At 66.8% G+C, this 57318-nt stretch carries 52 protein-coding genes, 1 tRNA gene and 2 pseudogenes (2 of these 55 cut by a window edge); 33 read left to right on the top strand and 22 right to left on the bottom strand.

Annotated elements, in window-relative coordinates; all coding sequences use genetic code 11:
* On the top strand, positions 1-551 hold the 3' portion of the coding sequence (locus A3CU_RS0103530) for an alpha/beta fold hydrolase (RefSeq protein WP_027941089.1). It extends 316 nt beyond the left edge of the window; the window shows 551 of its 867 coding nt (coding positions 317-867); its start codon lies beyond the left edge, outside the window; it ends in the stop codon at positions 549-551.
* A 4-nt stretch (positions 552-555) separates the two neighbouring features.
* On the top strand, positions 556-1155 hold the full coding sequence (locus A3CU_RS0103525; RefSeq protein WP_027941088.1) for a TetR/AcrR family transcriptional regulator: 600 nt from the start codon (positions 556-558) through the stop codon (positions 1153-1155).
* A gap of 7 nt (positions 1156-1162) precedes the next feature.
* On the opposite strand, the gene A3CU_RS0103520 is transcribed toward A3CU_RS0103525, so the two are convergent.
* The 3 genes from A3CU_RS0103520 to A3CU_RS0103510 all read right to left on the bottom strand — a co-directional run bounded on the left by A3CU_RS0103520 (position 1163) and on the right by A3CU_RS0103510 (position 3546).
* Positions 1163-2290, bottom strand: a complete 1128-nt coding sequence (locus A3CU_RS0103520) for a sialidase family protein (RefSeq protein WP_027941087.1) — start codon at positions 2288-2290, stop codon at positions 1163-1165.
* Positions 2291-2380: 90 nt separating this feature from the next.
* Positions 2381-2944: a TetR/AcrR family transcriptional regulator gene (locus A3CU_RS43335; RefSeq protein ID WP_052371422.1), complete on the bottom strand. Its 564-nt coding sequence runs from the start codon at positions 2942-2944 to the stop codon at positions 2381-2383.
* A 110-nt stretch (positions 2945-3054) separates the two neighbouring features.
* Positions 3055-3546 carry a YajQ family cyclic di-GMP-binding protein gene (locus A3CU_RS0103510; protein ID WP_027941086.1) on the bottom strand — a complete coding sequence of 164 codons (492 nt, stop codon included), beginning with the start codon at positions 3544-3546 and terminating at the stop codon, positions 3055-3057.
* A gap of 121 nt (positions 3547-3667) precedes the next feature.
* Between A3CU_RS0103510 and A3CU_RS0103505 the strand changes: the two genes are divergently transcribed.
* Positions 3668-3749, top strand: a tRNA-Tyr gene (locus tag A3CU_RS0103505).
* A 166-nt stretch (positions 3750-3915) separates the two neighbouring features.
* Here the strand turns inward: A3CU_RS0103505 and A3CU_RS55070 are convergent.
* The gene (locus A3CU_RS55070) at positions 3916-4050 is read right to left on the bottom strand and encodes a hypothetical protein (RefSeq protein WP_281174083.1); all 135 of its coding nucleotides are present in this window, start codon (positions 4048-4050) and stop codon (positions 3916-3918) included.
* Between A3CU_RS55070 and A3CU_RS52170 the strand changes: the two genes are divergently transcribed.
* From A3CU_RS52170 to A3CU_RS52165, 7 genes are all read left to right on the top strand, one after another.
* A complete protein-coding gene (locus A3CU_RS52170; RefSeq protein ID WP_156960212.1) occupies positions 4049-5149 on the top strand; it encodes a hypothetical protein in 1101 nt (366 codons plus the stop codon). The two genes, A3CU_RS55070 and A3CU_RS52170, sit on opposite strands and share 2 nt — an antisense overlap.
* Positions 5150-6791: 1642 nt before the next feature.
* Positions 6792-8954 carry an ATP-binding protein gene (locus tag A3CU_RS0103480; RefSeq protein ID WP_169739588.1) on the top strand — a complete coding sequence of 721 codons (2163 nt, stop codon included), beginning with the start codon at positions 6792-6794 and terminating at the stop codon, positions 8952-8954.
* 74 nt (positions 8955-9028) lie between these two features.
* Entirely contained in the window at positions 9029-9571 is a 543-nt protein-coding gene (locus A3CU_RS54295) for a DUF6879 family protein (protein ID WP_245616862.1), read from the top strand.
* 13 nt (positions 9572-9584) lie between these two features.
* On the top strand, positions 9585-10094 hold the full coding sequence (locus A3CU_RS54290) for a Scr1 family TA system antitoxin-like transcriptional regulator (protein ID WP_245616861.1): 510 nt from the start codon (positions 9585-9587) through the stop codon (positions 10092-10094).
* Positions 10040-10531 carry a Scr1 family TA system antitoxin-like transcriptional regulator gene (locus tag A3CU_RS55065; protein ID WP_342668891.1) on the top strand — a complete coding sequence of 164 codons (492 nt, stop codon included), beginning with the start codon at positions 10040-10042 and terminating at the stop codon, positions 10529-10531. The genes A3CU_RS54290 and A3CU_RS55065 overlap by 55 nt, the downstream gene beginning before the upstream one ends.
* Before the next feature lie 52 nt (positions 10532-10583).
* Positions 10584-11519, top strand: a complete 936-nt coding sequence (locus tag A3CU_RS0103465; protein ID WP_156960211.1) for a DUF3825 domain-containing protein — start codon at positions 10584-10586, stop codon at positions 11517-11519.
* Positions 11520-11619: 100 nt separating this feature from the next.
* Positions 11620-13326, top strand: a complete 1707-nt coding sequence (locus A3CU_RS52165) for a hypothetical protein (protein ID WP_156960210.1) — start codon at positions 11620-11622, stop codon at positions 13324-13326.
* 913 nt (positions 13327-14239) lie between these two features.
* Here the strand turns inward: A3CU_RS52165 and A3CU_RS54285 are convergent.
* Positions 14240-14644, bottom strand: a complete 405-nt coding sequence (locus A3CU_RS54285; protein WP_245616860.1) for a hypothetical protein — start codon at positions 14642-14644, stop codon at positions 14240-14242.
* Positions 14645-14796: 152 nt separating this feature from the next.
* On the opposite strand from A3CU_RS54285, the gene A3CU_RS52160 reads away from it, so the two are divergent.
* Positions 14797-15417, top strand: a complete 621-nt coding sequence (locus tag A3CU_RS52160) for a hypothetical protein (protein ID WP_156960209.1) — start codon at positions 14797-14799, stop codon at positions 15415-15417.
* 1020 nt (positions 15418-16437) lie between these two features.
* On the opposite strand, the gene A3CU_RS0103440 is transcribed toward A3CU_RS52160, so the two are convergent.
* The gene (locus A3CU_RS0103440) at positions 16438-16965 is read right to left on the bottom strand and encodes a hypothetical protein (protein ID WP_027941078.1); all 528 of its coding nucleotides are present in this window, start codon (positions 16963-16965) and stop codon (positions 16438-16440) included.
* Between the two features lie 224 nt (positions 16966-17189).
* Complete coding sequence (locus A3CU_RS0103430; protein ID WP_027941077.1) at positions 17190-18347, bottom strand: MFS transporter; 1158 nt, start codon at positions 18345-18347, stop codon at positions 17190-17192.
* An 80-nt stretch (positions 18348-18427) separates the two neighbouring features.
* Between A3CU_RS0103430 and A3CU_RS0103425 the strand changes: the two genes are divergently transcribed.
* The 5 genes from A3CU_RS0103425 (at position 18428) to A3CU_RS0103400 (ending at position 25072) form a co-directional block, all read left to right on the top strand.
* The gene (locus A3CU_RS0103425; protein WP_027941076.1) at positions 18428-19348 is read left to right on the top strand and encodes a LysR family transcriptional regulator; all 921 of its coding nucleotides are present in this window, start codon (positions 18428-18430) and stop codon (positions 19346-19348) included.
* Between the two features lie 599 nt (positions 19349-19947).
* Positions 19948-20697, top strand: coding sequence for an ABC transporter ATP-binding protein (locus A3CU_RS0103415; protein ID WP_043840575.1), 750 nt, complete (start codon positions 19948-19950; stop codon positions 20695-20697).
* Positions 20694-23207 (top strand): ABC transporter permease, encoded by a 2514-nt coding sequence (locus A3CU_RS0103410; RefSeq protein ID WP_027941073.1) that lies wholly within the window; start codon positions 20694-20696, stop codon positions 23205-23207. Before A3CU_RS0103415 ends, A3CU_RS0103410 begins: the two co-directional genes overlap by 4 nt.
* 9 nt (positions 23208-23216) lie before the next feature.
* Positions 23217-24440: a sensor histidine kinase gene (locus A3CU_RS0103405; RefSeq protein ID WP_027941072.1), complete on the top strand. Its 1224-nt coding sequence runs from the start codon at positions 23217-23219 to the stop codon at positions 24438-24440.
* A complete protein-coding gene (locus A3CU_RS0103400; protein ID WP_027941071.1) occupies positions 24428-25072 on the top strand; it encodes a response regulator transcription factor in 645 nt (214 codons plus the stop codon). Before A3CU_RS0103405 ends, A3CU_RS0103400 begins: the two co-directional genes overlap by 13 nt.
* A gap of 353 nt (positions 25073-25425) precedes the next feature.
* Here A3CU_RS0103400 and A3CU_RS0103395 read toward each other — a convergent pair whose 3' ends face one another.
* From A3CU_RS0103395 to A3CU_RS0103385, 3 genes are all read right to left on the bottom strand, one after another.
* Positions 25426-25614, bottom strand: coding sequence for a hypothetical protein (locus A3CU_RS0103395; protein WP_027941070.1), 189 nt, complete (start codon positions 25612-25614; stop codon positions 25426-25428).
* A 45-nt stretch (positions 25615-25659) separates the two neighbouring features.
* On the bottom strand, positions 25660-26487 hold the full coding sequence (locus A3CU_RS0103390; protein WP_027941069.1) for a class I SAM-dependent methyltransferase: 828 nt from the start codon (positions 26485-26487) through the stop codon (positions 25660-25662).
* 141 nt (positions 26488-26628) lie between these two features.
* Positions 26629-26985 (bottom strand): ArsR/SmtB family transcription factor, encoded by a 357-nt coding sequence (locus A3CU_RS0103385; protein ID WP_027941068.1) that lies wholly within the window; start codon positions 26983-26985, stop codon positions 26629-26631.
* A gap of 133 nt (positions 26986-27118) precedes the next feature.
* Between A3CU_RS0103385 and A3CU_RS0103380 the strand changes: the two genes are divergently transcribed.
* The gene (locus A3CU_RS0103380) at positions 27119-29014 is read left to right on the top strand and encodes a heavy metal translocating P-type ATPase (RefSeq protein WP_084143071.1); all 1896 of its coding nucleotides are present in this window, start codon (positions 27119-27121) and stop codon (positions 29012-29014) included.
* 71 nt (positions 29015-29085) lie between these two features.
* Here A3CU_RS0103380 and A3CU_RS0103375 read toward each other — a convergent pair whose 3' ends face one another.
* Positions 29086-29751, bottom strand: coding sequence for an L-2-amino-thiazoline-4-carboxylic acid hydrolase (locus A3CU_RS0103375; protein ID WP_027941066.1), 666 nt, complete (start codon positions 29749-29751; stop codon positions 29086-29088).
* Between the two features lie 199 nt (positions 29752-29950).
* Positions 29951-31285, bottom strand: coding sequence for an erythromycin esterase family protein (locus A3CU_RS0103370; protein ID WP_052371419.1), 1335 nt, complete (start codon positions 31283-31285; stop codon positions 29951-29953).
* A gap of 61 nt (positions 31286-31346) precedes the next feature.
* Here A3CU_RS0103370 and A3CU_RS0103365 point away from each other — a divergent pair, with 61 nt between their 5' ends.
* On the top strand, positions 31347-31883 hold the full coding sequence (locus tag A3CU_RS0103365; protein ID WP_027941064.1) for a helix-turn-helix domain-containing protein: 537 nt from the start codon (positions 31347-31349) through the stop codon (positions 31881-31883).
* Positions 31884-31956: 73 nt separating this feature from the next.
* Here A3CU_RS0103365 and A3CU_RS0103360 read toward each other — a convergent pair whose 3' ends face one another.
* Positions 31957-33165: a DUF418 domain-containing protein gene (locus tag A3CU_RS0103360; RefSeq protein ID WP_027941063.1), complete on the bottom strand. Its 1209-nt coding sequence runs from the start codon at positions 33163-33165 to the stop codon at positions 31957-31959.
* Between the two features lie 123 nt (positions 33166-33288).
* On the opposite strand from A3CU_RS0103360, the gene A3CU_RS0103355 reads away from it, so the two are divergent.
* Both A3CU_RS0103355 and A3CU_RS54280 read left to right on the top strand, forming a co-directional pair.
* Complete coding sequence (locus A3CU_RS0103355; protein ID WP_211246331.1) at positions 33289-34050, top strand: TetR/AcrR family transcriptional regulator; 762 nt, start codon at positions 33289-33291, stop codon at positions 34048-34050.
* Positions 34051-34091: 41 nt separating this feature from the next.
* Positions 34092-34586: pseudogene (locus A3CU_RS54280) on the top strand (DUF4291 domain-containing protein); the annotation flags it as partial.
* Between the two features lie 4 nt (positions 34587-34590).
* Here the strand turns inward: A3CU_RS54280 and A3CU_RS43325 are convergent.
* A complete protein-coding gene (locus A3CU_RS43325) occupies positions 34591-35766 on the bottom strand; it encodes an MFS transporter (RefSeq protein ID WP_425388218.1) in 1176 nt (391 codons plus the stop codon).
* A gap of 69 nt (positions 35767-35835) precedes the next feature.
* Between A3CU_RS43325 and A3CU_RS0103345 the strand changes: the two genes are divergently transcribed.
* Complete coding sequence (locus A3CU_RS0103345; RefSeq protein WP_027941061.1) at positions 35836-36780, top strand: ArsR/SmtB family transcription factor; 945 nt, start codon at positions 35836-35838, stop codon at positions 36778-36780.
* 73 nt (positions 36781-36853) lie between these two features.
* Entirely contained in the window at positions 36854-37567 is a 714-nt protein-coding gene (locus A3CU_RS0103340) for an NIPSNAP family protein (protein ID WP_027941060.1), read from the top strand.
* Positions 37568-37595: 28 nt separating this feature from the next.
* Here the strand turns inward: A3CU_RS0103340 and A3CU_RS49625 are convergent, their stop codons facing one another.
* The 4 genes from A3CU_RS49625 to A3CU_RS0103320 all read right to left on the bottom strand — a co-directional run bounded on the left by A3CU_RS49625 (position 37596) and on the right by A3CU_RS0103320 (position 41928).
* Positions 37596-38693 carry an aminopeptidase gene (locus tag A3CU_RS49625; protein WP_052371418.1) on the bottom strand — a complete coding sequence of 366 codons (1098 nt, stop codon included), beginning with the start codon at positions 38691-38693 and terminating at the stop codon, positions 37596-37598.
* The gene (locus A3CU_RS0103330) at positions 38690-40204 is read right to left on the bottom strand and encodes an FGGY-family carbohydrate kinase (protein WP_027941059.1); all 1515 of its coding nucleotides are present in this window, start codon (positions 40202-40204) and stop codon (positions 38690-38692) included. Before A3CU_RS0103330 ends, A3CU_RS49625 begins: the two co-directional genes overlap by 4 nt.
* A gap of 48 nt (positions 40205-40252) precedes the next feature.
* The gene (locus tag A3CU_RS0103325) at positions 40253-41074 is read right to left on the bottom strand and encodes a BtpA/SgcQ family protein (protein ID WP_027941058.1); all 822 of its coding nucleotides are present in this window, start codon (positions 41072-41074) and stop codon (positions 40253-40255) included.
* Between the two features lie 74 nt (positions 41075-41148).
* Positions 41149-41928, bottom strand: coding sequence for a DeoR/GlpR family DNA-binding transcription regulator (locus tag A3CU_RS0103320; RefSeq protein ID WP_027941057.1), 780 nt, complete (start codon positions 41926-41928; stop codon positions 41149-41151).
* 219 nt (positions 41929-42147) lie between these two features.
* Here A3CU_RS0103320 and A3CU_RS0103315 point away from each other — a divergent pair, with 219 nt between their 5' ends.
* The gene (locus A3CU_RS0103315; protein ID WP_027941056.1) at positions 42148-42915 is read left to right on the top strand and encodes an SDR family NAD(P)-dependent oxidoreductase; all 768 of its coding nucleotides are present in this window, start codon (positions 42148-42150) and stop codon (positions 42913-42915) included.
* Positions 42916-42949: 34 nt separating this feature from the next.
* Entirely contained in the window at positions 42950-44221 is a 1272-nt protein-coding gene (locus tag A3CU_RS0103310; protein WP_043840573.1) for an MFS transporter, read from the top strand.
* A 16-nt stretch (positions 44222-44237) separates the two neighbouring features.
* On the opposite strand, the gene A3CU_RS0103305 is transcribed toward A3CU_RS0103310, so the two are convergent.
* From A3CU_RS0103305 to A3CU_RS43315, 3 genes are all read right to left on the bottom strand, one after another.
* Positions 44238-44603, bottom strand: coding sequence for a hypothetical protein (locus tag A3CU_RS0103305; protein ID WP_027941054.1), 366 nt, complete (start codon positions 44601-44603; stop codon positions 44238-44240).
* Positions 44604-44624: 21 nt separating this feature from the next.
* The gene (locus tag A3CU_RS0103300) at positions 44625-45344 is read right to left on the bottom strand and encodes a TNT domain-containing protein (protein ID WP_027941053.1); all 720 of its coding nucleotides are present in this window, start codon (positions 45342-45344) and stop codon (positions 44625-44627) included.
* A 101-nt stretch (positions 45345-45445) separates the two neighbouring features.
* The gene (locus A3CU_RS43315; protein ID WP_084143069.1) at positions 45446-46735 is read right to left on the bottom strand and encodes an MFS transporter; all 1290 of its coding nucleotides are present in this window, start codon (positions 46733-46735) and stop codon (positions 45446-45448) included.
* 135 nt (positions 46736-46870) lie between these two features.
* Here A3CU_RS43315 and A3CU_RS0103290 point away from each other — a divergent pair, with 135 nt between their 5' ends.
* The 3 genes and pseudogenes from A3CU_RS0103290 to A3CU_RS43310 all read left to right on the top strand — a co-directional run bounded on the left by A3CU_RS0103290 (position 46871) and on the right by A3CU_RS43310 (position 49240).
* On the top strand, positions 46871-47803 hold the full coding sequence (locus A3CU_RS0103290) for a LysR family transcriptional regulator (RefSeq protein ID WP_027941052.1): 933 nt from the start codon (positions 46871-46873) through the stop codon (positions 47801-47803).
* A 127-nt stretch (positions 47804-47930) separates the two neighbouring features.
* Positions 47931-48410, top strand: a complete 480-nt coding sequence (locus A3CU_RS0103285; protein ID WP_027941051.1) for a hypothetical protein — start codon at positions 47931-47933, stop codon at positions 48408-48410.
* A 99-nt stretch (positions 48411-48509) separates the two neighbouring features.
* Positions 48510-49240: pseudogene (locus A3CU_RS43310) on the top strand (class I SAM-dependent methyltransferase).
* A gap of 9 nt (positions 49241-49249) precedes the next feature.
* On the opposite strand, the gene A3CU_RS0103275 reads toward A3CU_RS43310, so the two are convergent.
* Positions 49250-49744, bottom strand: coding sequence for a MarR family winged helix-turn-helix transcriptional regulator (locus A3CU_RS0103275; RefSeq protein WP_052371417.1), 495 nt, complete (start codon positions 49742-49744; stop codon positions 49250-49252).
* Between the two features lie 212 nt (positions 49745-49956).
* Here A3CU_RS0103275 and A3CU_RS0103265 point away from each other — a divergent pair, with 212 nt between their 5' ends.
* The 6 genes from A3CU_RS0103265 to A3CU_RS0103240 form a co-directional block, all read left to right on the top strand.
* Positions 49957-51207 (top strand): FAD-dependent oxidoreductase, encoded by a 1251-nt coding sequence (locus A3CU_RS0103265; RefSeq protein WP_027941049.1) that lies wholly within the window; start codon positions 49957-49959, stop codon positions 51205-51207.
* An 86-nt stretch (positions 51208-51293) separates the two neighbouring features.
* Complete coding sequence (locus tag A3CU_RS43305) at positions 51294-51911, top strand: PadR family transcriptional regulator (RefSeq protein ID WP_211246330.1); 618 nt, start codon at positions 51294-51296, stop codon at positions 51909-51911.
* A 258-nt stretch (positions 51912-52169) separates the two neighbouring features.
* Positions 52170-52580: a hypothetical protein gene (locus A3CU_RS0103255; RefSeq protein WP_027941048.1), complete on the top strand. Its 411-nt coding sequence runs from the start codon at positions 52170-52172 to the stop codon at positions 52578-52580.
* The gene (locus A3CU_RS0103250; protein WP_027941047.1) at positions 52577-53209 is read left to right on the top strand and encodes an NAD(P)-dependent oxidoreductase; all 633 of its coding nucleotides are present in this window, start codon (positions 52577-52579) and stop codon (positions 53207-53209) included. Before A3CU_RS0103255 ends, A3CU_RS0103250 begins: the two co-directional genes overlap by 4 nt.
* A 78-nt stretch (positions 53210-53287) precedes the next feature.
* Positions 53288-56170 (top strand): ATP-binding protein, encoded by a 2883-nt coding sequence (locus A3CU_RS0103245; RefSeq protein ID WP_052371416.1) that lies wholly within the window; start codon positions 53288-53290, stop codon positions 56168-56170.
* Positions 56171-56270: 100 nt separating this feature from the next.
* Positions 56271-57318: the 5' portion of an FAD-dependent monooxygenase gene (locus tag A3CU_RS0103240; RefSeq protein WP_027941045.1), read on the top strand. It continues 89 nt past the right edge of the window; only the first 1048 of its 1137 coding nucleotides appear in the window; it begins with the start codon at positions 56271-56273; its stop codon lies beyond the right edge, outside the window.

Raw genomic sequence — 57318 nt, 5'->3', positions numbered from 1 at the left:
CCGGGGGCGCCCTGACTCAGATCCTGATGACGCGGCATCCCGACCGCATCGAACGCGTCGTGCTCACCCCGTGCGACTGCTTCGAGTACTTCTTCCCGCCGCTGTTCAAACCGTTGACGGCCCTGGCGAAGGTGCCGGGTTCGATGCGGCTGCTCGCGGCCCTGACCCGGGTGAGGGCCCTGTACCGGGCGCCGATCTTCCTGGGCTGGATGAGCAAGCGCCGGATACCGAGGCGGATCACGGAGATCTACTTCGAGCCGTTACGCCGCTCGGCCGCCGTGCGCCGCGACGCGCGCAAGCTGCTGAGCACGGTCCATTCCAGGTACACCCTGACCGCCGCGGAGAAGCTACGCACGTTCGACCGCCCGGTGCTGGTCGTCTGGGCCGGCGAGGACAAGGTCTTCCCGGTGAGGCTCGGGCGCCGGCTCGCCGCTCTGCTGCCCGACGCGAGGCTGGTGGAGGTCGACGACTCCTACCTGTTCATTTCCGAGGACCAGCCCGAGGTGCTGGTACGCCACGTCGTCGAGTTCGCTGGCAGCGTGGTTAATTAGCGGTGTGCGACGCACCCAGCAAGATCGCTCCAACAGCACCAAAGCGGCCCTGGTCGCGGCGGCCCGCGAACTGTTCGCCGCCCGCGGCTACGCAGCCGTGCCGGCCGACGACATCGTGCGCGCGGCCGGCGTGACCCGGGGCGCGCTCTACCACCACTACGCCGACAAGCAGGGCCTGTTCCACGCGGTCGTCGAGGAGATCGAACGGGAGCTCACCGCCGAGATCGACGCCGTGCTGCGGGCCGCGCCGGACCCGGTGTCGGGCATGGGCGAGTCGCTCCGGGTGTTCCTCGACGCCTGCCTGCGCGACGAAGTCCGCCAGATCTCGCTGACCGACGCCCCGGCCGTGCTGGGCTGGGCCACGCTCCGGGAGATCGAGGCCGAACACGGTCTCGGGCTGCTGGTCGGCGTTCTGGAGAAAGGCATGGCGCAAGGTCAGGTCAAGCCCCAGCCGGTGCGGACCCTCGCCCAACTCGTACTCAGCGCCGTGATCGAGGCGGTTCGCCTGATCGCCGACGCCCCAGACCCGGACCTCGCGCGGTCCGAGGTCGAGCAGGTGCTGGCGACCTGGTTGGCGGCACTGCTCGTGACCAGCCCGGAGTGAGATCCGCCTAGACCGGCCCCTTGCCGAAATAGATCGTGCACGCCCCGTTCTCGTAGTCCGCGGCCATTTCCAGGACGTTCCGGCCGCGGTCCACCGGAAGCAGGGCCGAGCTGTAGTTCGGGCAGAAGTCGTCGAACGTGTCCGGCACCGCGACCGGCGCGGCGAGCTCGTACCAGTCGCCCGTGCCGGAATGGTCGTTGGCCAGCAACACCCGGCCGTTCGACGGGAGCGGCTTTCCGGTGCGGTCGGTGTAGATCTGGCCGACCATCATGAGTCGCCCGTCGTCGAACACGGTCACCGTTTGCGCGTGCTGGAAGTACGCGCCGCTCGCGGTGGTGACGCGGGTACCGGGATCGCCCGGGTCGCCGAAGTCCGTGCCATTCTGGGAAATCTTGTAGTACGGGTCGCAGTAGCGGTCGCCGTAGTTGCAGATCTCGTAGCCGAAGTAGTAACGCCCGTCGGGTAGGTTGCGCACGATCGGCATGCCGGGGCGAACGTTGCTGGGCGGGATGGCCAGAGTCACCTGCCGGGCGCTCCAGTGGATGCCGTCGGTCGTCCCGACCCGGCTGAGTACTTGCCCGAAGCCGGGTTCATCGGTCTCGTCCGCGTAGTGAATCCAAAGCGTGCCGGCGGCGTCCACGGTGAACTCCGGCTCCCAGACTCCGGTCGCGTTGGCGGAGCGCACGGCTTCCGACAGGAACGACCAGCGCCGGCCACCATCCGAACTCGCCCAGACCTTGATCGCGATACGACGGTCCGGGCCCGCGTTCTGCCCATAGCCCGCCGCCCACAGCAAGGTGCCGGCCGAAAGATGGCCGACTCGCCGGGGCAGTTCGAACAGCGTGCCGCAGCATTCGCCCTGGGCGCCCTCCGGATCCCGGATTTCCCCGATGTTGTCGAAGCCGGCGCCCTCGTCGGTGCTTTCGTAGACCGGGACGACCGGGCCGCGCGCGTCCCAGCTGCTCACCGCGGCGATGATGCGCCCGGCGAAGAGCGAACTGTGCTGGAGGCGGACCATTCGCGGATAGGACCCGACCGTCAGCCGCTGCCGTTCGGCGGCTTCGGCCGGTGTGAAAAGCCCAGCGATCAACAGCATGGACATCAGCAGCACGAAACAGTTCCCCGGTCTGCGCATCCGGCGCCTCCCTCACGGTGAGTGCCGGAATTGGATTACAAGGTCGCCGGCGGTCCGATGCTCACTAAGTCGCGCAAAGTGCCGAGTTCGTTACTTTGAGTGCCAAACCTGGTTCAGCGTGTCGACGGCCTCATGAATCAGTGCGTACCGGTCCCCGGGCACCGATTCCTCGTCGAGAGTGGCCAGCCCGTACACCGTCCCCCAGGTGACGGCGCAGCGGCGGAGGATCTCTTCTTCCCCGGTGCCCTCCGGCTGGCAGGCTGCGACGGTCTCGTGCAGCAGGTCCCAGTATTCGATCGCGGCCTGCTGGAGGAGCGGGTGGTCCGCCTTGGCGACCAGGGGCCCGTAGGCGAGGTCGTGCACGTGTGGCTGGGTGCGGATGAAGCGAAGGTAGGCGTCGACGAGCGCGTGGAGGCGCGCGAGCGGTTCAGCGGCGGACGCGACCGCCGCCTTGGCCTGCGCGGTCGCCCGCCGCAACCCGGCGCCCGCGACCGCCGCGAGGAACCGGCGTTTGGAGCCGAAGTGGACGTACGGCGCCTGATGGCTGACATCCAGTTTCTCGGCCAGTTGCCGCAGGCTCAACCGTTCGGCCGGTTGGTCCGCCAGCAACTCCAGCCCCGTGCGAACGAGTCGTTCCTGGAGTGTTTCCCGCATGCCTCAGCCGCCCCGCAGTCGGTTGCGGGGATGACTACACCTGATCACTTGATGCTGTCAACGCAGCATCTCACCCGGCCGCGACTACGGCCGGGCATCACGTCCCGGCGTTACCGGTAGTTCGTGAACTGAAGAGCGATGTCGAAGTCCTTGCCCTTGAGCAGGGAGATGACCTCCTGCAGGTGGTCCTTTTTCTTCCCGGTCACCCGCAACTGGTCACCCTGGATCTGCGCCTGGACGCCCTTTGGCCCCTCGTCACGAATGAACTTGGCGATCTGCTTGGCCTTGTCCGAGGCGATACCCTGGATGATCTTGCCGTTGACCTTGTAGATCTTCCCGGACACCGCGGGCTCGCCGGCCTCGAACGCCTTCAGTGAGATGCCCCGCTTGATCAGCTTCTCCTTGAACACCTCGACCGCGGCCACGGCCCGCTCCTCGGTCTCGGCCTCGATCGTGATCGCCTCGTCACCGGCCCACGACACCTTCGCGTTGACGCCACGGAAGTCGAAGCGCGTGGACAACTCCTTCGCGGCCTGGTTCAGCGCGTTGTCCACCTCCTGACGATCGACCTTGCTCACCACGTCGAACGACGGATCCGCCACGTTGTCCCACCTCAGTCGTCTTGCTGGTCAGGTAGAACACACCATAGACCGCTCGCGTAACCCGGTTGCCCGCACCGGTGGGGCGTTGGGTACTCTTTGCATCGGCTGGTTCACCAGCCACGGCGGGTTGCCCGAGCGGCCAAAGGGATCTGACTGTAAATCAGACGGCACTGCCTTCAGAGGTTCGAATCCTCTACCCGCCACACCACCCGAAACACCCCCGCGACCTGCGAAGGTAGGTCACGGGGGTGTTTCATGTGGTGTGCGGCTGTGTGCAGCCGAGTGCAGGCTTGTGCGGGTTGTTTGTGGGCCATCTGTGGGCTACCGATCACGGTGGTAGGTCTACGGGGGTGGCGGCGGTTGCAGTCGTCAAGCCCATGCGTGGTCGCTCAGGTCAGGCACCTGGTCGACGATGTACTTCTCCTGCGGGCGGTGCAGGTTGGCTAGCCACCAGTCGCGTTCGCTCTCAGTCTCGGCGTAGATCGGTTCCGGGTGCGTTGCCATGTTCGAAGCGTCCCCGCTGGTCAACGTGGCGCGAGCGCTGCGACACGTTGAGGTTACGAAACGGCCGCTGATGTACCGGAGCGTAACAGACTTCGATCCTCTCTCGACTCGACATGAGTGGGAAGTCGACCATGGTCAGAGAAAGGACGAACGCCAAATGCCTGCCAACCTCGAAGAGCATGCTGCTAAGTTGCTGGACTGGCTCTACGCCAGTTACAACAGCGCTACACCGTCGAGCGACATCGACTCCTATCTCGAGGAGAACGGCCTTGATATTAGGTTCGGTCTCGACGTCGTGCGGCACTTGGCTGACACCGGCCTCGTCGAGGACGTCAGCACATTTGGCGGGCCGGGCGCTCTACTCAATCATCGAGGTATTGCTGCGGCCCAGCGTCGCCAAGCTGAACTGGCAGCTCCTCGGCGGCGAGCTGAGGAACTGCGCAGGCGCATGCTTACATGGCTCGACCAGGAAGAGGAAGCGGACCGCATCCCGGTCGACTGGAGCGAGTTCGAGGCTGGTGCGAATCTCGAAGCAACTGGTGGCTCGTACAGTCATCGCGACGTACTCAAAGCAGCGCAGTACCTGCACCACCAAGGGCTCATCACCTCAGCACGGCTCGATCAAGCGTCCGACGGAGAAGTGCGTCCGCATTTGACCGCTGAAGGGCACGCTTGCTTGACCGATTTCGGAGGAGTAGTGGCTGACTACCTTGCGCGCGGCAGCCGTGGCACGACCAACGTGAACACGACCAGTACCACCATCAACGTGGCCGACAACCACGGCAACATGGCGATGGCGAATAAGAACGTCGTGCAAAACCTCAACATGGGCCTGGACGTGACCGAGGTACTCAACCTCGCCGGCTTGGTCGGGCAGATCTCGCAAACCTTGGGGCTTTCCGACGCAACTCGAGCTGAACTCGAGACCGAAGCGGCAAGCCTCCACAAGGAGGCTGAGTCGCAGTCGCCTAACCGGGGAGTGATGCGCCGGATGATCGACGGGATCGTTCGGCTCCTCGGAGAAGCACCGACCACAGCAGCGAAGACGATGCTCGTGGGCTTGGCCGAGGCTGCTGTTCAGTCGATCACGGGTAGCTGAGAGGTAGCGGTTGGCCAGGTCCCACAGGACGCCAGGATCCCGGCGGAATCGCTTCTACGGGGCTATCAGAGCCAGTCTTGGTCACGGTCGCGCATGAGAGACTGGACCGTGATGACCTGACGTTGGGAGGTATGCAGCGTTGACCGAGGCGGCAGTGTTGACCGAGCAGACCGCGCACGGTGCCTTGGTGGCCGTGTGCGTGCGTAGGCTGGACTCGATCCAGGCGGCGCCGACCTCGTCAGAATCGGGTCGAACGCCGTCTATCGGCTGGCGAAGCCGATCATTTTTCGGATTACACGCGACGGCGCAACGGTCGGGAACGCGCGGACTCAAGTTGCGGTCGCGGGCTATGGCGTTGCGAAGTGGTCTTGGTGGTATTCGAGGTCGCTCGGGTTAAACTTGTGGCTGGGCACGGTGCGTAATGGTCCGGTGATTGAACGGGGGCTCGTGCGTCCCTGGGGGAGGGCGTGCACGAGAGGACAAAATTTATGATCGCTTAAGGTCATCCTGTGTGGACTCTATAAAGTCCGCAACCATTTTCACTGTCACCGCGACGCGAGCTTCTTTGTCTGGCACCGCTTCGGAGATCAGTCGAATGGTCGAGCTTCCGCCAGTCGTGCGCCGACGTGGCCGCGGCCTGCGGCCGGAAACCGATTTGGGCGTCCGGCCGCAGAGCAGCGTTAACGGGGCTGCGACTGAAGGTGACGGGCGCGGCCAGTCACACGTAGCACGGCTACCGACGCGGCTCCGATGGTCGCCGCAATTCCGGCGGCAGACATACCGAGCCGGGCCAACGCTGTTGCGACCAACAAAATGATGATCAGCACCACCGGGTTTTGCCAGCTGTTAGGGCGCGTCGAGATGCCAGGACATGTCACTATGGAGATCCTTTCGTTCTGTCATAGGGCGAACATCTACTAGTGCCAGGGGCCAGCCCGGCGTTCCTCGATATTGCCCTAGTTGGATGGGATGCTCCCGGACGACACGCCGACCGACTCGCGTCCCACAGTTGCTCGAATCTGTTTACTACCGTTGACGACGTTGCTTGCTACAGTTAACGGCAACAGCCTGACCTGCAGTTCTGTTCATAGGGCGAACATCGCTAGTCGGGATCTTTGGCCCCCTCGCGGCCAGGCGAGGGGGCCAAATTCACTCGATTGGGGTAGCCGGTCTACTTGCCGGAGATGAAAGTTTACTTCCTCTACGGTTGTTAGCCACGGCTGCGCTCTGGACCCGGCACCGCTTCGGAGATCAGCCAAGGGGACCAGCCCCCAGCCCAGGTGGCCTTCTCATGGTGCGCCCGACGGCTGCCAGACCGGGCGGCTCGATAGGGTTGGGACTCAGCTCCGCACGGCCACGAGCGCGGTCTCGGCATCGGCCGCGTCGGACGTGATGCGGTCGAACAGGGACCTAAATCATGACGGCCTGGTACGTCGAGGTCGTCCGATGCCCTTGGTTCTCGTGGCTCAGTAGTTCTATGTGGCGGACACCGGGTCGCACCCCTTGACAGTGTGTGCATGTCCTATCGGCGTGCCGGCCATACGCTGCGGATCGCTGTCTCGATGTACATCTCGCCTCTGTCCAGCTCGAAGATGGTGACATTGCTTGAGTCCTTCGCTTCGACTGCGGCATGCTCCCGCCTGTGGTTGACACACCGGGAATCCACAATGAGGCCAGCGGCACCTCGCACGGCCCGGTGGTGCAGGCCGAGTCGATCCATCAGGTCGTCCTTGCCGGCAACGCATCGCCTGCGAGCGTGCGAGTGGTGCCCCGACAGCTGCCACTGGTGGTCCGTGACTTCACCGGTCGGGATGAACACCTCACGGCGCTGGACTCACTGCTGCCTTCTGGCGGCAACGTGCCGGGTGCGGCGGTGATCTCAGCGGTGGACGGCGCTGCCGGGATCGGCAAGACCTCCCTGGCTGTGCATTGGGCCCACCGTGTCCAACACCAATTCCCTGACGGCACCCTCTACGTCAACCTGCGCGGCTATGGCCCAGGATCCCCCGCCACGGCAAGAGAAGTACTCCCTGGGTTCCTCCGCGCCCTGGGCGCTCCCACCGAAGCAATCCCTGCCGACGTCGAGGCTCAGACAGCCCTGTACCGGACCTTGTTGGCTCATCGGCAAGTACTGGTCGTCCTGGACAACGCCAACGAGGCCGAGCAGGTCCGGCCGCTCCTGCCTGGAGCGTCCGGCTGCGTGGTGGTGGTGACGAGCCGAGACAGCCTAACTGGTCTGGTCGTTACCGACTCCGCTACCCGGCTGACGCTAGACCTGCTCACTGAGACCGAGGCCCTCGAACTGGTGACCGGGATCATCGGTCCGGACCGAGCTGCCGCCGAACACGACGCGATCTACGACCTCATCCGGTTTTGCGCGCGGCTACCCCTGGCACTGCGCATCGCTGCCGGACGCGCCGCCGCGAGCCTGTACACCAGCGTCGCCGATGTCGTCGCAGAACTCGCCGATGATGGCTACCGCCTGGATGCCCTCAGCCGCGACGGCGACGAACGAGCTACGGTGCGCGGCGTCTTCGACTGGTCCTACCACCGACTCACACCGGAACAAGCACGCCTGTTCCGCCGCTTGGGTCTGCACCCTGGCCCCGATGTGAGCGTGCACGCCGCCGCTGCCCTCGCCCAACAACCACCACACCATGCCCGCCGCCTGCTCGACGAACTGGCCTCGGCACACATGATCGAACCCGCAGCCAGCGGCCGATACCGGTTCCACGACCTACTGCGCACCTACGCCGCTGACCAAGCCCACCGCCATGACCCACCAACCGACCGGAAGGCAGCTCTGCACACACTCCTCAGCTGGTATGCCCACACCACCTGGCACTGCGACCAACTGGCCTACTCGGGACCTCGCCAACACCCGTTGCACGCACCCGTTCCGCCTGATCCTGTCCCCATCACCGAACGAGCACAGGCACTGAACTGGCTACGCAGCGAGCAGGTCAACATCCTCGTCGCCCTCCGCCACGCCGCCAGCCGCAACTTGGACTACTACATCGTCAACCTCGCCGACAGCGACCGCTTCTTCCTTTTCGACGGCAACTGGGAGGCTGCACTCGAATGCGCCCACGCAGGCCTGTTGGCCGCGCAGCGCCTCGGTGACCGCCGTGCCGAACTGCGCTTCCGCGGCCATTTGGGCGAAACCTTTGTAGATATGGAACGGTGGGATGAGGCATTAACCCTCTTCAACGACGCGTTGGCCGGCAGTCGCGACCTCGGCGAGCGCATGTTCATCGCGGCCGCATTGAACAACCTCGGCCTCCTGGCGCTTCAGCAAGACAGGTTCGAAGATGCACTCCCCCACCTCGAAGAGGCACTGCCATTGTGTCCAGACGCCGACAGCCGCCTCAAAACAATCATCGAAGGCAACCTCAGCGAGGTATACTCCGGCCTCGGCCACTACCAGGAAGCACTCGAATACGGCGAACGCTCCCTTACCCGTGCCCGCCAGGCAAGCGACCCTCTGGTTGAACCCTTCGCACTCCAACGCGTCGCGCAAGCCAAACAGGGTCTCGGCGAGCACCAACAAGCGATCACGCTGCTACGCCACGCGATCAGCCTCCGCCACACCATTGACGCCTACAAGTACGAAATCGCCGAATGCCTGAACTGTCTTGCCGTCTCGCTTCACCACACCGGCCACACGGTAGACGCGATCACCAGCTGGCGCGAAGCCGTTCACCTCTACGACCAGTACGGCCTACGACAACGTGCTGACCTCGTACGCCAACGCCTCCGCGCAGCCGAAAACCAACCCGCCAAAAACAACACTCGCGCTGACTAAGGGGCCCGCAAACACGGATCGTGTGACAGCCACCTTCAGGGTTCGAATCGTCTACCGTCACACTTCGTGAAAACGTGAAACACGTAGGAAGAGGGAGACCACTGAGCCGCTTCATCGAGCCTGGCCCGGAGTTCGGCCAGCTCTTTCGCACCTTTGAGCACACGGCCTTCCGCCTGGAGACGCGTGACCAGTACAAGTCCGCGAACGAGACGGAAGCGCTACGGCAGTTCGTCGCCGGCGAGAAGGTGGACATGGGCTGGTTCGAGAACTGGCTGGACATGATCCGGCAGGCGACCGGCGAGGGCAAGCGGTTCGCCCGCGTCCGGGTGGTTACGGTGCCGCTCACCGACTACAGCCGCTTCGGGCTGTTCTGTTCGGGCTACACCAACAAGGCGGGCGAAGACATCCGCTACCTCGATCGGGCGCAGGCCACAGACCTTCCCGACTACGACTACTGGCTGTTCGATTCGCGTCTGTTGGTGCGGATGCACTTCGACCAGGACGAGGCTTTCCTCGGTGGGGAAGTGGTCGAGGACCCAGCCGCGATCGTGCAGCACAACTACTGGCGAGACGCCGCGTGGCACAAGGCGCTCCGACGGGAAGACTTTGCCGCGTAACGAACCCATCCACATGCCGAGCGTCCAGGATGCGCGTGCCGCACTGGGCGGTCGGCTTCGTGAGCTGCGTCTGAACGCCAACTTGACCGGTCGCCAGTTGGCAGGACAACTCAACTGGCCGCATTCCAAGGTCTCCAAGCTTGAGAACGGACGGCAGACGCCGACCGATGACGATATCCGCGCTTGGACGCGGGCGACCGATGCGGTGAGCGAGGCGGACGCCCTGCTGGCGTCGCTGCATACATTGGAGATGCAGTACGCCGAGTGGCAACGCCAGATCCGTTCCGGCCTCAAGCCACACCAGGCCAGGGTGGCGCAACTCAACGCCCGGACCCGCTTTTTCCGGGTGTTTGAGCCTACCTTCGTGCCCGGCCTCCTTCAGACAGCCGAGTACGCCCGCTCCCGGTTCGAGCAGAGCCGCCGGGTCTTCGGCGTCCGCCACGACATCGACGAAGCCGTAACGCCCGCATCCAGCGACAGGAGATCCTCTACCAACCGGACAAGCGCTTCCACTTCGTCCTGACCGAAGCCGCCCTGCGTTACCGGCTCTGTCCTCCCGATGTCATGCTCGGCCGGCTTGATCGCTTGGTGTCGTTGTCCATGCTGCGGAACGTCAAACTCGGCATCATCGGCTTCGACGTCGAGTACGACGTAGCGCCCGCGCACGGCTTCTGGCTACTCGATGAGGACCGAGTGATGGTCGAGACGTTCTCCGCAGAGCTCAACCTCGCTCAACCCCAGGAAACCGAGCTGTACGCTCGCATCTTTGCCCAGCTCGCGCCGGTCGAGGGGCATCAGCTATGGGCGCGACGCACGCAGCCTCATCACCAGGGTTGCGGAGGACTGGTCCGCCTACCAACCCGACAAGACCGTGTAGGTAGTCGGCCAAGAAGACGGTCAACCGGGGACCCTGGCCAGAAAGTGTGCTCCTCACACACGCAAGGACGGCTAACATTGTGACCCATAGTCCTTGATCACTCTTGATTCTCAATGGCTTCCTGGGAGGGCGTCTGTGACCAACGAAAACCACCCTGCAGACCCCACGCGGGTGAAACAGCGCATCGGCGGCACGACATCCCTGCCCGGAGCACCAGTGAGCCGGCAGCCGAGCCCGTCCGACAACGCCCTCTATGAGTACGCACATATGCGTTACGTACGATCGAACGCTAACCTTCGTGAAGGCACCGGCGAGCCCGACCTCTTCGACCACCTGGCTAACCTGGCAGAGCCCGAGAATTGGAATGGGCGGGAAGCGACGACACCAGGCAGTAACCGCATCTTGCGCAACTACATCCGATGGACATTCGAACGCGCACACCAGCAGGGCAAGATCTCAACGAGTACCGACGGCGCCCATTCCGCATTCAATACGGGATTGGCAACCGCTCGCCAGGAGACGATATACGGACTTTTCCGGCGCAATGATCGGACGGGTAGTCAACCGTGGGTCTTCGTCGACTGGCGCTTGGAGAGCAAGCGTGACTTTATGGAACACTTCCCGCCCTCTCAACGCCCCGAGTTCGTAACCTACACCGAAAACCCGGCGGACTACATCTACGACTGGCGCCGGGAACTGGTGGTGAGCGTGGACCACATACTCGACGACCAGGGCAACCTTGCGCGCTTTCCAATACCGCTCCAGGAGAGTCCCCACCTTGCGCGCATGGCGCTGACGGGTGCTGTTGATGGCGCAAAGGACAGGGTTCGCCGCAATTACAAGGCGGCCGTGCCCATGTGGTACCCCGCGCAGGACACAGTCCAGCTCTTGTTGCCGCTGTCGCTTCTCGATGCGGCCGTGGTGGACCTGGCGCTGGTCGTCTCCCGGCAAGGGGAGTTCTATCGAGGTCACACCGTGCTCACAACCGCGATGGCATACAACAACGCTCGTCTCCTAGCGCGCCCCGACAGCGACTGGCTGCGACCGGCCACCGAAGACGAAGCGCCGTGAGCGCGGCTGGGGAGACCGGAGCAGACGGCGCAGGGTATGAAACCAGGCCCCCGGCTAGGCGGAGAAGTCGTGGCCAAGTTTAGCGAAGGAAACACCTGGAATGAGCGACGATTCAAAGGTCAGAGATCAGGATTCGTCGGACGTAACCTCCAGTGGATCGCATCCATCGGCGGATCCGACTCTTGACCACGACCGGATAAGCGCCAAGATCCGAACGATGTACGAGTTGGTGCCAGCTATCGGGGAGCGGTGGCGCTGGTATGACATCCCCTATCGATTCCTCCGATGGTGGTTGGGCTCCTGGCGACGCCGACTCGTACCGTGGCGGTTGCGTCAAAAACTGGTTCGTGGCCTCAACATCTTTGTGAGGTTTGACCATTATCAGCGCACAAAGGTGGAGCCCCTCGATGATCCCCTGCACAATCTAATCGTTCCTGAGGACGAGGAGATCAAGCAGGGTGGGATCTGGGTTGCCGAGTTCTTCCCTCCAAGTCAATACTCGGCCTTGTTGCGAGCGTTGCAGGTAAACGGCTGGGATAGAGAGCGAGTATTCGCCGAAATATATGGCTCTAATGCGGAACGAGTTGATCAAGCCCGACGGGGGCAAGGTTTGGGCTGGTCGCATCTCGGCTCCGTAACCGGTCCGAACTCAATGTTCGTGCCAGATGCCAAGCGCGAAGAGCTTCCGAGTGGGTTCTCATTGGTGGAACTCACTGCTGTCCAGATTGGTCGGAGCCTGACCGCTGTCGTCGCTTTCTTCAGGCTCAGCGATGCTGGCCAACGTAGCTTAGATTCTGTTTGGCATAAGCAACATGAACCAGGTCTCGCGTGGCGTGGAATTTGGCAGCCTCCCCGCGTCGAAAACCGGTACTTCTCTGGGGTGCGGGCGACTCAGAGCGAGCGGCAGCGACTTCATGATCTTGCGCGACGATGGTTGTCCCAACGTTGTGGCGGATTCTTCGCTTCTACCGACGAGGGGCAACCCGTGGTGGACTTCAGTCTATTCACGATTTACGACCCCGAGGTGCAACGAACGTCCCCCGTAATCGCGAATAGGATTCGAGCGCTTGGCATGGATGGAGATATCTATGTTCGCGTATCGCCTCAGATAAAAGGGTGTGTATTCGTTCCAATTCGCAACCATGGTATTAACGCTGATCCGCTTCGCAATTGCTGGGGTGTCGTTGGAAACTATCAGAGGGTTGTCGAGCTGAATGACCGACCTGGCTACGGGCCAACACCTCTGAGCGTCCCAATGTTTGCGGCTATGTTCAACGACGAGGTTCGGTCATTCCTCCTGCATGTCGCAACCCTTCGGTACATCGAGGAATTGCGCGGATCATACGCCAGGGCGAGAGATTTAGCTCGTGTACGCCATGGCCATTATCGAGCTTCAAGTTTAAAGGACCTGAGGGCGGAACTACTTTCAACAAGTCTTGATCTCCCTGTGATTGCCAGAGATTCCGGAAAATTGTGGGAGGAGCGATGGCGAAACTGGAACGGGATCCAAGTCCGAGCAAAACCCGCGCCAGATTTCGCTAGCGATGTTCAAGAATTCGACTTGATCGAATATTTTGGCGATATCAGGCGCGATGCGCTCGAAGAGTTGGTAACGGAGGACACGGCGTATCGCGAGGTTCTCTCAACCGTTGCCTCGCTGGGGGCGAGTGCCGAGGCCAGCCGCGTTGGAAGGATGGCCCTGTGGGTCGCCGGCGCCTCGCTGCTCGTCGCCGCTGCTACGTTTCTGTTCGCGGACATAAGCGACCACTCGCTCTGGGCGCAGTTCGTCAACTGGCTTCGCCGGTAGGTAGGTCGCGCGCCTAACGCGAACATCGTTCTGTAGTCGGCAACCTTCCCTAGGCCCACAACGTCCGTGCCTCGTTGCTAGTCGATAGCCCGCATTAGACGGCTAAGGTCACTGCCTGACTAACTCACGGTGGTGTGGAGATGGGCACAAAGTCCGAGCACCCCCGAGCAGGTCACCGGGTTGGGACGAGGGTTCGGGCTGGTGAGATCGTAGCCAAAGGTGCCAGTCTTCGGTGGGCCGCCTACTTGTTGACGTGAGGGTGGTGCGCGCACGATCAGTGGCGACTACCAACAGCCCAGGTGTGGAGCCGAACGACACAATCCAGAACTCGAAAATCATGCGGCAGGCATCAACCATACGTTGCTGCCCCAAATTCGCCCCGAATTTGGGCCATGACCATTAAAACGCCTGGTCAAGGGCGGGTAGTTGCTGCTCTGTAAATCAGACGGCACTGCCTTCAGAGGTTCGAATCCTCTACCCGCCACGCCTCGTGAAACACCCCCGCGACCTGCGAAGACAGGACCCGGGGGTGATCTTGTCTAGTGCGGCTGCGTCCGGGCTGGTCCGGCCGGTGACGGGTGGTCGCGGCAAAGTTCGCCGCGGACGTCACCGCGCCGAACGTCAACCGTCGGAAGTGTTCGCTCACAGCAGCGCAGCCTCCAGACCTCGGTGACTGGGGCCTTCGCTGGCAAGCCAGCACAGCGTGCGCATGCTTGGGCACGTACGTTTGATCTGCTCGCTGCGCGAGCGGGAACCTACGCCTTTGCCGCTCCAAGACGAGTGTTGGCCTCGCCTCGAAAAGGCTCGCGGCCAGCGGTCGAGCCCTCCAGCCGCTGGCGCCAGCGTTGTGGGTCCTGGTCGAGTCGTGATCCTCGCATGCGCAGCAACCCCGCGAACACAGAACGTGGGCGTTTCAGGAACGTTCGGTCTTGCGCCTCGCCTGGCTTATTACCAGTCCGATGCCGACGACCAGCGCGATCAGGCCGATCAGGAACCATTGACGCTGTCCGGACATGCCGCTGCCAGTGATGATGTTGCTGCCCTGCAGCGTCCAGAGGGCACCGATCAGCGTGAGCACAACCCCAACCACCAGCAGTACCCATCGTTTCATCGTCACTCCTCGCTGGCCGGATGCCTGCCACTCTGCCACCTGCCGGTCCCGGTTCAGGAAGACGTCATAACGTCGTAATAACCGTAAGACGCAGGTGAGCACCTGGAGCCGTTGCAGAATGCCGGCGTGCCCGTGTTCGGCGAGCGCACGGTCGGTCTTGGGTTCATCGCCCCCGGCGAGACCGGCCTGTTCATGCCTCGGCACCACCGCGACAACCTGGAGTCAGCACAAAACGTCTTGTAAATATGCAGCCCTTGCCGTTTGACAAGATGCAGCCCTTGCCGTTTGACAACCGAGCGCCTGACGAGCCGCCGCTGGTTACTCCAACTCGGCAGTCTCGATGGCTCATCGTTCTAGGGGTGTCGCTGTTCGCGGCCGGATGGCTCATCATCATTGCACTGCACTACTTCGCGATGACACTCAGCCGTGGCCTCATCCCACCAGTCGTATTCTCCTCGGTTTCCTGGCCCATCGGAACAGGCGTCACAGCCATCGGTATCGTGCTGTTGTGGTGTCGGACAAGGTGGCTCGGACGTCTTTCATGTGTAACAGTCGCGATCGCCATCGCCGTTTTCGTCGCCTCCACCCAATGGAGCCGCGTTTATGTCACCACTTGGTACTCCCTTCACCGGACAGACTTCGCCGCGGTGGCCCGCCTCGTCAATGATGGCACCTTGAGTTCCAGTCCCCGCGATGGATATGCCGGCCCTAAATTACCTCCCGATTTACGCTACTTATCAGTGATGGAGAGCGCGTCAAGAATCGGAGGCAAGGAGGGCCAGTCCGTCTGGTTCCTCCCCACGTTGACCGGGATACCTGACTGTGCAATCGGGTATGCCTACTTCACCGGCGATCCCACGAAATACGAATACCATCCCGACCGCAATCTCGACTCCAACGATTATCTTGACGGCTACGGTTGCGCTGTCTTCCCGACGATCGAACTCGGAGACGGCTGGTGGTGGGTCGACCGGCCGTGAGGTCGTTGGCGGAGTTGGCCGACAGCCTGGGCCGTTTGTTCGTCCGCGGGAAGGAACACGACCAGTTACTGGGCGCCTCTTTCAAGGTGACTGCGGTGACTGGTGCCCTGGGTGTGGTCCTGGCCTGTTCCAGTCGCCTTCTGCTGACGCGCAAGTCTCTCGCTTTACCAGGCTGCCGTCTCCGATTTGTGTCCACGCCGGCATCCGTGGCTGCAAACATGCAGGTACGCCCCGCGACTTGTGAGACGTGATTGAAATTGCGTCGAGCTTGCGGGTTCGATCAAGTTACAGTCGGCGTGACTAGGCACGGACAGGGGACGCCATGGGGATGCTGTTCAAAGTGGATGATCAAGAGGTCTGGGACCGAGGACTCGCGACCTCGCAGGTCTTTTACGGCAGATCGTCCTGCTGGAGAAATACGTTGTAGGGCAGCCGAGTGGGCTGTACCATACAGGCTGCGATGAGGTGCAGGTTGCACCTGCCGTCTTCCGGGAATTCTTGCGTGCGGCGTTCGTCTGTCTGGACAGCTTCAAGTACGCCCCCATATGCGGGCCATGATGCGCGGTGTGCTCCAGGTGGCACTGGAGCTGGACTACCACCCCAGCGGGGACCGGCTGCGGGTGCCACAACAGTTCAGAGACCTCCTTGGCGTCCCAGGGGACGCGGACTGACCGGCAGAGTGGTTTCAGTCGTCGATGTCCGGCCTATCCGCGCTGCATTATTGCCAATTCGGTGACATGGCTTTCATCTTTGGCTCGCCAGATCTGGGTCACTGTATCCAGTGCTACAACGACCTATGGAGCGTTAGGGTGAGTAACTTGATCCGCAGCACCGCGTGTTCGGCTGCCGAGCGACAGTTGTAGTACTCCGCTGGAGCCTCGGCAACAACGGCTTCGTAAAAACCGTCGTGGTAGGTGCCGGATTACCGTGTGCGTGCGGGGAGGACGTGCGGCACGTGATGCGATGGACTATCGGTCGCTGGAACTTGCACTGTCGCACGCGCCCGGCATCCCGTGCCGCTCAGGAACCGCTGGTCAGCCGGAGGACGGCCGAGCCTTGACTCACCGCGATCACGGCGACGGTGAGCTTGTTGACGATGAACTTCGCGCCGATGTGTCCGGTCGCCTGGGAGACAAAGGAACCCCCGCCGGAGCTGTCGAACGTGCCGTTGCCTTGCGGCACGCAGGTCGGGTCTCCGGTGCAGTCCTGGCTGATTTTTCCGGCCGTGGACGCGACGCTCATGGTCACCGTGTCCCGTTGGATGGACGTCACCGACACAGTGTCGGCGCCGACCGCCGCCGGAACCGGGATCGACACCGGCCCGGACACCTGAATTTCGCAGTCGCGGGTCGCGCAGGCGGCCAGGTTCGTGCCGTCGGCGGCCGTCGCGGCAACGGTTGTCGGCGTCGTCGTCGTGGTACGCGCAGACGAGGTCGGGTCGGCGGGCCGGGCGGTGGGTTGCGTCGGCGGAGTCCGTGATCCGCAGCCGGTCAACAGCAGTCCGGTGGCCAGTACCGCAGCGAGCGTGCCAATCGAAACTCGAATCATCGCGACAGTAGATCGTCTCGCGCGGGGAGCGGTCCCGGACACGCGCGTCGACGTTATTTCGAGGACGCCCGGTCATGCAGCTGACACTGGCCACGACCACCGACAACCGGGACCGGCTCGACCACACGATGGTCCGTCTCGATCGCACTACCCAACAGAGCGTTCCCCTTCGCCGCTAGCAGGAGTTACGCCGCACCTCTCAACTGAGTACTCGGAGAGCGCCCTCAGCGCAGTGCAAGCGGGGCGACCAGGAGTATCAGGACCGCGGCGGCGATGAAGGAACCGTCGACTCCCAGCGCGTGAGAAGTGAGTCCGACGGCCACGGCGCCGATCCCCGTGCCGGCGTCGTAGGCCATGTTCCACGCGGTGCTGGCCGCCCCGTGGCCGCGCGGTCCGGCATGGCGGAACATGATCAGCAGTGTGTCGTTCTGAAGGGCGCCGAAGCCCAGGCCGTAGACGACGGCTGCGGTTGCAGGCAGCATCGCGCCGTCGCCGAACGGCGCGGTAGCCAGCCCGAAACCGCCCATACCGATGACGCAGGCCAGCACGCTGGGAACCAGCAGGCGCCCGGTGCCCGCCCGGTCGCTGAAGACGCCCGCCGCCCATCGCCCGACGATGACAGCGCCGGAAAGCAGGAACAGTGCGACCGGTGCAACTGAGGGCTCGCCGAGTGCCAGGGGGAGAAACGACGTCACCCCGCCCAGCGCGCATGCAGCGGCGATCAGGACGGTGAAGGGCCGGCCGAAGGGCCGCAGCGATCCCCCGTCAGCCTTGAAGGCCCGGTTTCCGCTCGGCTCCTCCGGACGGGGCCGTGTTCTGATCGCCGCCGCGGCCAACACGCTGAGCGTGCCGGTCGCGAGGAAGACCGGGGTGAAGCCGATGTGCTCGGCAAGCCAGACTCCCAGTGGCAGGCAGAGAACCTGGGGGAGACCGACAGCGACGCCGTACCAGCCGAGAGCCCGGCCCCTGCTGTGCGCCGGGACCAGTTCGGCCACCAGCGCGCTGCCGGCCACCGCAACCATTCCGAAACCGACACCCCGCACGGCCGAGACGGCCAGCACCCAGCCCAGTCCGGCCGAGAGGGGGTACGCGAAGGTGGGCAGCCCCTGCAGCAGCGCTCCGACCACCAGAGTCCGGCGCAGGCTCATCCGACGTAGCAGCCACTTCATGCACAGCTGCACACCCACCGTCGTCGCCATCGTCACGCCGGTCACGGCACCCACTCCGGCGTTTCCGGAGCCGCCCCGAGCAGCCCACAGCGGAGCTACCGACAGCAGCGGCGCGTAGTTGGAAAAGGTGCCCAACGTCGCGGCCAGCAGCAGAAGAAAGTCCCGTCCGGCCAGGCCAGCGGAGCGCCGGCGACGCTGTGTGGAGAGGGGCATGCCAACAGTTTTGCGGCCTACATCAATCGCGTCCAACGAACGGTTGCGATGGCTTCCATTCGACAATACGATCGGTCTGTGTGGAGCTGAAGCATCTCTCGACCTTTGTCGTGGTGGCTCAGCGGTTGAACTTCACCGGCGCCGCGCAAGAGTTGGGCTACGTGCAGTCCAGTGTCACCGCGCACATCAAAGCCCTCGAGAGGGACCTCGGGGTGCCGCTCTTCGACCGGCTCGGCCGCCGGGTCGTGCTCACCGACGCGGGCCGTGAGCTTCGTAACCATGCCCAGAATCTCCTGAACTACGCCGAGCAGGCCGTGGAAGCGGTACAAGGAGCGGGCGGTGACCCAGGGCGAGTACGCGGCACCTTGCGCATCGCCGCGCCGGAGAGCCTGTGCGCGCACCGCCTGCCACCGGTGTTGCGTGCGTTGAAGAACAGCTTTCCGCTCCTACAGGTGTCGTTCGGCGCGGCGAGCAGCACCTCGCTGATGGCCTCGCTCAGCGAGGGCTACCTGGACGCCGGGTTTCTCCTCGAGGAGGAGGTGAGCGGGCCCATGGTGACCGCCGATCGGCTGGCGGAGGAGGAGCTGCGCCTGGTCGCCGGGCCGGAACATCACCTCGCCCGGAAGAAGGTCGTCCGCACCGTGGATCTGGCCGAGGAGACGCTGCTGCTCATCGAGAAAGGTTGCGCACAGCGCGAGGTGATGGACCGAGAGCTGAAACAGGCCGCTATCCGACCCGCAACCATGGAGTTCGTCAGCACAGAAGCCGTCAAACGGTGTGCCGAGGCCGGCCTGGGTGTGGCCCTGCTGCCGCGCACCACAGTCGCCGACGAAATCGGTCGCGGCAAACTCACCGCACTGCCGTGGACCTCCCGCCCCGTCCTCGGCGTCTATTTCGTTCTCCACAAAGACCGCCGGCCCACCGCCGCTCTTGCCGCACTCACGGCACTCGCTCGAGCCGAATGGTCCGACGCACCGGCGACAAGACCGAGAGCGCGGTGACCTGTTTAGCCACGAACGTCAAAGGCTTGGCTCGAAGACCACGAGCTGGACGCTGAGCTCGACAAACTTTCTGCGTCGCAGCGCTAGAATCCTCGGCCGACGTGCCGTGATCCCTTGCCTGATGGATTTCCGCGCTACGACCAGAGGTTGCTGATGACCTACGCATCACCGCCGCAGCCGTACGTGCACCCGGTCCCACCGAAACGGCGAACCGGCGTGATGGCGGGCATCGTGATCGCGATCGTACTTGTGCTCGTTGGTCTCGTCGTCGGTTCTCCGCCAACGCCACTCTGAGCCTGGAGCACCAGGACGGCGGGTGGTGCGTGTCCGAAATCGAGGGCGTCGCGGGCTAGGCCGTCGTCAGCGGTCGTCGCCGCCCTGAACTTGTCGTCCAATGTCTTGACCTGCGATGTCCGGAGCTGCACGACATGGTCGCGCAGCAGGAGCCACGCCTGGTCGACCACACCGCGGTGCACACTCGTGCGGTCGCGTTCAGTTGTGGCCAGTCCTGTTGCGTGGGTCACGTATGGACAGCCCTACCCCGGCGATCATTGCCTGCCCGGTGGGTTCGGGATCCGCATCAACTTAGCATTTCGGACATGGTTCTGGTGCGGAATTCACAGGATGCTCCACCGCGTGACGTGGTCGAGGTGGTTGGTGTCACGAAGGTCCATCCTGGCGGGGTGCGGGCGCTCGACGGCGTGACCGTCGGCTTCGGGCAGGGGTCGTTCACAGCGGTGATGGGGCCGTCGGGCTCGGGCAAGTCGACGTTGCTTCACTGCGCGGCGGGATTGGATCGGCCCACCTCGGGGCAGGTCGTGCTGGCCGGCCAGGACATCGGCGCGCTGCGGGAGCCGAAGCTGACCGCGGTGCGGCGGGCACACGTCGGTTTCGTGTTCCAGTCGTTCAACCTCGTCGACTCGCTGTCGGTGTGGGACAACGTGCTGCTGCCGCAGCAGTTGGCCGGTGCGCGGCCGGACCGGAGCTGGGCGAAGGAACTGCTCGCCCGCGTCGGGCTCGCCGGACGGGAGAAGGCGCGGCCGGGCGAGCTGTCCGGCGGGCAGCAGCAGCGGGTGGCGCTGGCCCGCGCGCTGGCCGGCCGGCCCGAGGTCATCTTCGGCGACGAGCCGACCGGGGCGCTGGACCTGTCCACCGGGCGCGAGGTGCTCGGGCTGCTGCGCCGGTTTGTCGACGAGCTGGGTGCGACGGTCGTGATGGTGACCCACGATCCGGCCGCGGCCGGGTGGGCCGACCGCGTGGTGTTCCTCGCCGACGGCCGGATCGCGGACGATATGGCCGCCCCCACGGCCGAGAAAGTGGCGACGCGGATGATGGAGCTGACCCGATGATGACGGCGAAGCTGGCGATGGCGAGCGTGCGGCACCGCCTCGGGTCGTTCGCGGGTACGTTCCTCACGGCGTTCCTGGCGGTCGCGCTGATCGCCGGCAGCGGTCTGCTGCTGTGGTCGGTGCTGACCGCCGGGCCGGGGGCGGACCGGTTCGCCGCGGCGGATGCGGTGGTGGCGGGTGAGCGTTCGGTCGTGTTGACCACGGCGACGGACAAGGGCGACAAGGTCAAGGTCAAGACCAAGGACGAACGGCTCACCGGAGCGCAGCCGTTGCCTCAGGAGGTGGCCGGCACGGTCGCCGCCACGCGCGGCGTGGCCGAGGCCGTCGCCGACTACGCCTTCCCCGTTGCGCTCGACGTCGAAGGGAAGCCGCTCGGCGTGCCCGACGCCACGACCGTGGCACACGGCTGGTCGTCCGCGGCGCTGACCCCCTACCCGCTCCGGGAGGGCGCCGCGCCGCGGACAGGAGAGGTCGTGCTCCAGCGGCAGTTCGGCGTCCACATCGGACAGACGGTGCGGCTGACCACCCGCACGGGTGCCCGTGACCTGCGTGTCGCCGGCGTCACCGAGGGGGATGTGCCGGGCCAGGCGGCCGTGTTCGTCACGGACTCGCAGGTCGCCGAGCTGTCCGGGCTGACCGGGCCGACTGCGGTCGGCGTGCGATTCGAGTCCGGAGTGGACGGTGCAGCGGCGCTCACGCAACTGCAAAACCGGCTCGGCGGGGCCGCTACCGTCTACACCGGAACGGACAAGGTGGCCGGCGACCTGCCCGGCGCGGTACCCGACTACATCGGCGCCATCTCCATCTTCGGGTTCGTCCTCGGCATCACCGGGTTCGCGGCGGTGTTCGTGCTCATCGGCACGGTGTCGCTCGCGGTCCGGCAGCGCCTGCGCGAACTCGCGCTGCTGCGCACGGCGGGCGCCACCCCACGGCAGTTGCGCCGGATGCTTCGCATGGAGATCTCGCTCGTGACGTTGGTCGCGGCCGTGCCGGGGCTGCCCGCCGGGGTACTGGCGGCGGAACTCATAGCCGGCCGGTTCCGCGAACTCGGCGCCGTACCGCCGCAGTTCACCGTGTCGCTCAACGCGATCGTGCTCATCGCCGCGGTCGTCCTCGGGCTGTTGGTGACGGTGCTCGCCACCGGGGTCGCGGCATCGCGGGCGGTGCGGATCATGCCGACCCAGGCGCTGCGGGAGACCGTCACGGTCGGTCGCGTCGGCCGGCTACCCCGGACCATCGTCGCGGCCGTGCTGGTCGCCGGTGCGGTCGCGGTGCTCAGCCTCGTGCCGCTCGGTGGCCCGTTCGGCATGGGCATGGGATTCGTTTCCTGCTCGCTGCTCCTGTGCGCGGCGGCCGCACTCGGGCCGATTCTGGTCGGTGCGCTGACCGCCGTGCTGTCCCGGCTGGCCGCACTGACCGGGGTGCTCGGCCGGGTGGCGGGTGCCATGACCCGAGCGGAGAGCAGGCGTGTCGTCGGAGTCGCGATCCCGCTGACGCTGATGTTCGCGATCAACGCCACGATGCTGCTCAACGGTGACATCCTCAGCGCGGTGACCGCCGGTCAGCAGGCCACGCGGATGGCGCCGGCCACCATTCGGGTCGCCGCCACCAACGCGCCAGGCCTACCGCTCGCCACCGCTACGCAGGTCGCCGCCCTGCCCGCGGTGACGGGCTCGGCGGCCACGTTGGGCACCCGTGTCGTCGTCGACGAGGGCGGCAAGCCGGAGGACTACGCCGCCCAGGGCCTGCTGGCCACCGGTGAGCGGGCCCTCGACCTCGGTGTCACAGTCGGCGACCTGGCGAACCTGGGCGACGGGGCGGTCGCCGTGAGCGGCCCGCTCGCCGAGTCCCGAGGGTGGCAGGTGGGCGACCGGCCCGCGTTCTGGCTGGCCGACAGCACTCGTGTCGAGCTGACCGTCGTCGCTGTCTACACCAACTGGCGCGGATTCGGCGATCTGGTGCTGCCCGGTGGCCTCGTGGCCGCACACGACCCTCGTGGCCTCGTCAATGCCCTGTACCTGCGCGGGGCGCCGGACGTGGCCTCGGCGGTGGCCGACCGGTGGCCCACCCTCGCGGCGACCGACGCCCAGGATCCGCGAGCCGGCACCGCGGACGTGCAGAACCAGCAGGCGGCGTGGGAGCTGATGGTGGTCATCTCGCTCGGCTTCACCGCGATCGCCGTGGTCAACACGTTCGCCATCGCCACCGGCGCGCGCCGCCGCGAGTTCGCCGACCTGCGCCTGGCCGGCGCCACCGCCCGGCAGCTGCACCGCATGCTGGGTCGCGAGACGCTCATCACGGTCGCCGTGGCCCTCGTGCTGGGCTGCGTGATCAGCGGCGCGGTGGTGAGCACGTTCAGTGTCGCGCAGGACGGACAGTGGCGGCTGTTCGCCGAACCCCTGCGGTATTTGGAGATGCTCGGCGGCGTGGGACTGCTCGGCGTGGTCGCCGGGGCGGTGCCGGCCCGGATTGTGATCGGGCGCCGGTCACTGCCCGCGATCAAAGGCTAGGTTGATCGGGTGTTCCGCCGTGCGGCCGGGGCGTTGGCCTACCTGCTGACCAGCCTGGTGCTGGGGCTCGCCACCTTCGTGTGGGCCCTGGTCACCACGCTGGTCAGCGGCGTGCTGTCCTTCACCTACCTCGCGCCGCCCGTGTTCCTCGTGGTCACGTGGGTGACCCGCCGGATCACCGGCCTGGAGCGGCTGCGGGTGGCGCTGGTGCTGGGCCGGCCGGTCGAGCCGCCGTACGAGCCGGTGCCCGGCGCAAACCCGTGGGCGCGTGGCCGGGCACTGCTCCGCGACCCGGCGACCTGGCGGGACCTCGCGTGGCTGTTGCTGTTGTTGCCGGCCGGGCTGGCCGGACTGGCCGGGCTGGCCGCCGCGGCGGTGGACCTGGCCGTGATCGTCGCACCGGCCTGGTTGTGGGCGGTGCCCAACCCGTACCTTCCGCCGGTCGTCGACTGGTTGTTCAACACCACGGGTGGCCGGTTCGTGCTCACCGCCGTCGGGCTGGCGTTGGCGCCGGTGGGATCGTGGCTGGCCACCATGGCGGCCCGGCTGCAGGCACGGGTAGCGGCGAGGCTGCTCGAACCTGGCCCCCGACAGCGCATCGCCCAGCGCGTCCGCCAGCTCGCCGCGACACGCCGTCGAGTGGTCGACGCGCAGGCCGCCGAGCTGCGGCGGATCGAGCGCGACCTGCACGACGGCGCGCAGGCCCGGATCGTGGCCGCCGGCATGACGCTCGCGCTGGCCGACCGCAAGATGCGCACGTCCGGGCAGCCGGCCCGCGACGACGTGCGCCTCGCCCGGCGGCAGCTCGACGACGCGCTTGCCGAGCTGCGCAGGCTGGTCCGGGGCATCCACCCGCCGATCCTCACCGACCGGGGGCTGGTCGCCGCGCTCGCCGCGCTCGCAGGTGACGCGCCACTGCCCGTCGAGGTGCGTGCGGACGGGCTGGGCGAGGTGGCGCCAGCGGTTGAGTCGGCGGCCTACTTCGTCGCCGCCGAGTCCCTCGCCAACACCGTGAAACACGCCGAAGCGAGTTCGTGCACGATTGCCATCACCCGCACGGCCGGCACCCTTACCGTCGAGGTCCGCGACGACGGCCGGGGCGGAGCGGACCCGTCGGGGTCCGGTTTGGACGGTCTGCGACGGCGGGTCGAGGCGCTCGATGGCACGATCTCGGTCACCAGTCCGGTCGGAGGGCCGACCGTCGTCCACACGGAGCTGCCATGCGCATTGTGATCGCCGAGGATCTCCTGCTGTTGCGGGACGGGCTGGTGCGGATCCTCACTGACACCGGCCATACGGTCGTCGCCGCCGTGGCAGGCGCACCGGAACTGGAGGAGGCGGTGGCCGAGCACCGTCCCGATCTGTCTATTGTGGACGTCAGGTTGCCGCCGGGGTTCCGGGACGAGGGGCTGCGCGCCGCGCTGGCCATCCGCCGTGGCCAGCCGAAGACGCCGATTTTGATCCTGTCGCAGTACGTGGAGCGGGTTTACGCTGCGGAGCTGATCGCCGACGGTCAGGGCGCGGTCGGTTATCTGCTCAAGGATCGGGTGACCGCGCTGGACGAGTTCCTCGACGCCATCGAGCGGGTGGCGGCGGGTGGCACTGTGATGGACCCAGAGGTCGTGCGGCAACTGTTCGCCCGCAACAACGGCGACCGGGGCATCGCGGCGCTCACCGCCCGGGAACGGGAGGTGCTGGGGCTCGTCGCACAGGGGCTGTCGAACTCGGCGATCTGTGCCGAGTTGGTGCTCGCGCCTCCCTCGGTGGAGAAGCACATCAGCAACATCCTCACCAAGCTCGACCTGCCCCCGTCCGACGACACCCACCGTCGGGTACGAGCGGTGCTCGCCTACCTCAACCAGTGACCCGGGGGTGGCGGCGCGGCCGGCGGTTCCTACTGACTCGACTGCGCGCGAGCGTGGGGCGTCGCCACACCTGCGGTATAGGGGATGACCGGAGTTGGCCGAGCGTAACGGTTCGGCGTTTTCGTGCGGGGCGCGTGGCCGAACCTGGATAAACTGCCGATATGGACGACCGGGAGGGTTCCAGACCCTGGGGAAGGTCGGACTTCTCCTCGGAATTTCGGTGTCGTTGCCGCTTGCGGTCGTCGCCGCCGCGCTGGACTCCGACCCCGAGTTTTCCTTTGCCATCAAGCTGTTTACCGCTTGGCTCTTCATCCTTCCTGCAGCCCTGTTGATGGGTGGTGCGATCGGTGGACTCAGGGTTCCGTCACCGGGTTCCACGCTATCGCCGCGACCACCGGCGACGGTCCGGCCAGGGACTGGTTGCTGAAAATCTCGACCGAGCTTTTCGGCAAATTGGCGGAGGCGGCACGGATCGCCGAGCATGGACAAGCCATCGCGCCGGCCAGGAAGCAGATCACCCGGCCGACAACGAAGCGGCTCATGGGTCGGTTGACCGACCTCGAGTGGTCAGCAGTTGGTTCGGCGAATCAGCGAAAAGCGGCGGTCGTTCGTGACGCCCGAAGTTCCGTGAGATATCGCTTGGTCACCCGGCCTCCGTATCGCCTGTCGATGAGTTTGGCGATGCACTCCAGCAGTCCCTCCCTGGCCTCCGGCGGCAGCGCCCGGTGGCCGGAGTAGGTCCGCAGCACCTCCAGGTACTCGGCCGTGGTGTAGGTCAGGTCCCACTCGTAACGCCGGAAGATGACAGGGCCGAAACGGCCGCTGCGTGCGACCTCATCCGCGTGGTCCGAGGTGTCGACGTCCTCTGCGGAAGGAAGTCGTAGCCCCGGGGGAGTGGCCGGATCGAAACGTTCGTAGCAGTTCTGGACCGCTACGAAGAATTCTTCGCTGCCGCCCGCCACATGCTGCGTGGCGACCACGGCGAGAGTGCCACCGGGCCGCAGCGCATCAGCGGCTTTTGCCATCCGCACCGCCGGATCAATCCAGTGGAACGCCGTTGCCGAGACGACCGCGTCGAACGGTTCCTCCGGCAGTGGCCAGGTCTCGAAGTCCGCTGTCACGATCTCCACGGTTTCGAACCCGGCGAGGTTGCGCCGGGCGACGGCGGCCATGTCCGCACCCAGTTCGACGGCCGTGATCCGGCAGCCCAACTCGGCGAGCGGCAAGGTCGCCTTGCCGGTGCCGGCTCCTACTTCAAGAACGCGACAGCCGGGGCCGATGCCGGCCACCTCGGTGAGGTCGTCGAACAGCTGTGGCGGATACCCGGGCCTGGCCCGGTCGTACAACTCTGCGTCCTCGTCGAAGGTCCGGCTCAGGTGGACACGGCGCGTTTCGTCAGGTGTGTCGTCGCGCATGACAGCACATTAGGCGGTATCCGGAACTTCAAGAGCGGAGCCAAAGAGTACGCGCCGAGGGTCGTCGTGCGGTGAAAGGGTCCGGCCGGACAGGTCAGGTCGTAGCGCCCCTGGCCAGGTCACCCTGCGCCACGACGTTCGTCAAGGAGCGGCGGCGGTCGCGGACTCGTCGGGGATGTTTCGGTCGATGTGGTCGGCGTGGAACAGGGCCTGCTTGAGCAGACGCCGCACGTGCTCGTCGGCAGCGGAGTAGTAGACGAAGGTGCCCTCACGGCGGCCCTTCACGAGGCCGGCAAGTCGGAGCTTCGCCAGGTGCTGGCTGACCGCGGTCGGCGCGGCCCCGGCGAGTTCGGCCAGGCACGCCACCGACGACTCGCCTTGTAGCAACGCCCACAGCACCTTGATCCGGGTCGGGTCGCCGAGCATGCGGAACGTCTCGGCAGCCAAGTGCACCTGCTCCTCGTTGGGCATCTCGAAGTCCGGCAGCGACGTGTGCATGGCTTCAGCATAACTTGCTTGCGCACATCCTTGCGTATCTGCGTGAGTGCGCATATATGCTTCCAGTGTGGCAATCGACTTGGAAACCGCAGCTCCCGCCGAGCGGGCTGTGTCGCGCACAACGCAGACAGGGATGTGGTCCCTGCCCGAGGTGCGGTGGGCCGCGATCGCGACCGGGCTGTTCGTGCTGGGCCTGGTCGCCCACGTGACCGACGGGCCCGGGTGGCTGTGGTGGACGCTGTGCCTGGCCTGTTATGTCACGGGCGGGTGGGAGCCGGGCCTGGCCGGGCTGCGGGCGCTCCGGGACAAGACGCTGGATGTCGACCTGCTGATGGTCGTCGCGGCGATCGGCGCCGCGGCCATCGGGCAGGTCTTCGACGGCGCTCTGTTGATCGTGATCTTCGCGACCTCCGGAGCGTTGGAGGCGGTCGCGACCAAACGCACCGAGGACTCCGTCCGTGGCCTGCTCGATATCGCCCCCGAGCGCGCCACCCGCCTGACCGGGACCGGCGAGGAGACCGTCGACACCGCCGAACTGCGGGTCGGCGAGGAGATCCTGGTGCGCCCCGGAGAGCGGATCGGCGGCGACGGCGAGGTCGTCGGCGGCGCCGGCGAGGTCGACCAGGCCACCATCACCGGTGAACCGCTGCCGGTCGACAAGACCGTCGGCGATGAGGTGTTCGCCGGCACCCTCAACGGAACCGGGGCGCTGCGAGTACGCATCACCCGCCCCGCCGCGGACACGGTGATCGCCCGGATCGTGGCGATGGTCGAGCAAGCCGGCGCCACCAAGGCCCGGAGCCAGCTGTTCATCGAGAAGATCGAACAGCGGTACTCGATCGGCATGGTCGCCGCGACCCTCGCCCTGTTCGCGATCCCCATGTTTTTCGGCGCCGAGCTACAGCCCACACTGCTGCGCGCGATGACGTTCATGATCGTTGCCTCGCCCTGCGCGGTGGTGCTGGCCACCATGCCGCCGCTGCTGTCCGCCATCGCCAACGCCGGGCGCCACGGCGTGCTGGTCAAATCGGCCGTCGTGCTGGAACAACTCGGCAGCGCCGACCAGGTCGCGTTCGACAAGACCGGCACTCTCACCGAAGGCAGCCCCCGGCTCGCGCAGATCTGCTCGCTCGGCCAAACCCACACGGATCACGACGTGCTGGGGTGGGCCGCCGCGGCGGAGAACGCCTCCGAGCACCCGCTCGCCCGCGCCGTTGTCGCCGCAGCCCGCGATGCCGGCCTGACCCTGGAACCCGCGGAGGAGTTCACCTCGGCTCCCGGCCGCGGCGTGGCCGCCCGGGTCGACGGTCGGCTCATCGAGATCGGCAGCCCCGTCCAACTCTGGAAAACCACCGGTCACGGCGAGCCCGACCTGGTAGTCAAGGCGGTCGCGGAAGTCGAGGACGCCGGCCAGACCGCCGTCCTGATCAGCGTCGACGGCATCCCCACCGCCGTTTTCGGCCTGTCAGACCGGATTCGTCCCGGTGCGGTGGACACCGTCGCCCGACTCACCACGCTGACGGGTAACCGGCCGATCCTGATCACCGGCGACAACAAGCGTGCCGCCGCGCGGCTCGCCGCCGAGGTCGGTATCGGTGATGTCCGAGCAGAGCTGTTGCCCCAGGACAAAGTGACCACCGTGCAGGACCTGGAATCGCGCGGCGGCAAGGTCGTGGTGGTCGGTGACGGCGTCAACGATGCTCCCGCCCTGGCCGCCGCACACGCCGGGATCGCGATGGGCCGCACCGGATCCGACCTCGCGCTCGACACCGCGGACGCGGTGATCACCCGCGACGAACTCGGCACCCTGCCCGCCGTGATCGCCCTGGCCCGCCGCGCTCGCCGACTCGTGATCGCCAACCTCGCGATCGCCGCGACCTTCATCGCGGTTCTCGTCGTCTGGGACCTGCTGGGCGCCCTGCCCCTCCCACTGGGCGTCGCCGGACACGAGGGATCCACCGTCATCGTCGGACTGAACGGCCTGCGCCTGCTCAGCTCCCGAGCCTGGCGCCGTGCCCTCGCCACCTAGGCCAGAGGGCGGTTTGGCCGAGGTGAGCCGGCGCCCGGCCGCGCTTGGCGCCGGCTCACCTTTGCTTTCCTTCAGTCCTTCTCGGTTCGGGTGCGTACGAAGTGGAACGGGCAGTGCGTTCCACCCAGTCCGATGGTGGTAGTCCGTTCGAACCGGAAGCCGTGCTTGCGAGGGTCGATAGCTTCGATCCAGTTCATGTCGAAGGCGCACATCATCGGAGTCAGTTCCGGTGCGCCGTTGGCAACGAGGACATTGTGGTAAAAGCACTCATGGACGTCGGCGAAGTGCTGGTCGTCGTCGTCGACCGGGTGCCGGAAGGTGAAGCCGGCGCCAAACGTGTGCTGTTCCCGGGATTTCGAGAGTTCCACCATGGCCCGGTACGGGTCGGGCGACGAGTCCAGCAACGCCTCGGTGCCCTGCCGGATGGCCTCGCTGAGCGGTTCGTTGAAGGCTGTCCCGATGAGGTCGGCGGCATCGTCACGGCCGAGTTCCGGCGTTAGTAACTCGTATGCGGCAACCAGCGCCAGCGTCATCCGCAGGTTGTGGACAGCGGCCTCGTCCACAATCAGGTTTTGGTTTGCCGCAGTCAGTTCTTCGTGCCGGGCGCGCATCGCGGCCAGCAGTTCTTCTTCCGGTAGTTCCCGCTCTCGCAGCGTGGCGGCGAGGTGGCCGAAGAAGCCGTCGATCACCGCGGCCGCATCGCCTTCCGGGTCGGGGAGGAATCGGTCGGTGGACATATTTCGTGGTTTCCTTCTCGTCGGGCTTGACCACGAGCACGGAAACAGCCACACCCGGCGGGCAAGCTGGCCGTGCTCGCAACCAAGCGAGCACGCCAGCGCGCTCCACCGACCACCGGCGCTGACGAACTTCATCTGATCTTGACGACCAAAGGCTACACCAGTTGAACAAGGACACACCGGCGATAGCCCTCGGCCGTCACCGCGACTTCCACTGGGAGAACGCCTCCTGCACGTCATGAGGCGCGTGGGCGAGGGCGGCATTGTCGGGTTCGGCCGCCGTGACGTGGGGGAGGTGAACGATGGCGTCGTAAGCATCCAGCGGGTTCACATCAGGGTAGAAAGGATTGAGACGCTGCTGGGAGACCGCGCGAACGGTGTCGGTGTCGGCCGGCGACAGCCGCCTGAGGTCGACGGCGAAGGGACCGGCACCGCTGGCGGCCATCAGTGCGTCGAGACTGCCGGGCCGGGGCGGCTCCAGGTCGGTGAAGAGCTTGCCGTCGTAGAAGTCGGCTCCGGTGTTGAGGGTTTGGCCGGTGCCGTTGGTGGTGCCGATGGCCAGATAGTCCGCGCCGAGCCGGTCGGCCAGGTGCATGCCCATCGTCGTCACGGGAGGCAGATCGGGCCAGATGCCGGGCCAGCGCTGGATGTGGCCGTTGTGGGCGGCCAGCACGATCCGGTCCTCCCGGCGCAGGATCCATTCGACGGTGTCCGCGATCGCGTTGTCACGGTTGAAGAACATGCTGCCCCGGTCGCCCTGTGCCATCGCGCGGGCGATCGCATCGATCGTGACCGTGAGGCGCAGCGATCGCAGTGCGCGCTCGTAGGCGTCGACGCCGGTCCGCTGCTGGTAGTCCAGACGCCGTCCCTCCATGCGTGCCATGAGGTTGGCCAGCCCGGCCGTGAGGGCGTCCCGGTGCTCGGGCTCGAGTTGCCCGTAGGCAGCGGCGGCCTTGGGAAGGGAGAACGCGGACGGCACGGCGAAGGCCGCGACCGTCTCCCGGATTCCCGAGTCCACTTCGAACGCCGGCTCCGCCTCCGCGAGGTAGGCGACGACGGCATTCAGGCCTGGCAGCAGCGATACATTCGAGCCGGACAGGTCGATGCCGTAGAAGCCAACGGGCCGGTCGGCAGTGTCATTGCGGTCATTGTGTTGCCGCATCCACTCCAGGTGGGCCCGCATCTCGGTCCACAGCCCCATCAAAGAGGTCATGCCGTTTGCCATGACCTTGCCGAGCTGGTCCGGACCGCCGCGGACCCAGCTGTCGGTCAGCCACCCCTCGACGAATCCCGATTCCATCGCGTAGGCGCCGAACCCGTGCCGTTCGACCAAGTACCGCGTCAGACGGTGACGCAGTTGATAAGACTCGCGGTTGTAGTGGGCGCTCTCGCCGATCGCCACAACTCGCGCGTCGCCGATCACCTCGTCCAGCCAGGTCAGGTCATCCTGCGGCCCGGCCGGATCCAGCGTGCGCAGTGGTCGTATCGCCTCGCTGCTCAGTCGAGCCCGCGTTGACGCGGTGTTCGTGATCACTCCGGCCTCCCTCGTTCATTCTCAATTTTGGGAACGGTACCAAATGTGGGATCGTTGGGGTATGGACCTACTCGACCTGGTGCTGCACCCAGTGCGACTGCGCATCACCTACGCCATGTCCGGCGGGCGGACGCGCACCACCGCGGAGCTGTGCGCGGCGCTGCCCGATGTGCCCAAGACCACCGTGTATCGGCACGTCGGCCTGCTGCTCGAGGGTGGGGTGCTGGAGGTGGCGGAGGAGCAGCGGGTGCGCGGAGCGGTCGAGCGGCGGTACCGGCTACGCCGGGACCGGCAGACGATCGATCCCGAGACCGGCGCGTCGATGTCCTTGGACGACCACCGCCACGGGTTCGCCGCGGCCATGGCCGCCCTGCACGCGGAGTTCAACGCCTATCTCGACCGGCCAGGAGCCGACCCGTTCGCCGATGCCATCGGCTACCGCCAGGGCATTCTCTGGCTCAGTCCCGACGAACACGCCGAGATGATCAGCGAGATGCGTCAGGTCTTCGCGTCACGGGCGGCCAACCAGCCCGCACCCGGCCGGAGTCCCCGAATGATGAGCCTGATCCAGTTCCCGACCGAAGAACACGACAAGTAAGCCCACTCCGCGCCGCTGGAGGTCCAGCTTTGCCTGCCGCACCTGAGAAGTACAGGTCGCGGGGCGACCGCGCCTACGAACGCCGGCCGTAGGCGAGCCGTCGAAGGACCCACTCCGCCGGGCCGGGCTTGCCGAGGCGGTCAAGCATGCGCGCCACCACGACGCTGATGAGCCAGACGGCGAACGCGATCACGACGCCGGCAATCGACTTGGTCGCGAAGCTGTTGCCCAAATCGAGCGTGTACGGCGCGAGGAGGATGATCCAGGCGACGGACTGGAACAGGTATCCGGACAGCGAGCGCTGTCCCAGCGCACACAGGGCCACCACCAAGCTGCCGCGCTTCCGCTTCCGAGACACGCGCAGTGCGATCAGGCCGAACAATGCGACGAAGCCCGGACCGGCGAACATGCCGGTTCCGCCGTGCAGGTAGGACATCAGCGATGCGGTCGACTCGTCGACGTGCAGCCAACCGGCGCTTGCCAGCCCCATGGGCAGTCCGCCCAGGGTTGAGATGCCGAGCCCGATCACCACGGTCCACCGCAGCAGCTGGCGGTGGGCTGCGGGATTCTCCAGCACGCCCCGGCGCGCAGCCCACATGCCCAGCCAGGTGATGAGGATGAACGGCAGCACGGTCAGTGTGTGCACCGGCCACTCGGTGAGGCGGTCGAGTACGGATCGGCCGTAGTCCGGGGCAGCGAGCGAGTCGACGTGCCCGAGTGGCAGTTCGGCGGTTCCGGCTTCCCCGGACAGAATCCGGATCGCCACCACGATGCCGAGGACCAGTACCTCCACAGTGGCGAGTCCCCACAGCCAGAGCACAACTTTGTGCACTCGGTCGTTCCGGTTCAGCAGGACGAGGGTCATCACTATCCCGACCAAGCCGTATGCCCCAAGGAAGTCTCCGTAGTACAGCAGCGCGGCGTGCACGAACCCGAAGACCACGAGCCACCCGTTGCGGCGCAGCAGCACCGACCGGACTCCCGCGGGTGAGGCGCCCGCGGCTCGCTGGCGGCGGGCCAGTTGCACCAGGCCGTAGCCGAACATGACCGCGAATACCGGATACCCGCGGGCGTGCAGCAAGGTGAACATGATCAGGTTGACGCCGCGGTCGGCGCCTTCCGGTGCCGGCTCGGCGCCCGGCTCCCCCGCGAACACCACGCCCGCGACATTCGCGAGCGCGATGATCAGCAGCATCGCGCCTCTGGCGAGGTCGGGCGCCAGCGCCCGTTCGCCGCGGCGGACCGGCCCCCTGCCCGGTGGCGCCTCGGTGTTGGTGGTCATCTCCGACTTCCTCCCGATCTCGGTCCGAACGACGCATCTTTTGTATACTATAGAAACTATGTCTAGTAAACTAATGGGGCGTGTCATGATGATCGGGCAGGTGGTGGGGCTCCAGGAGGATCAGTGGCCAGCGACGATGACGTGCCCGTGGAGCTACGCAGGCTTTGGGGGTTGGCCAGCCCCTCGCGGCTGGGCCGGCCGGCCGAGCTCGACGTGGGCCGGGTCGTGGGTACCGCCGTCGAACTGGCCGACCGCGACGGACTCCCCGGCGCGACGCTGCCCAAGGTCGCGAAGGCGCTGGGGTTCACGACCATGTCGCTGTATCGCTACGTCGGCTCCAAGGACGAACTGCTCGTGCTGATGACCGACGCCGGGACAGGCGAACCCCCGGAGATCACCGCCTCCACCTGGCGCGACGGCCTGCTGCAGTGGGCCACCGCGCTGTGGGAGCTGTACCTGCGGCGCCCGTGGTTGGTGCGGGTCCCGGTCTCCGGCCCGCCGTCCGGGCCGAACCAGATCGCCTGGCTGGAGTCCGCGCTGGCGATCCTCCGGGACACCGGCCTCGATTGGGCGCAGAAGCTCGGCGCGGTCGGCCTGCTGGGCGGGTACGCGCGCCAGGCCGCGACCCAGGCCCACGACCTGGCCGCAGGACGGGCCCCGGACGTCGACCAACCGAGCGCCGAGCGGGACTACGGCCGCGCACTGGCGCGGCTCGTGGACAGCGACCGGTTTCCCGAGGTGGCCAGTCTGTTCGCGTCGACCCTGTTCGAGGCCCCGACGCCGGAAGCCACCGAGGATCCGGCGGGCAACGATTTCATCATCGGCCTGCAATTCGTCCTCGACGGAATCGACAGCGCCATCGAACGCGCCGGCGGCGAGCAGTAATTCGCTCGCCGGCCGAGTCGGTTGGCTGCACGCTTTACAGCATGGAAGAACCACGACACCGGATCCGCGCACTCCACACGGCATCCACTGTCACCGTCTATCAGGCATACTCCCCGGCCATCGGCGGGCCCGCTGTCCACAATGGCCGCTTTTCCGCGGCGTGGAAGCGGGACCGGATGACATGGATCAAGCCGTCGTTCCTGTGGATGATGTACCGCTGCGGCTGGGGTACGAAGCCGGGTCAGGAGACCGTCCTCGCCGTCGAGATCTCGCGCGACGGCTTTGAGTGGGCGTTGCGGCATGCGTGTCTTTCGAGCTACCAGCCGGGGCTGCATTCCGACCGCAGTACCTGGCAACGTCAGCTGAAGAACTCTCCCGCCCGCGTCCAGTGGGATCCCGAGCGCGACCTGCACCTGCGGCCCCTTCCGTATCGCTCGCTGCAACTCGGGCTCTCCGGCGAAGCCGTACGACGTTACGCGGACGAGTGGACGGTCGCTATCAGGGACGTGACTCCGCTCGCCCGTGAGATCCACGCGCTGGTCAGCGACGGCGATCTCGATTCTGCTGCCCGCCTGTTGCCGCAGGAGCGCCCGTACCCAGTTGCGGACGAACTGCTGACACACCTTCGTCCTTCTCCTGCTGCACCGATTTCAGCAGCGCAAAGGCAGCAGCGGAACTAACAGACCCAAGCAGTGGCGCGAGCCAGAGCGGCAGCACACCGACGGCAAGCGAACCTAGCGCGAATCCGGCTCCCTGCACCGCGAAGGAGACCGAAAAGCCTTCCGCGCGCCTGCCTTCCGGCAGGAGCCGCTGCATCGCGACCGACGCCGTCGTCACCAGTGGCCCGACGCTCAACCCGATCAACATTGCGCCGGCGATCAGTCCGGGCCAGCCGAGATCCGCCGCGACGGTGACCCCGCCAAGCACGAACCCGCCCAGGAACAGGCCGGGTTTCAACCTGGACCCGCGCCACGCATACAGGGCGCTGCCCACGATGCTCGACCCGCTGAGCACCGCGATCACGAGGCCGGCCAGTGCGGCCGGGGCGCCGAGCCGCTCAACGAGGGGCAGCGGGGCGACTTCGATCGTCGACAGCAGGTGCCCGATCGCGAACTGGCACGCCAGCCAGGGCAGTGCCGCGCGAATCGGCAAGGCCGGCCGGTCCGCTCGCGCGGTTCGGCGGTGTTCCCGGCTCGGGACCAGCAGTGCCGAAAGCACGCAGGCGGTCGCCATCCCGGCCAGCGGCAGCAGCGAGCCGCCCATCCCGAGCAGGGAAACCAATACCGGCCCGGCGATCAGCACGCCTTCGAGAATCATCGCGTCCACTGCGACGGCCCGCGGCAGTTGCCCGTCCGGAACGGTGCCGGCCAGCAGCGTGCGAAACCCACCGTTCAGACCGCCCTCGATCGCGCCGGGAATCACCACGAGTGCGAGCACGAGCGGCCCGTCGGAAACGGTCAGCAGGGCGGTGAATCCAGCGGCGGAACTCATCAGCAGCAGCCGAAGACCCCGGCTCGGACCGATCCGGTCGAGGAGTCGCCCGGCCGGGATCGAGCCCAGCAGTCCGGCCACCACGAACACCGACATCAGCACGCCACCGAGCCGGTAGGAGCCGGTGATCGCGGTGGCCAGCAGGGTGAAGGCGAGCGGGGCCATGGTCGCGGGCAGCCGGGCGAGTTGCACTCCGGCGGACCACCGCCAGTACGAGGGTGTCACCAGCACAGCCTCGGCCGGAGCTGGAGCGAGGCATACTGATTCGGTTATCTCCGAAAGAACGAGCTGACCGTGATCGAGCTGGAGCTGGTTTCGCCGAGCACGCACCGGCTGCGCTTCGGCGTCTCCCCGCTGGAAGAGGCGATCGGCGCGGTGCGGGTGATCCTCGGGCTGCGTGGTCATCCGGCATACCGGCCTTGGCTCGAGTCGGTCGCCGAGATCGCGCTGCCGATCGACGAGTTGCGTGCGGTGCTGTCCGGCCGGACCTACATCACCGACTTCCTCAGCCCGCCCCCGGAAGGTCCGGAGACCACGGCCGAGGCCCAACTGGCCGAGATACGCCGGACGCCACCCGCGCAGGTGGCAGCCGAGCTGGCGATGGTCGACGCGGATCTGACCGGTTTGCCGGAAGATCCCGCGCGCGCCCGCGACCTGCTCGCCGACCAGATGGGTCTGGTGTGGACCGAACTGGTTTCTCCGCACTGGCCGCGAATCCGGGCCACCCTGAGCGAAGACATCGCCTACCGCTCGCGCCGGCTTGCCCAGGGCGGGATCGGGTTGGCGTTGTGCGACCTTCATCCCAGCGTGCGGCTGGCCGGCGACCTGCTGCTTGTCGAGACCCGGGGCCGGGCACGCGGCCGGCTCGATCGGCGTGGGCTGCTCTTGCTGCCGTGCGTTTTCGCCTGGCCCGGGGTCGGCCTGATGTTGGTGCCGCCGTGGCAGCCGTCGTTGTTGTATCCGGCACGCGGGGTCGCCCGGCTGTGGACCGGGGAGCCCGTCCCCGACGACCGGCTCGCGGCCGCGTTCGGACGGACCAAGGCCGCGCTGTTGGTTGCCTTGGCCGAGCCGGCGAGCACCTCCGAGTTGGCCGCGCGGTTCGGCCTCGCGGCCAGCACGGTCTCGGCGCATCTGACGGCCTTGCGGGACGTGGGACTGCTCACCGCGGGCCGAGCCGGGCACAAGGTGAAATACCGGCTGAGCGATCTTGGCGAATCGCTGCTGGCGGGCCTGTTCTGACAACCGTGCCAGACCGGGAGAAAACCTACGGAACTTCACAGCCCGAGCAGTTGATCCCGGTAATCTTCGCGCCATGCCAGAGGATTCACGCTACGGCGTCGTCGAGTTGAGGCAGTACACGCTGCACCCCGGCCAGCGCGACACCTTGATCGAGTTGTTCGACCGGGAGCTGGTTGAGCCCCAGGAAGCCGTCGGGATGCACGTCATCGGTCAGTTTCGGGACCTCGACGACCCGGATCGTTTCGTCTGGCTGCGAGGCTTCGCCGATATGGACAGTCGCCTCAAGGGACTGACCGGCTTCTACGGCGGCCCGGTCTGGGCAGCGCACCGGGACGCCGCCAACGCGACCATGATCGACTCCGACGATGTGCTGTTGCTCCGGCCCGACTCGCCTTTTCTTCCGCCGCAGACCCCGCGGCCTCCGGTGGACTCGGTACTGACACCGGAGTCACGGGTGGCGATCACCGTCTGCCCGCTGCCCGCACCGGATGACGGGGATTTCGCCCAGTTCTTCCGCGAGGCGATCGTCCCTGCCCTGGACGCGTGTGGCGGCAGCCCGGTCGCGGCGTTGCGGACCGAGCACAGCCGCAACACGTTCCCGAAGCTGCCGGTACGTGAGGGGGAGAACGTGTTCGTCTGGATTTCCACCTTCGACAGCGCCTCCGATTATGCCGAGTACGCCGAACGGCTCCGGAAATCCGATCTCCCTGTGCAGTTGCGTGATCGGCTCGCTGATGCGCCGCAAGAACTTCGCCTGCAGCCTACCTCCAGGTCCCGGCTGCGGTAGCTCGAGAAAGCGCTTTCAGACCGCCGACTCAGGACGGCCACCTGAACCGGCCGTTCTCGATGATCACGTTGCCGTCGATGGCCAGCGTTCCGCCACCGCCCGCTTCCCGGCGGAGATCCTTGACGATGTCCCAATGCAGCGAGGACATGTTCACCCCGCCGCATTCCGGATAGGCGCGGCCGAGCGCGATGTGCACGGTGCCGAGGATCTTCTCGTCGATGAACAGGTCACCGGTCCACTGCTGGACGGCCTCGCTCAGGCCGATCCCGAGCTCACCGACCCGGTTCGACCCGGCGTCGGTGCCGATCAGGGCGCGGGCGATGCTTTCGCCGCGCCGTGCCCGCACGTCCACGACCCGGCCGTGCTCGAAGAGCAGGCGCAGGTCCTCGAATGCGTACCCGGCGAAGATCGCGGTACCCGGGAACGTGATGTGCCCGTCCACGCGGTCCTCCACCGGCGCGGTCGCGGCCTCACCGTCGGGGAGGTTCGCCTCGCCCGCGAACAGGACGCCGCGTCGGCCGTCGATACTCAGGCTGAGTTCGGTGTCGGCGGAGCTGATCGTCGCGGTGTGCCCATTGGTGAGCGCGTCCGCGATCGGTTGCCACCGTCGCCTGTTCCCGTCCCAGTCGTCCAGTGCCCCGGCGAAGAACTCGCCCAGCAGGGTCTGGGCCGGCACACCGAGCCGGCCGGCCCACTCCGCGGTGGGAATGCGAACCACCGCCCACCGGGTGCCTTGCCAGCGGAGCGTGGAGACGACACCTTTCGCGGTACGCATCGCCGCCAGCCGGCGCGGCAGGTTCTCGATGTCGCCGCCGTCGGAGTCGGCATCGGGCCACAGCATGGCTCGGAACGACACGTGCACGTCGGACCATTCCATGGCGGCCTTCTCGATCGGGGCGGGCTCGGCGAGCCGGTCCACGTCGTAGGCCGCGAGCATTTCGCGCTCGGCGCGTTCACTGGTGTACACGGTCTGCACCGCGGCGCCCCGACGAGTCGCGGCAGAAATCAGCGCATGCGCGGCGGGGAGCGCAGTTTCATCGTTGACGAACACGCTGACCTTGGATTGTGCGGTTACTTCGAGCCGGTTGGCGATGTGCTCGGCCAGTTCGTGCCACCGGTTGGTCATGATTGGTTCCTCAACTCGTCGAGAGCGGACACGATCGGCCGGGTACCGCGGTAGAGCTGCTCGAACAGGTCTCGCTGGCGGTCGTACAGCTCGGCGAACTCGCGGCGTGGCTCGATGAGACGGGCCGGCGCCACCCACCGCCGCGAGTCATCTGGACCATCGAGCAGACCGGCGGCCATGCCCGCGAGCATGGCGTCGCCCAAGGCAGCGCCGGGGCCGGCCACTACGTCCTGCGGGTATCCGCTGATGTCGCTGACGGCCTGGACCCACACGAGGTTCCTGGTGCCACCGCCGACCGCGCGGACCACCTTCGGGCTGAGCCCTTCGACATCGAACGCTCGCAAGGCCGCGGCAGCGCTGTGCGCGATCGACTCCGCGATCGCGCGTGCGACGTCACCCCGGTCGTGCCGAAGCGAAAGCCCGAACAGCGCGCCACGGGCCCCCGGGTCGTAGAGAGGCGTCCGTTCACCGCTGAGGTAGGGGAGGGCGAGCAGCCCGCGCGCACCGGGCGGCGAAGCCGCGGCGAGTTCGGCGAGTTCGGTGTAGAGCGCGTCGTCGCCGCCGGTGTCGGGTGAGAGCAGGTCGGCGAACCACCGGGTGAAGCTGCCGGCGGTCGCGGTGCCCGCGGCGAGCAGGTACGTGTCGCGGAACAGATACGGGGCCGGCCACAGGACTCGCGACGTGTGCGGCGCATCCAGTACTTCGATCATGAAATGCGATGAGCCGTACATGACCATCATGTCGCGCTCACCCGAAACTCCGGCGCTCAGCGCCTCGGCCGCCGCGTCGGGGGCGCCCACGAGTACCGGGGTGCCGGCCGGCAGCCCGGTCGTCTCGGCCGCCGCGCGCGTGACGAGTCCGGCGATGTCGCACGACCAGCCGATCTCGGGGAGCTGCGCGCGTGTCAGGGCGCCCGGGCAGCCGTCGAGATTCCAGTCGGCGGTGCGCCGGTCGTAGAACGGGTGGTAGTAGGCCGCCGTCGCCTGGTCGATGACCCAGTTGCCGGTGAGCCGCCCGGTGATGAAGGTCTGGCAGGTGACGAACAGCGCGGTGCGCGCGAAGATCTCGGGCTCGTTCTGCTCGATCCAGGCTATCTTCGGCCCGGCCGACTGGGAGGTCAGCGAGGTGCCCGCGCGCTCGAGGATCTCCTGCTCGCCAGCGGCGTCGGTGAGCTGGTCGATCTGCGCCGCCGCCCGGACGTCCACGCCGTAAAGGATCGCGTTGCGCAGCGGGGCTCCCGAACTGTCCAGGGGAAGCACACACGGGCCGATGCCGCTGACCGCGACCGCGGCCACCGCACCGGCGGCGGGAGCGTGCGCGGCCAGCAGCGCCCGCGTGATCTCCACGAACCCGTTCCACCACACGGCTTCGGGGTCGTGTTCCACGTACCCCGGCCGCGGCACCGTCACCCGGTGAGGGCGCTGGTGGCGGGCGACGATCCGCCCACTCTCGTCGACCAGCACCCCCTTGGCTTCGTAGGTGCCGATGTCGACTCCGAGCACAACACTCATCGGGCGTCTCCTGTCCCCTCGTGAGTACGCATCGGACCCGCGAAACGCTTACAGCGGGCTGGTGGCGCGGAATTCTTGGACGGCGTCCATCAGTTCCTTGACTCGCGCCAGGCTCGCCTGGTTCTCGAAGGCGCCATCCTCCTTGAAGTAGGTGCCGACCACGGCGCCGTCCGCGATCGCGAGCTGTTCGGCCACGTTGTGGGCTTTCACGCCGGTGTTGACGAAAACCGGCACGTTCGCCGCCGCGTCCTTGACGACCTTCAGCGCCTGCGTGTCGGTCGGCGCCCCCGCGGTCAGGCCGGAGACGCAGATGGCGTCCGGCAGGGTCGCGAACACCGTGCTCTCCGTGATCGACTTGAGGCTGCGGTCGCCGAGGTAGCGCGCCGACTCCGGAACGATGTTGAACAGCAGCCGCACGTCGTCGGCACCGATACGGTGACGATGCCGCGCGACCTCGCCGATGTTGGTGTTCCACAGCCCGAAATCGCTGGCGTAGACGCCGGTGAAGATTTCCCGGACCCATTGCGCACCGGTCGCGACCGCCAGGTCGATCGAGGCACGCCCGTCCCACAGCACGTTGACGCCATAGGGAACGGACAGGCTGGGCAGCAACTCGGCGATCACCCTCGCCATCGAGATCGCGGTGATCGGCTCGGTCTTGGTGAGGTAGGGCAGGCTGAACTCGTTGGAGATCATCACGCCGTCGACGCCGCCGGCCTGCAACGCTTCGAGCTCCCTCTGCGCTCGCGCCACGACCGCGGCGATGCCGGCCTTGGTGTCGTAGCCGGGATCGCCGGGCAGCGCGGACAGGTGCAGCATCGCGATGACCGGTTTGGGGGCATCGAAGACGTCGGTCAGCCAGGTCGTCATGAGAGCTCGTGCTTTCTGTTCGGTGTTCGTTTCGGCTGGTGCCGGCAGGGCCGGGTGAACGTGGGGTCCGCCGGTCAGGAACGGGCCGCGACGGCGACGATCTCCACCCCGGAGTCGGCTGCCGCCGTGACGGCCTCGTGGCGGGGATCGCCGTCGGTCACCAGGACGTCCGCGGCGGACAGAGGGGCGATGTTGACCAGGTGCGCGTGGCCGAGCTTGGTGTGGTCGGCGGCCACGATCAGCCGGTCCGCGGCGCGGATCGCGGCACGTTTCACCGCGCTCTCTTCCCGGTGGTAGTCGGAGAAGCCACGTTTGGCATCGACCCCCGCGACGCCCATCACGAAGGTGTCGCAGTTGTAGCGGTCGTAGAACTCGATGGCGTCGGCGCCGATGAGGCTCAGTTCGCCGGCCCGGACGAGCCCGCCGGCGAGCAGGACGCTGGTGCCGGGCTCGACGGCCAGTTCGACGGCGACCAGGATGCTCGGGGTGACCACGGTCAGCTCCAGGCCCTTGCCGCGGATCGCCCGCGCCACGGCGAGTGCGGTACTGCCGCTGTCGAGGAGAACCGTCTCCCGGGGCCTCAGCCGCGTCACCACGGCCTCCGCGATGTGCCGCTTGCCGGCGGCTTCGCTGTTGGCGCGAGCTTCGAACGGCGGTTCGGCGGTCTTGCCGACCGCGATCGCGCCACCGATGACCTTCCGGACAAGGCCCTCCGACTCGAGGACGTCGATGTCACGCCGGATCGTCATCTCCGAGACGCCGAAGTCCGTGGCGAGGCCGGCGAACTCGACCTCCCCCTCCGCGGCCACGCGCTCGCGGATGAGCTGCTGCCGCTCGCCGGCGTCGATGGCCATCGCGCTCGTCTCCCTCCCGGTCAGCTTGTTGTGAAACTATAACACGCCAATCCGAAGTTCTGGCTCGGCGCCCGGCGAATTAGCGGTCGACCTGGGAAAACGACTCAACTCTTGTGATATTACTTCTCACAAGGTTACCCTTTCGCTGTTAACCGATCACATTGGCGTGGCGGGGCGTGCCCTCCCCAGGCCGTTGGGAAAGGAAAAGGAACCCCACGGATGAGGCTCAGCGGGAAGGTCGCCGTCATCACCGGCGCGGCGAGTGGGCAAGGGGCCGCCGCCGCGCGGCGGTTCGCCGAAGAGGGCGCGGCGGTCGCGCTGCTGGACTGGAGCGGGGACCAGGGCGCCGCCGTGGCGCGTGAGCTCGTGGACGCGGGTGGTTCTGCGGCCTTCTACCAGGTCGACATCTCCGACGACCGGGCCGTCGCTGACACGATCACCGCGGTGCACAAGCGGTTCGGACACATCGAGGTGCTGTTCAACAACGCCGGTATCGGCTACTCGTCGAACGACACCTACTCGATGACCTCGGTGCTGGACACCCCGCCCGGCCACTGGCGGAAGATCATCGAGATCAACCTCGACGGGGCCGCGAACGTGACCCGCAGCACGCTGCCGGTCATGATCTCCTCCGGCGGTGGCTCGATCATCAACAATGCCTCGATCAACGGGATCGTCGGCATGCCGGGCGCCGACGCCTACACCGCCAGCAAAGGCGGGCTCGTCGCGCTGACGAGGGTGTGGGCCGTCGACTACGGCCGCAAGAACGTGCGGGTCAACTGCATCTGCCCGGGGTCCATCAGGACTCCCATGATGGCCGGCGCGATCAGCACACCGGAGGCCGAGGCCCACTTTTCCGGGAACCTTCTCGGCCGGATGGGGACCTCCGAGGAGATCGCGAACATCGCCCTGTTCTTCGCCTCGGACGAGTCGAGCTACCTGACCGGCGTCATCCTGCCGGCCGATGGTGGCTGGACGGCCCAGTAGGCCCCGAACCTGATCTTCAAGGAGTCAGTTTGTCATGAACACCGTCACCAGCGAGGCGACACCGCCATCCATTTTGGACCGGGTCGGGATTCCGCGGAAGATCTCATGGGGCTTCGTCGGGATCTTCCTGTTCATGGTCGGGACCGGGCTCGAGGTCAGCTGGCTGAGTCCGTACCTGACCGGCCGGGGGCTCAGCATCGAGGTTGTTGCCGCCGTGTTCTCCACTTACGGCGTCTGCGTCTCCGTGGCGTCCTGGCTGTCCGGGGTGGTCTTCGAGATCTTCGGCGCGAAGCGGACGATGATGGTCGCTTTCCTGCTGTTCGTGGGCGGCACGGTCGTGTTCGTGGCCATGGGCGTGCAGCAGGAAATGGTGTGGGCGCTGTTCGCCGGCTACGCGATCAAGGGGTTCAGCTACCCTCTGTTCTCGTACTCGTTCCTCGTGTGGATCGCCTACCGGGCCGACCCGAACCGCATGAGCACCGCCTACGGCTGGTTCTGGTTCGCCTTTTCCGGCGGGATGAGCGTCGTGGGCGCCTATGGCTCCGACTTCCTCATCGACAACATCGGCCACGTCCCGACCCTGTGGATCACGCTGGTGTGGGCGGGGCTGGGCGCGCTGGCCATGATCGTCCTCAACCGCGACGACGTGCGGGCGCGGGCCGCGGAGAGCGCCAAGAGCCGGTGGCAGGATCTGGCGTCGCTGGTCACCATCATGAAGACCGAACCGCGGCTGCTGATCGTGCTGGGCGTGCGCATCATCAACACCCTGCCCCAGTTCGCGCTTCCCGTCTTCATGCCGCTCTACCTCGCCGACTTCGGCTTCAGCACGTCCGAGTGGCTGAGCGTCTGGGGCACCATCTGGCTGCTCAACATCGTGTTCAACCTGATCGTCGGGTTCGTCGGTGACAAGATCGGGTGGAAGCGCACGATCGCGTTCGTCGGTGGCTTCGCGTCCGCGATCTCCCTTATCGCCTTCTTCTACATGCCGCAGCTGTTCGGGCACAACTACTGGGCGCTGATGATCGCCGGGACCGCACTGGGCGCGAGCATCGCGGGCTACGTCCCGCTGGATGCCGTGACGGCGAATCTCGTGGAGTCCAACAAGGGCGCCTCGTTGTCGATCCTCAATCTCGGAGCGGGCCTGTCCACCCTGGTCGGCCCGCTGATCGTCGGCGTGTTCGCCGGGTTGCTCGGTTACGTCGGCGTGGCGTGGATCATGTTCGCGCTGTACGCGTCCGTGGGTGTCTCGATCTGGTACGTCACCCCACGGAAGAAGACCAAAGCGGAAGTTGCCGCGACGGCGTAGGCGTAGGCCTCACCGGCTATTCGTCCTCGGATTCGGCATGGTTGCGGCGGGCTCGGTCGTATTGCTCCCGAGCCCGCCGCTGAATCTCGTCGCGATGCGCCATGAGATCGGCGATGATCTCTGCCGAATCCGGTGGCGGCGACGGTCGCCGCGACAGCAGGTCGTAGAGGTGCCGGCAAGCCCGATCTTCCGTACGGAATCTTGCGAGAGGCCTCTCGACGCCGCGCTCATAAAGGGTGATCAGATAGCCGTCGTCCTCCGCGCGGAGGACGTAGTAAGCATCCAGCCGCAGCTCGCACGGCCTGGAAACGCCTGGGATCAGGTACTCCGCCTCGGGCACGCCCGCACGGCGAAGCGCTTCCTCCAACTCGACCCGGTTCACCCTGCTCCGGTCGCCTTTCGACTAGTTGAGAGGTTCCACTAAATTCCCCGCGATGAGCTGGTCCGCGTTCATCGTCGGAGAAAAATATTGTAGGCCGCCGCCGGGTTGGCCGAACCAGGGTGCGCTGGTACCGGCCTGCACGGTGAACGGGGCGATCACCCTGAAGACGTGGTAGCCGAAGGGGTGTGCCTGATCCAGCGTGTCGAGGCTGCTGGGCGGCAGGGCCCGCTGTGAGAACGGCGCACCGAAGGGCGAAAAGAACCGTCCCCCGTTGCTGCCGAACCGGTCGATGACCTGACCGGGAACCAGGTTGAAAACAGTAAATCCGTCGGCGAAACCGTTATTGGTCGGGAATCGCCATCCACCGTTTCCCATGGTGGCGGTCGGGTCCCAGAAGCAGTCGATGAACGGGTTCGCCTGGAACGAGTCCAGGCGGTGATAGTCGCGAAGCAGTTCGCCGACCGCGCCGTTCTCGGGTAGGTCCGCGGGTCCTAGGCGAGGATCGTTACGGAAGTAACGCTGAAACGGCCTCGACGGCAGTTCTGTGAAAGCTCCCGGGATGGCATCCGTCGGGCAGATAGCCGGAGGCGAAGGCGTCGGGTGCTGGGATGTTTCCGAACGAGTGGTCCCGGTAAGAGGCGAGTTCGGTATCGCCGATGCCTGTGCGATGGCGGTTCCCGCACCGAACATCAGCATCAGCCACGCCATGAGGGCCATCGAGAGACGGCGGAAGGTGCGCACTCAATTTCCTTTCCGATTTTCTGGGCCGCGATTGCGGCTATGTCGCCATCGGAAGGTGTTGTCTTCGTGTGAAGGTGAACAGCCTGGCTAGGCGATGCTGATCACCCGGCCAGGCGTCGTCCCGTCGGGGACGCGGCGGGCCCGGGATTTGGTTCACGCTCGTGCCCGACGCTGGCTCCTTCTGGCGCGGTAATACGCCGCGGCAGAAGGAACGGCGTGGCAAGGAGAAGAACCCCGGCCAGCGCGATAGCAATACGTGGGCTGGTGAGTTGTGCCAGGAGACCCCACAACACGGTGATCACGGCAATGCTGATGCCGGCGGTGGTCGACCAGGCGGCGAGCACCCGGGCGTGGCGGCCGGCATCGGTGTTGTTCAGCCGATAAGCGGCGAAGACGGAGTTGAAGAGGCTCGCGCAGATGATCAATCCGAGTTCGGTGGCCATCACGATCACCAGCCCCGCCAGGCCGGGCTGGATGAACGCGAGGCCAAGGGGCCAGCAGGCGCGTAGCGTGCCGAAGACCCGCAGCACCGTCTGTTCGCCGCAGCGGGAAACGAGGCGGCGGGCGAGCCGTGACCCGATCAGGCCGCCGATACATGGAACAGCGAACGCCAGCCCGTACTCCCAGACCGGGAACTGCAGGTCGGAGAGCATCAGCACCGACAAGAGCGGCTCGCCGGCCATGATCAGCCCGTTGACCAGAATTGTGTTGAAGAAGAATCGACGCAGCGTCTGGTGGGCAAGGATGTAGCGCCACCCCTCGGCGATGTCACTCCACCGACGCGTTCCGGTCCTTTTCGGACTCGGGGGTTGCTCGGGCTTCCTGATCGCGGTGATGCCGAGTGCCGAGAGGAGGTAGCTCACCGCATCGACGGCAACGGTGGTCACCGGCCCCAACAGCCCGATGGCGGCACCGCCCACGGGCGGTCCGATGATCGTCGCCGACCAGGTGGTGGACTCGAAACGACTGGTGGCCGCCAGAAGCCGGTCGGCTCCGACGATGGTCTTCAGGTAGGCGCCGCTGGCGGCCGTGAACGCGATCTTCGCCGCCGCGGTGACGATGGAGACCACCAAGAGTTGTGCGAAGGACAACGTACCCAGCCAGTAGGCGAGCGGTATGGAGGCCAACGCCGCGAAGCGGAGCACGTCCATGGCGATCATGACTGGCCGCTTGGCGCGAAACTCCATCCACGGCCCGAGCGGGACCGCCAGCAGCGCCCCGATCGCGAGCCCGGCCGACGACAACGCCGACACTTCTGCCGAGCTGGCGTCCAGGACCGTGATGGCAACGATCGAGAACGCTCCGAACCCGAGCCCGGTCCCGTAGGCGCTGGCCGCGTAGGCGGCCCACAACCATCCGAACGACCGGCCCAGGCTCGCCCTCCGCCACATATTCGGCACTCGCTTCACTCCGCTTCACAAACTGTCTGGTGTCAGGGAGATGGAAGCGGGTTGATGTGCGCTGCCGCCAACAACAGATCGAGCGGCGTGTCACAACCCATCGTTGTGGAACTAGGTTCTTCTCTCGTGCATCTCGATGCGGTTCGTACGTTCGTCGCGGTTGCTGAGACCGGCCAGTTCCAAGCCGCTGCCGACGATCTGGCGATCACCCAGCAGGCAGCCTCGAAGCGAGTAGCCACCCTTCAGCGAGAACTCGGCGTACAGCTCTTCGCGCGGACCGCCAGGGGCGTCCGGCTTACCGTTGATGGGCAGGCACTGCTGCCCCATGCTCGCGAACTCCTCCGCGCCGCCGAACGCGCCGTAGCGGCCGTGACCCCAGGGCGCAGGGCCCTGCGGATCGACGTCGTCAGCCGCAGGATCGCACCCGCCAGCATCCTTCACGCCTTCTACCAGCAACACCCCGGTATCGAACTCGATGTCGTCACCCTGATCAACGCTGACGCAGCGTCGGCGCTGGCCGAGGTCAATGCCGGCACCCTGGACGCCACCTTCAGATCCCTGCGGGACTCGGCCCGTAAAGTCCCAAGTGGACTCCGGTCGGCGCGGGTCATCGACGATCGGCACGAACTGCTGGTCGGCCCGCGGCATCCCCTGGCGAAGGCCAAGACCGTGACGCTGGCCGAACTCGCCGATCACCCCATCTGGATGCCCGGCGTGACCGACCCCGAGCCAGCGGGCTACTACCACGATCTGGCGAAGACGTTCGGGCTCACCATCGACACGGTCGGGCCGAGCTTCGGCATCGAAGCGCTCCTCGCCGAGATCGCGGACTCGGCCCGGCTCGCCACCTTCCACGGCGAAGGCTCGCGATACCTCTGGCCGGAAAGCTACGACCTTCGCCGAATCCCCGTCGTCCGCCCGACCCCGGTCTACCCGCTCTCGGTGATCTGGCGAGCGGACAATCCGCACCCCGTCCTCGCGAACTTCCTCAAGTACCTCCACACCAGATACCAGGCGACAGCCGGCGAGGACGTATGGGCGCCGGACTGGGCACGCTGAGGCCCGGACGATCTCAAGGCAACCGCGGCCGAGCTCGAATTGTCGGTGCCCGGCCGTATCGTTCGGGGTCCATCCATGTTCGTCGCCGGCAAGTGGCCGCAGGCGACTCGATTACGGAGGACCTGACATGACCGCTGCGGTGCCTGCCGACGGACGCGCCGATTTCGACTTCATCTATGGCCGTTGGCGGGTGCACAACCGTAAGCAGGCGGATACCAGTGACCCGGAGTGCCACGAGTGGGTCGAATTCGAGGCGACGCTGGAAGCCGAGCCCATTCTGGGTGGTCTGGGGCATTTCGACCGCATCCGGGCCGAGACCTTCGAGGGCTTCACCCTCCGCCAGTTCGACCCCCAAGCCCGGGTCTGGCGTATCTGGTGGGCCTCCAGCACCAACCCCGGGCACCTGGACACCCCCCTTGAAGGATCCTTCACCGACGGCCGCGGCCGGTTCAACTGTGACGACGTCGTGGGCGGTCACGCGGTGAAGATCCGATTCGAGTGGACCAACCCGAGCGCGGACACGGCTCGCTGGGTGCAGGAGTTCTCTTACGACGATGGCGCCACCTGGCGGACCAACTGGATCATGGACCTGACCCGCCTCGAGTAAGGACTCGATGACCGCCGCCGGCCGGCTGTTTGGCCGTCCGCGCGAATTCCGGATCGAAAATCGGTCGCCGGGTGCTGCCGGCCTGGATACGGTCGCCGGGTGCCTGATGCGATCTTCGCCATCCTCGCCTCGCCGCGATCTACGATGCCTTCGATAGGGGTCGCGACGATCTGACGGCTTATCTCGACATCGCCGACGAGTTGGGCGCGGGTCGCGTACTCGATGTCGGTTGCGGAACAGGATGTCTGGCGCTCCTGCTCGCCGACAGCGGTCGTGAGGTCGTGGGTGTCGACCCGGCGGAGGCATCGCTCGAGGTCGCGAAGTCGAAGGATGGCGCCGGAAGAATCACCTGGGTGCATGGCGATGCCACCACGGTGCCGGCCGTCGGTGCCGATCTCGCGGTGATGACCGGGAACGTTGCGCAGGTCTTTCTCACCGACGACGACTGGACCCGAGTTCTGCGAGGAATCCACGCCGCACTTCGGCCCGGTGGCCACCTTGTGTTCGAGACCAGGCGTCCGGAACGCCGGGCTTGGGAGGACTGGGCTGCCAATGCCACTCCGGTAACCCTGGACGTGCCAGGGACCGGATCAGTGGAGCAGTGCTTTGAGCTCACCGAGGTAAGCCTTCCGTTCGTCTCCTTCCGCTTCACCTACCGGTTTCTGACCGACGACACGGTCGTCACCTCGGACTCGACCCTTCGGTTCCGCAGTCGCGAGGAGGTCGAAGCAAGCCTGACCGCCGCCGGCTACCAGGTGCGGGACGTGCGAGAGGCCCCGGATCGCCCAGGCCGAGAGTTCGTTTTCATTGCACAGCGCACGGGCGATTGACTCGCTCAGTCAGTCGGTGCTCTCCCGGCGTAGGGCGATCGCCTCGTCCTCGAGAATCTCGGTGGTTTGGGTGACGAAGTCGGCCAGCGTGCGCAACTGCTCCTCGCTGTAGTCGGCGACGACGGCGGCGACGCGGGCGCCGAACCGAGCGAAAAGCTGCCCGAGTTCCCGCTGCGGCACGCCGTCGTGGACCGGATGCACGATCGTCCGTCGCCGGTCGGTGGTGTCCGGCTCGCGGCGGACGAGGCCGGCCTTCTCGAGCCGGTTGAGGACCTGGGCGGTCGCGGCGGAGGACATGCCGGTGGCCGCGGCGAGCCGCCCCGGATTCGTCGGCCCCAGGCGCAACAGGATCTCGGCGCACCGGAAGTCGGTGACATTGAGGCCGGCGCGATCGGCGACCGCGGCGTGGAAGAGCACCACCGCCGTGCTGAACCGACTGCCGAGCTGCTGGCCGAGGTCGTGCTGCAGCGACTCGCGCTGGTCAGGGTTGTCCTGTTCGCCCACCGCTCTCCAATCACTTGACATCGGGACGCCGATCACACATTATCGCTAAAGTCTTTAGGTAAATTTCTTAGCTATTAGCGTACTGCATCGAGATCGAGGGGACCAGTCCGCTCGATCCGTGAGCACCGTGGCGTGGCCACGCCATCCGGTGCCGCTCGCTGCGGATGGCCGTCAGCTCTTCCTCGCCGGACCGCATCAGATTGGAGATCATCATGTTCCGTGTCCTCATCGCCGGTGGTGGCATCGGCGGGCTCTGCCTCGCGCAGGGCCTGCACCGAGCCGGTGTGGATGTCACCGTTTTCGAGCGTGCCGCCGCCCCCGACGTCTTCAAGGAGGGTTACCGCATCCACATCGACCCTGACGGCAGCCGCGCTCTGCATGCCTGCCTGCCGTCCGAGCGGTTCGCGCTGTTCGAGTCCGCCTGCGGCCGGCCGCCGGAGGCGTTTGCCTTCCTCACCGAACAACTCGCCGAACTGCTGTCCGTCGATGTGGAACGGCCCGGCACCGTGCCCGATCCGATCGGCACGCACCGCTCCATCAACCGATACACCCTCCGGCAGATCCTGCTCGACGGCCTGGGTGACCGAGTGCGGTTCGGCATGGAGTTGAACCACTACGAGATTGCCGCCGACGGTGCGGTCATCGCCCACTTCGCCGACGGCAGCCACGCCAGGGGAGCCGTGCTCGTCGGGGCCGAGGGCACCCACTCGCGGGTCTGCGCCCAACTGCTACCGCACGCCGAACGGGTCGATACCGGAGTCTCCGGGATGTCAGGCCGCCTGCCGTTGACCCCGCAAACCCGCTCCCTACTCTCGGAACACCTGCACCGGGGACCGGCCATGGTGCTGGCTCCAAAAGGGTGCAACCTGTTCCTCGCCACGCACGAGCACCAGCCTGGTACAGACCTGCCCGAACATCTCCTGCCGACCGATCGTGGTGACTATCTGGTGTGGGCCTTCAGCGCCAGGCAGGCGGCGCTGCCGCCCGGTGGCGTCGACCGGATCTCCCCAGTTGGGCTGCACTCGCTCGCGCTGACCTTCGCGCGGACCTGGCACCCTCGCCTGCGAGGGATCATCGAGAAGTCGGACGCCGCCACGGTGTCCGCCTTCACGGTTCGCACGAGCGTGCCCATTCGCCCGTGGCCGGCCGGTGCGGTCACCGTGCTCGGCGACGCGATCCACAGCATGCCCCCGTCGCGAGGCGTTGGTGCCAACACCGCACTACGCGACGCCGAGTTGCTGTGCCGCAACCTCATCGCCTCAGGGCCGGACCGGGCGGCAGTCACCGCGGCAATCGGCGACTACGAAAAGCGAATGCGCGACTATGGGTTCGCCGCGGTGAAGGCCTCCATGCAGGCTCTCAAACAGTCGGTTACAGCGAACTCCGTCGCGTTCACCGCGTCGAAGGCGGCACTACGGCTGTTCAACACCTTCCCCGCCGTTCGCGACCGGGTGTTCGGTTGATACCTGGCCCTACTCAAGGACGCGATGTCGCGATATAGTGCGCCTGACATTAGTGCGGTTGACGATTGGTCGGTGTGGTGTCGCCGGTGAGGACGACGGACCTGGTGGCGTTGACGGTGCTGGCGCTGCTGGCGGAGCAGCCGCGCCATCCTTACGAGATGCAGCGACTGATCCGGCAGCGGCGTAAGGACCACGCCGCTGGATCACCTCGCGGTCTCTACCGAGCGGTGGAACGTCTCGAACGAGATGGCCTGGTCCAGCAGGCGGAGACCGGCCGCGCGGGCAACCGGCCGGAACGCACGGTGTACCGGATCACCGCCGCGGGCGCGGAGTGGTTGCATGACCAACTCGACGACCTGTTGTCGGTACCCGATACCGACACCCCGACGTTCGCGACCGCGCTAGCGCTGATGGCCCACCTGTCGCCCAGGACGGCCGCGCGTGCCCTAGAGAGCCGGGCAGTGCTGCTAGAAGGCGAGATCGCGGAAATGCAGGCGCATCTGGACGGACTGAGCCGCCGGCTCCACCGAGTCCTGCTGATCGAGGTGGAGTACTTGATGGCACTGCGCCAGGCCGAGTTGCGATGGATCCGCGCATTGGCCGCCGAAGTCGTCAACGGCACGCTCGGCTGGGATCCGGAGGCGATCCGCGCCGGAGCCGGGATGCTGCCCACCCCAGCCGACACATCGGCAGGTGAGCCATGAGGTAGCAGATGGAGGCCCCGGGGACGGGTGTTGGCGCACGCCGGCCCCGGGGCCTCGACCCGAGTCGCCCCGCAGGACGCGGTGCCGGCACCCAGGCGTTTGCATGTTCCAGGGTAACCGGGCCGTGTCTCTGCCGGGACCGGCCGTCCGACGACGGCCGGACAGTGATCTCCTTCCCGACAGATTCGGAGTTCCCGTATGTCCGTACAACCCTTGAACCCTCGGCCGGCGCCCACGAAGTGGACCAGACCACTACAAATGACCGTGGCGGTCGGATCGCTGCTGACCACCATCGGCACCGCGATCGTGCTCGGCTACGTCACGCCAGAGCAGATCGCGGCGAACTCGCCGAACCTCAGCGCCCAGGAGATCGACAGCTTCCTCGTCGGATACCGCATCGTCGGACTCGTCTTTCTGGCCGCCAACACCATCGGTCTGCTCGCCATGCGGGGCAAGACATGGATCTTCTACTTCGTCCTCGTTCTCGACCTCGTACAGGGCATCGGCTTCCTGACCTTCGACCGCACCTCGGCGGGCCTGCATGACCTCGGTCTGATCGCCTCGATCACCACCGACGGCGGTGGGGGAGTGCTCGCTCTCGTGATGCTCGGTTTCCTCGTCAGCTACCGCACGGCCTGGGCCCGGCGACGGGTGGTGACACAGCTGTGAACATCACAGTCATCGGCTCGACCGGCCGCATTGGCCAGCATGTTCTCGCCGAAGGGCTGCGCCGCGGCCACCGGCTGACCGCGTTCACCCGCCGCCCGGCCGAACTGCGCGACACATCCGGACTCGCCGCCGTCGTCACCGGTGACGGCCAGGATCCAAACGCGCTGCGCTCGGCGATCACCGGCGCCGACGCGGTCATCGCCACCGTCGGTAGTACGGGCCGCAAAGGGCCGCACCCCACCGCCGGGGTGGCACGCGCACTCACCTCGACCATGATCGAACTCGGCGTCCGGCGTCTGGCGATCATCAGCGCATACCCGATTGTCGGCACCAAACCCCGGCTGCCCATGGCGTTGCTTCGCCGGGCGCTGGCCGATGCATACGCTGACGTGTCCAAAATGGAACGTATCGTCTCGGGCAGTGACCTCGACTGGAACATCCTGCGGCTCAACCGCCTCACCGACAAGCCTGCCAGCGGCCGGCTGCGCATGAGCACGGAGCCGTTCGACAAACCGTCCGCGCACTCTCGCGCCGACGCCGCCAGTGCGCTGCTTGACGCCGTTGAAGGCCGTACCACCAGGAAAACCGCCATCAACCTCGCCGGCGCGCTGCCGAACACCCATCCATGAACAACGCGGTGGCGCGAACTCGTGACGACTGCGACGTCCGCGCCACCGTGAAGGTCGGGGGTGGGACACAATCGCCGCGTGAGGATTGGGGTTCTCGGGGCGCTGGAGGTGGTCGCCGACGACGGCACGCCGGTCACGGTCGGTGGGCCGCGGCCACGGGCGTTGCTGGCGTTGCTCGCGCTCAACGCGAACCGGGTCACCACCGTCGACGCGATCGTCGAGGCGCAGTACGGCGATGATCCGCCCGCCGGGGCGGCCGGTGCGGTGCAGGCGCACGTATCCCGGCTGCGGAAGTCGGTCGACGCCGTCATGTTCGAGGGTGCCGGGTACCGGCTCGCGGTCCACCCCGATGACGTGGACGCGCTGCGGTTCGAGCACCTCGCCGCCGACGGGCGCAAGCTGCTCGCCGCCGGCGCACATGAGAAGGCCGCCGCCGTGCTGCGGGATGCGGTTGCGCTATGGCGTGGCCCAGCCCTGGTCGACCTGCCGCACGCCATCGCCCAGGCCGCCCGGCTCGAAGAGCTGAGGCTCGGTGCACTCGAAGATCTCATCGACGCCGAACTCGCGCTCCCCACCGGCACGTCCGTGGCCGACCTTCGCACGCTCGTCGCCGCCAATCCGCTGCGGGAACGGCTGCGCGGCCAGCTCATGCGAGCGCTGCACGCGACCGGCCGCCAGGCCGAGGCACTCGCCGAGTTCGAGGACACCCGCAGGCTTCTCGCCGACGAACTCGGTGCCGACCCCTCACCCGAGCTGTCCGCCACCCACCTCGCGATCCTGCGTGCCGAGCAGCCGCCGCGCGCCGGGCTCCCCGCACAGCTCACCAGCTTCGTCGGCCGCGCCGACGAACTCGCGCGACTCGCCGAGTTGCGGGACACGCGCCTGGTCACCATCCTCGGGCCCGGTGGCACCGGCAAGACGCGCCTCGCGATCGAAGCGGCGCGCGGCAGAGACGCTTGCTTCGTCAACCTGTCTCCGGTCACCGACGGGGGACAGGTGCCGTACGCGCTGCTCGGCGCGCTCGGCGTACGTGAGTCCGGATTCGCGGCCGCCGCGAGCGATCCCGTCCGCAGGCTCGTCGCCACGCTCGACCGGCCGGTGGTGCTGGTGCTCGACAACTGTGAGCAGGTCGTTTCCGACGTCGCCGAGCTGGCCCGCACGCTGCTTGCCGAGTGCCCCGCTCTGGCCATCCTCGCCACCAGCCGGGAACCGCTCGGCCTCACCGGCGAGACGCTGCTGCCGTTGTCTCCATTGGGCGATGACGCGGTGCGCCTGTTCGCGGACCGGGCGGCCGCCGTCCGGCCCGGTTTCGCGGTCACCGATGAGAACCGGGACACCATCACGAACATCTGCGCCGCGCTCGACGGGCTGCCGCTCGCGGTCGAGTTGGCGGCCGCTCGACTGCGGCAGTTCACGGTCGAGGAGCTGGCGGACCGGCTCGCCGCGCACGGCCCGTTCCGGCTGTTGTCGCGCGGTGATCGGACCGCGGCCGAGCGACACCGGACACTGCGAGCGGTCGTGGCGTGGAGCTGGGACCTGCTCACGCCGGAGGAACAGCGAGTGGCGGCGCGGTTCTCCGTGTTCACCGGCGGAGCGTCGCTGGCGGCGGTCGAGACCGTGTGTGACACCACCGACGACGTCCTAGCCGATCTCGTAGACCGGTCTCTCATCGAGTCCGATGGCCGCCGCTACCGCATGCTGGAGACGGTCCGGCTGTTCTGCGCGGACCAGCTCACCGAAGACGTCCGGCCCGCGCACGCCCGCTATTACCTGGCGCTGGCCGAACAAGCCGACCCGCACCTGCGGCGGGCAGAGCAGCTGACGCGTCTGGCGGAGCTGTCGGCCGACCACGACAACCTGATGGCCGCGCTGCGCTGGTCGGTCGACGCCGACCCGGCGATCGGGTACCGGCTCGTCGCGGCGCTGACCGCGTACTGGTGGCTGTCCGGGCGGCGCAGTCAGGCAGGCGAGGCGGCCGCAGCGTTGCTGGAGAAGGAAGTTCCCGTTGTCGGTGAGGAGTACGTGGCGTGCGTGATGCACGCCGTGCCCCGCCCCGAACAGGCGTACTGGGACCGCGCGTGGGAAGCCATGCGGAGCGTCATCGAGCTGCGGTACCCGTTCGTTGCCGCGCTGTGGGGCATGAGCGTCGGCCCCTGGGGGCCGGTCGAGGAGGCGGCGCCGCTGCTCGGGAGCGACCCGTGGGCCACCGCACTCGGCTACCTCAGTCTCGCGATCATGAACGTGCTCGACGGGCGGCCCGCCGACGGCGAGGCCGAACTGCGCGAGGTGCTCGCGACGTTCCGGGGGCTCGGCGAGCGGTGGGGCATCGCGCAGGCGCTGGACTGGCTCGGCGAGGTCGCGGGCTGGCGCGGCGAATGGGATCGGGCGCGGGCGCTGTGGGCGGAGTCGCTGTCGCTGTACGAGCAGCTCGGCTCGCTGGAGGAGTGCGTGGAAGTGCTGTGCAGGCGCGCTGATTGCCTGTTGCGGCAGGGCGACGCGGTGGCGGCCGAGGCCGACCTGCGGCAGGCGGGTGAGCTGAGCGCGCGGGCCGGACAACCGGATTCGCCGTCCGTGCTCCTCGGCCTCGCGATGGTGACCGGCGAGACCGCGCTTCTGACGCGGGCACTGGCCGCGACGCCGGACGGTTTCGGCTCCGTACGGTCGCGTGCGCTCACCGCGCTGGGCAGGCACGAGGAGGCGATCAACCTCGCCCGGGCGGCACCGTTCGCCTACGAGCTGGCCGCCGCCGTGGAGGGCCTTGCCGGCACGGCACCGGCGCGGAAGGCGGCGTTCCTGCTGGGTACGGCCGTGGCGCTGCGCGGCACGGCGATCACTGGCGACCGGTCCGTGGCGGCCACCGCAGCACGTGCCACGGCAGAGCTGGGCGCGGAGGCGTTCGCGACGACATACGCGGAAGCCGCACGTCAGTCCCTTGACCAGGCTCGCGCGGCCGTTTCCTGAAAGCTTTTCGGACGTCCGTCTAACGCCTTTCAGGCCCCGCTGACACGGCTGTCAGCGCACTGTCGGTGCGTTGTCGGCGGGTCCCGCGAATCTCTGGGGCATGAAGAACACGACAGTCCTCATCTCCGGCGCCAGCATCGCCGGCCCCGCCCTCGCCCTCTGGCTCGCCCGGTACGGCGCCACCGTCACCGTCGTCGAGAAGGCGCCGACCCTGCGCACCGGTGGCCAGGCCGTCGACTTCAAGGGCGCCACCCACCGCACCGTCCTGGCGAAAATGGGCATCCTCGACGACGTGCTCGCCCGCCAGACCGGCGGCACGGACCAGACCGTCGTGGATGCCAACGGGCAGCCGCTCGCCACGATCCCCGGCGAGTTCACCGGCGGCGACATCGAGATCCGCCGGGGTGACCTCGCCGCGATCCTGTACGAGCGCACCAGAAACTCCTGTGAGTACGTCTTCGGTGACTCGATCACGTCGCTCACCGACACGCCTGGCGGCGTCCACGTCACGTTCGAACGCAGCGCGCCGCGGACGTTCGACCTGGTCGTGGGCGCCGACGGTATCCACTCCAACGTCCGCCGTCTCGCGTTCGGCCCCGAGCACGATTACGTCAAGCACCTCGGCTACTACTACGCGCTCGGCAATCTGGACGTCGTCGGCGAGGGCCTGATGTACAACGAGCCGGGCCGCATGGTCGCGCTCGGCGGGCCGAAGGCGCAGTCGTTCTTCGTGTTCGCCGCCGACGAGCTGTCCTACGATCGCTACGACGCCGAGCAGCAGAAGAAGCTGGTGCTCGACGCGTACCGCGGCGGTGCCTGGCGGGTGCCGGAGATCCTCACGAAGATCCCCGCGTCGCCGGACTTCTTCCTCGACTCGATCAGTCGCGTCGACATGGACGACTACGCGAAGGGCCGGGTCGTGCTGCTCGGTGATGCGGCGTACGGGAACACGCTCGGCGGCTTCGGCACGGGCCTCGCGACCGTCGGCGCGTATGTGCTCGCCGGTGAGCTGCTGCGCGGTGACCACGAGACCGCGTTCCGCCGGTACACCGAGTTGATGCGCGGCTACGCGAAGGTCACCAAGAAGGGGAACGCGGGTCCGTTCCTGGCGCCCCGGAAGACTCGCGGCATACGGATGAGGAACTGGA

This window comes from Amycolatopsis taiwanensis DSM 45107 (assembly GCF_000519205.1).
In the GTDB taxonomy this organism is placed as follows: domain Bacteria; phylum Actinomycetota; class Actinomycetes; order Mycobacteriales; family Pseudonocardiaceae; genus Amycolatopsis_E; species Amycolatopsis_E taiwanensis.
This window is presented reverse-complemented; position numbering and strand designations above follow the sequence as displayed.

Coding starts and splice junctions, on each gene's coding strand:
- A3CU_RS0103325 (WP_027941058.1), bottom strand. CDS start 41,074: ATGACGACCTGGCTGACCGACGTCTTCGATGCCCCCAAACCGGTCATC.
- A3CU_RS0103340 (WP_027941060.1), top strand. CDS start 36,854: ATGCCAGAGGATTCACGCTACGGCGTCGTCGAGTTGAGGCAGTACACG.
- A3CU_RS0103285 (WP_027941051.1), top strand. CDS start 47,931: ATGACCGCTGCGGTGCCTGCCGACGGACGCGCCGATTTCGACTTCATC.
- A3CU_RS52170 (WP_156960212.1), top strand. CDS start 4,049: ATGTTCGAAGCGTCCCCGCTGGTCAACGTGGCGCGAGCGCTGCGACAC.
- A3CU_RS43335 (WP_052371422.1), bottom strand. CDS start 2,944: ATGCGGGAAACACTCCAGGAACGACTCGTTCGCACGGGGCTGGAGTTG.
- A3CU_RS0103310 (WP_043840573.1), top strand. CDS start 42,950: ATGAACACCGTCACCAGCGAGGCGACACCGCCATCCATTTTGGACCGG.
- A3CU_RS0103395 (WP_027941070.1), bottom strand. CDS start 25,614: ATGAGCCGCTTCGTTGTCGGCCGGGTGATCTGCTTCCTGGCCGGCGCG.
- A3CU_RS0103375 (WP_027941066.1), bottom strand. CDS start 29,751: ATGTCCACCGACCGATTCCTCCCCGACCCGGAAGGCGATGCGGCCGCG.
- A3CU_RS0103330 (WP_027941059.1), bottom strand. CDS start 40,204: ATGAGTGTTGTGCTCGGAGTCGACATCGGCACCTACGAAGCCAAGGGG.
- A3CU_RS0103520 (WP_027941087.1), bottom strand. CDS start 2,290: ATGCGCAGACCGGGGAACTGTTTCGTGCTGCTGATGTCCATGCTGTTG.
- A3CU_RS0103415 (WP_043840575.1), top strand. CDS start 19,948: ATGGTTCTGGTGCGGAATTCACAGGATGCTCCACCGCGTGACGTGGTC.
- A3CU_RS55070 (WP_281174083.1), bottom strand. CDS start 4,050: ATGGCAACGCACCCGGAACCGATCTACGCCGAGACTGAGAGCGAACGC.
- A3CU_RS0103315 (WP_027941056.1), top strand. CDS start 42,148: ATGAGGCTCAGCGGGAAGGTCGCCGTCATCACCGGCGCGGCGAGTGGG.
- A3CU_RS0103390 (WP_027941069.1), bottom strand. CDS start 26,487: ATGCGCGACGACACACCTGACGAAACGCGCCGTGTCCACCTGAGCCGG.
- A3CU_RS0103255 (WP_027941048.1), top strand. CDS start 52,170: ATGACCGTGGCGGTCGGATCGCTGCTGACCACCATCGGCACCGCGATC.
- A3CU_RS52165 (WP_156960210.1), top strand. CDS start 11,620: ATGAGCGACGATTCAAAGGTCAGAGATCAGGATTCGTCGGACGTAACC.
- A3CU_RS0103400 (WP_027941071.1), top strand. CDS start 24,428: ATGCGCATTGTGATCGCCGAGGATCTCCTGCTGTTGCGGGACGGGCTG.
- A3CU_RS0103385 (WP_027941068.1), bottom strand. CDS start 26,985: ATGCACACGTCGCTGCCGGACTTCGAGATGCCCAACGAGGAGCAGGTG.
- A3CU_RS0103380 (WP_084143071.1), top strand. CDS start 27,119: ATGTGGTCCCTGCCCGAGGTGCGGTGGGCCGCGATCGCGACCGGGCTG.
- A3CU_RS0103440 (WP_027941078.1), bottom strand. CDS start 16,965: ATGATTCGAGTTTCGATTGGCACGCTCGCTGCGGTACTGGCCACCGGA.
- A3CU_RS43315 (WP_084143069.1), bottom strand. CDS start 46,735: ATGTGGCGGAGGGCGAGCCTGGGCCGGTCGTTCGGATGGTTGTGGGCC.
- A3CU_RS0103360 (WP_027941063.1), bottom strand. CDS start 33,165: ATGACCACCAACACCGAGGCGCCACCGGGCAGGGGGCCGGTCCGCCGC.
- A3CU_RS0103430 (WP_027941077.1), bottom strand. CDS start 18,347: ATGCCCCTCTCCACACAGCGTCGCCGGCGCTCCGCTGGCCTGGCCGGA.
- A3CU_RS0103410 (WP_027941073.1), top strand. CDS start 20,694: ATGATGACGGCGAAGCTGGCGATGGCGAGCGTGCGGCACCGCCTCGGG.
- A3CU_RS49625 (WP_052371418.1), bottom strand. CDS start 38,693: ATGACCAACCGGTGGCACGAACTGGCCGAGCACATCGCCAACCGGCTC.
- A3CU_RS54290 (WP_245616861.1), top strand. CDS start 9,585: ATGCCGAGCGTCCAGGATGCGCGTGCCGCACTGGGCGGTCGGCTTCGT.
- A3CU_RS0103320 (WP_027941057.1), bottom strand. CDS start 41,928: ATGGCCATCGACGCCGGCGAGCGGCAGCAGCTCATCCGCGAGCGCGTG.
- A3CU_RS0103365 (WP_027941064.1), top strand. CDS start 31,347: ATGGACCTACTCGACCTGGTGCTGCACCCAGTGCGACTGCGCATCACC.
- A3CU_RS0103265 (WP_027941049.1), top strand. CDS start 49,957: ATGTTCCGTGTCCTCATCGCCGGTGGTGGCATCGGCGGGCTCTGCCTC.